This window comes from Streptomyces sp. NPDC002588, assembly GCF_040295925.1.
In the GTDB taxonomy this organism is placed as follows: Bacteria; Actinomycetota; Actinomycetes; order Streptomycetales; family Streptomycetaceae; genus Streptomyces.
On sequence record NZ_JBEOWF010000028.1, the window covers coordinates 1 to 56,274 of the forward strand.

General features: G+C 71.7%; 50 protein-coding genes (1 of these 50 only partly in view). 16 read left to right on the forward strand and 34 right to left on the reverse strand.

Annotated features, from left to right (window positions below):
- Window positions 1-103 precede the first annotated feature (103 nt).
- Both ABT057_RS28980 and ABT057_RS28985 read right to left on the reverse strand, forming a co-directional pair.
- Complete coding sequence (locus ABT057_RS28980; RefSeq protein ID WP_352346557.1) at window positions 104-1,777, reverse strand: hypothetical protein; 1,674 nt, start codon at window positions 1,775-1,777, stop codon at window positions 104-106.
- Window positions 1,778-1,978: 201 nt separating this feature from the next.
- Window positions 1,979-3,364 (reverse strand): NsdA family TPR-like regulatory protein, encoded by a 1,386-nt coding sequence (locus tag ABT057_RS28985; RefSeq protein WP_352346558.1) that lies wholly within the window; start codon window positions 3,362-3,364, stop codon window positions 1,979-1,981.
- A 298-nt stretch (window positions 3,365-3,662) separates the two neighbouring features.
- Between ABT057_RS28985 and ABT057_RS28990 the strand changes: the two genes are divergently transcribed.
- From ABT057_RS28990 to ABT057_RS29000, 3 genes are read left to right on the forward strand one after another with little or no spacing between them, the layout of a single operon-like run.
- A complete protein-coding gene (locus tag ABT057_RS28990) occupies window positions 3,663-4,325 on the forward strand; it encodes a bifunctional DNA primase/polymerase (RefSeq protein WP_352346675.1) in 663 nt (220 codons plus the stop codon).
- Between the two features lie 38 nt (window positions 4,326-4,363).
- Window positions 4,364-5,134, forward strand: a complete 771-nt coding sequence (locus ABT057_RS28995) for an ABC transporter ATP-binding protein (protein ID WP_352346559.1) — start codon at window positions 4,364-4,366, stop codon at window positions 5,132-5,134.
- The gene (locus tag ABT057_RS29000) at window positions 5,131-6,720 is read left to right on the forward strand and encodes a transporter (RefSeq protein WP_352346560.1); all 1,590 of its coding nucleotides are present in this window, start codon (window positions 5,131-5,133) and stop codon (window positions 6,718-6,720) included. The genes ABT057_RS28995 and ABT057_RS29000 overlap by 4 nt, the downstream gene beginning before the upstream one ends.
- 58 nt (window positions 6,721-6,778) lie before the next feature.
- Here the strand turns inward: ABT057_RS29000 and ABT057_RS29005 are convergent, their stop codons facing one another.
- Complete coding sequence (locus ABT057_RS29005) at window positions 6,779-7,696, reverse strand: alpha/beta fold hydrolase (protein ID WP_352346561.1); 918 nt, start codon at window positions 7,694-7,696, stop codon at window positions 6,779-6,781.
- A 596-nt stretch (window positions 7,697-8,292) separates the two neighbouring features.
- A complete protein-coding gene (locus tag ABT057_RS29010; RefSeq protein WP_352346562.1) occupies window positions 8,293-8,985 on the reverse strand; it encodes an iron-dependent transcriptional repressor DtxR in 693 nt (230 codons plus the stop codon).
- 271 nt (window positions 8,986-9,256) lie between these two features.
- Between ABT057_RS29010 and ABT057_RS29015 the strand changes: the two genes are divergently transcribed.
- Window positions 9,257-10,012: an SIS domain-containing protein gene (locus tag ABT057_RS29015; RefSeq protein ID WP_352346563.1), complete on the forward strand. Its 756-nt coding sequence runs from the start codon at window positions 9,257-9,259 to the stop codon at window positions 10,010-10,012.
- 26 nt (window positions 10,013-10,038) lie between these two features.
- Here ABT057_RS29015 and ABT057_RS29020 read toward each other — a convergent pair whose 3' ends face one another.
- The 3 genes from ABT057_RS29020 to ABT057_RS29030 form a co-directional block, all read right to left on the reverse strand.
- Entirely contained in the window at window positions 10,039-11,481 is a 1,443-nt protein-coding gene (locus ABT057_RS29020; RefSeq protein WP_502973981.1) for a PAS domain-containing protein, read from the reverse strand.
- Window positions 11,482-11,573: 92 nt separating this feature from the next.
- Window positions 11,574-12,023 (reverse strand): GNAT family N-acetyltransferase, encoded by a 450-nt coding sequence (locus ABT057_RS29025; protein WP_352346564.1) that lies wholly within the window; start codon window positions 12,021-12,023, stop codon window positions 11,574-11,576.
- A 392-nt stretch (window positions 12,024-12,415) separates the two neighbouring features.
- Window positions 12,416-13,516 (reverse strand): citrate synthase 2, encoded by a 1,101-nt coding sequence (locus ABT057_RS29030; RefSeq protein ID WP_352346565.1) that lies wholly within the window; start codon window positions 13,514-13,516, stop codon window positions 12,416-12,418.
- A 218-nt stretch (window positions 13,517-13,734) separates the two neighbouring features.
- On the opposite strand from ABT057_RS29030, the gene pdxH reads away from it, so the two are divergent.
- Complete coding sequence (gene pdxH / locus ABT057_RS29035) at window positions 13,735-14,433, forward strand: pyridoxamine 5'-phosphate oxidase (RefSeq protein WP_352346566.1); 699 nt, start codon at window positions 13,735-13,737, stop codon at window positions 14,431-14,433.
- Between the two features lie 12 nt (window positions 14,434-14,445).
- On the opposite strand, the gene ABT057_RS29040 is transcribed toward pdxH, so the two are convergent.
- The 10 genes from ABT057_RS29040 to ABT057_RS29085 form a co-directional block, all read right to left on the reverse strand.
- Window positions 14,446-14,988 carry a hypothetical protein gene (locus ABT057_RS29040; RefSeq protein ID WP_352346567.1) on the reverse strand — a complete coding sequence of 181 codons (543 nt, stop codon included), beginning with the start codon at window positions 14,986-14,988 and terminating at the stop codon, window positions 14,446-14,448.
- The gene (locus tag ABT057_RS29045) at window positions 14,988-15,638 is read right to left on the reverse strand and encodes a TetR/AcrR family transcriptional regulator (protein ID WP_352346568.1); all 651 of its coding nucleotides are present in this window, start codon (window positions 15,636-15,638) and stop codon (window positions 14,988-14,990) included. Before ABT057_RS29045 ends, ABT057_RS29040 begins: the two co-directional genes overlap by 1 nt.
- Window positions 15,626-16,363 (reverse strand): enoyl-CoA hydratase family protein, encoded by a 738-nt coding sequence (locus ABT057_RS29050; RefSeq protein WP_352346569.1) that lies wholly within the window; start codon window positions 16,361-16,363, stop codon window positions 15,626-15,628. The genes ABT057_RS29045 and ABT057_RS29050 overlap by 13 nt, the downstream gene beginning before the upstream one ends.
- Entirely contained in the window at window positions 16,360-17,928 is a 1,569-nt protein-coding gene (locus tag ABT057_RS29055; protein ID WP_352346570.1) for a 4-coumarate--CoA ligase family protein, read from the reverse strand. The genes ABT057_RS29050 and ABT057_RS29055 overlap by 4 nt, the downstream gene beginning before the upstream one ends.
- Window positions 17,929-17,948: 20 nt before the next feature.
- Window positions 17,949-19,073 (reverse strand): acyl-CoA dehydrogenase family protein, encoded by a 1,125-nt coding sequence (locus tag ABT057_RS29060; protein ID WP_352346571.1) that lies wholly within the window; start codon window positions 19,071-19,073, stop codon window positions 17,949-17,951.
- Between the two features lie 96 nt (window positions 19,074-19,169).
- Window positions 19,170-21,011: an ATP-binding protein gene (locus ABT057_RS29065; protein ID WP_352346572.1), complete on the reverse strand. Its 1,842-nt coding sequence runs from the start codon at window positions 21,009-21,011 to the stop codon at window positions 19,170-19,172.
- A 5-nt stretch (window positions 21,012-21,016) separates the two neighbouring features.
- Window positions 21,017-22,615 carry an acyl-CoA carboxylase subunit beta gene (locus tag ABT057_RS29070; protein WP_352346573.1) on the reverse strand — a complete coding sequence of 533 codons (1,599 nt, stop codon included), beginning with the start codon at window positions 22,613-22,615 and terminating at the stop codon, window positions 21,017-21,019.
- Window positions 22,612-24,288 carry an acyclic terpene utilization AtuA family protein gene (locus tag ABT057_RS29075; protein ID WP_352346574.1) on the reverse strand — a complete coding sequence of 559 codons (1,677 nt, stop codon included), beginning with the start codon at window positions 24,286-24,288 and terminating at the stop codon, window positions 22,612-22,614. Before ABT057_RS29075 ends, ABT057_RS29070 begins: the two co-directional genes overlap by 4 nt.
- Window positions 24,285-25,079, reverse strand: coding sequence for a TIGR03084 family metal-binding protein (locus tag ABT057_RS29080; protein WP_352346575.1), 795 nt, complete (start codon window positions 25,077-25,079; stop codon window positions 24,285-24,287). Before ABT057_RS29080 ends, ABT057_RS29075 begins: the two co-directional genes overlap by 4 nt.
- An 82-nt stretch (window positions 25,080-25,161) precedes the next feature.
- Window positions 25,162-25,605, reverse strand: a complete 444-nt coding sequence (locus tag ABT057_RS29085; RefSeq protein WP_352346576.1) for a hypothetical protein — start codon at window positions 25,603-25,605, stop codon at window positions 25,162-25,164.
- A gap of 115 nt (window positions 25,606-25,720) precedes the next feature.
- Here ABT057_RS29085 and ABT057_RS29090 point away from each other — a divergent pair, with 115 nt between their 5' ends.
- Window positions 25,721-26,428, forward strand: coding sequence for a PH domain-containing protein (locus ABT057_RS29090; protein ID WP_352346577.1), 708 nt, complete (start codon window positions 25,721-25,723; stop codon window positions 26,426-26,428).
- Window positions 26,429-26,434: 6 nt separating this feature from the next.
- On the opposite strand, the gene ABT057_RS29095 is transcribed toward ABT057_RS29090, so the two are convergent.
- From ABT057_RS29095 to ABT057_RS29110, 4 genes are all read right to left on the reverse strand, one after another.
- Entirely contained in the window at window positions 26,435-27,346 is a 912-nt protein-coding gene (locus ABT057_RS29095) for an EamA family transporter (protein WP_352346578.1), read from the reverse strand.
- A 109-nt stretch (window positions 27,347-27,455) separates the two neighbouring features.
- Entirely contained in the window at window positions 27,456-29,558 is a 2,103-nt protein-coding gene (locus tag ABT057_RS29100) for an ABC transporter ATP-binding protein (protein ID WP_352346579.1), read from the reverse strand.
- 99 nt (window positions 29,559-29,657) lie between these two features.
- The gene (locus tag ABT057_RS29105; RefSeq protein ID WP_352346580.1) at window positions 29,658-29,783 is read right to left on the reverse strand and encodes a hypothetical protein; all 126 of its coding nucleotides are present in this window, start codon (window positions 29,781-29,783) and stop codon (window positions 29,658-29,660) included.
- A 157-nt stretch (window positions 29,784-29,940) separates the two neighbouring features.
- Complete coding sequence (locus ABT057_RS29110; RefSeq protein WP_352346581.1) at window positions 29,941-32,808, reverse strand: FAD-binding and (Fe-S)-binding domain-containing protein; 2,868 nt, start codon at window positions 32,806-32,808, stop codon at window positions 29,941-29,943.
- Window positions 32,809-32,916: 108 nt separating this feature from the next.
- On the opposite strand from ABT057_RS29110, the gene serC reads away from it, so the two are divergent.
- Complete coding sequence (gene serC / locus ABT057_RS29115; protein ID WP_352346582.1) at window positions 32,917-34,035, forward strand: phosphoserine transaminase; 1,119 nt, start codon at window positions 32,917-32,919, stop codon at window positions 34,033-34,035.
- A 58-nt stretch (window positions 34,036-34,093) separates the two neighbouring features.
- Here the strand turns inward: serC and gcvH are convergent, their stop codons facing one another.
- Window positions 34,094-34,480: a glycine cleavage system protein GcvH gene (gene gcvH / locus ABT057_RS29120; RefSeq protein WP_352346583.1), complete on the reverse strand. Its 387-nt coding sequence runs from the start codon at window positions 34,478-34,480 to the stop codon at window positions 34,094-34,096.
- Window positions 34,481-34,705: 225 nt separating this feature from the next.
- Between gcvH and ABT057_RS29125 the strand changes: the two genes are divergently transcribed.
- On the forward strand, window positions 34,706-35,194 hold the full coding sequence (locus ABT057_RS29125; RefSeq protein ID WP_352346584.1) for a hypothetical protein: 489 nt from the start codon (window positions 34,706-34,708) through the stop codon (window positions 35,192-35,194).
- Window positions 35,195-35,274: 80 nt separating this feature from the next.
- Window positions 35,275-35,835: an isochorismatase family protein gene (locus ABT057_RS29130; protein ID WP_352346585.1), complete on the forward strand. Its 561-nt coding sequence runs from the start codon at window positions 35,275-35,277 to the stop codon at window positions 35,833-35,835.
- A gap of 35 nt (window positions 35,836-35,870) precedes the next feature.
- Here ABT057_RS29130 and ABT057_RS29135 read toward each other — a convergent pair whose 3' ends face one another.
- The 4 genes from ABT057_RS29135 to ABT057_RS29150 form a co-directional block, all read right to left on the reverse strand.
- Window positions 35,871-36,662, reverse strand: a complete 792-nt coding sequence (locus ABT057_RS29135) for a dienelactone hydrolase family protein (protein WP_352346586.1) — start codon at window positions 36,660-36,662, stop codon at window positions 35,871-35,873.
- Window positions 36,663-36,849: 187 nt separating this feature from the next.
- Window positions 36,850-38,355: a cellulase family glycosylhydrolase gene (locus ABT057_RS29140; protein ID WP_352346587.1), complete on the reverse strand. Its 1,506-nt coding sequence runs from the start codon at window positions 38,353-38,355 to the stop codon at window positions 36,850-36,852.
- A gap of 116 nt (window positions 38,356-38,471) precedes the next feature.
- A complete protein-coding gene (locus tag ABT057_RS29145; RefSeq protein WP_352346588.1) occupies window positions 38,472-39,020 on the reverse strand; it encodes a hypothetical protein in 549 nt (182 codons plus the stop codon).
- A 153-nt stretch (window positions 39,021-39,173) separates the two neighbouring features.
- The gene (locus ABT057_RS29150; protein ID WP_352346589.1) at window positions 39,174-40,175 is read right to left on the reverse strand and encodes a WD40 repeat domain-containing protein; all 1,002 of its coding nucleotides are present in this window, start codon (window positions 40,173-40,175) and stop codon (window positions 39,174-39,176) included.
- Window positions 40,176-40,275: 100 nt separating this feature from the next.
- Between ABT057_RS29150 and ABT057_RS29155 the strand changes: the two genes are divergently transcribed.
- The 3 genes from ABT057_RS29155 to ABT057_RS29165 all read left to right on the forward strand — a co-directional run bounded on the left by ABT057_RS29155 (window position 40,276) and on the right by ABT057_RS29165 (window position 42,702).
- Complete coding sequence (locus tag ABT057_RS29155; protein WP_352346590.1) at window positions 40,276-40,950, forward strand: GDSL-type esterase/lipase family protein; 675 nt, start codon at window positions 40,276-40,278, stop codon at window positions 40,948-40,950.
- Window positions 40,951-41,094: 144 nt separating this feature from the next.
- Window positions 41,095-41,655, forward strand: a complete 561-nt coding sequence (locus ABT057_RS29160; RefSeq protein ID WP_352346591.1) for a Uma2 family endonuclease — start codon at window positions 41,095-41,097, stop codon at window positions 41,653-41,655.
- 54 nt (window positions 41,656-41,709) lie between these two features.
- Window positions 41,710-42,702, forward strand: coding sequence for an aldo/keto reductase (locus ABT057_RS29165; protein WP_352346592.1), 993 nt, complete (start codon window positions 41,710-41,712; stop codon window positions 42,700-42,702).
- 156 nt (window positions 42,703-42,858) lie between these two features.
- On the opposite strand, the gene thpR is transcribed toward ABT057_RS29165, so the two are convergent.
- A complete protein-coding gene (gene thpR / locus ABT057_RS29170; protein WP_352346593.1) occupies window positions 42,859-43,431 on the reverse strand; it encodes an RNA 2',3'-cyclic phosphodiesterase in 573 nt (190 codons plus the stop codon).
- Between the two features lie 26 nt (window positions 43,432-43,457).
- Between thpR and ABT057_RS29175 the strand changes: the two genes are divergently transcribed.
- Window positions 43,458-43,976, forward strand: a complete 519-nt coding sequence (locus ABT057_RS29175; RefSeq protein WP_352346594.1) for a GNAT family N-acetyltransferase — start codon at window positions 43,458-43,460, stop codon at window positions 43,974-43,976.
- 17 nt (window positions 43,977-43,993) lie between these two features.
- On the opposite strand, the gene ABT057_RS29180 is transcribed toward ABT057_RS29175, so the two are convergent.
- Complete coding sequence (locus tag ABT057_RS29180; RefSeq protein ID WP_352346595.1) at window positions 43,994-45,352, reverse strand: MFS transporter; 1,359 nt, start codon at window positions 45,350-45,352, stop codon at window positions 43,994-43,996.
- Between the two features lie 27 nt (window positions 45,353-45,379).
- A complete protein-coding gene (locus ABT057_RS29185; RefSeq protein ID WP_189713383.1) occupies window positions 45,380-45,817 on the reverse strand; it encodes a MarR family winged helix-turn-helix transcriptional regulator in 438 nt (145 codons plus the stop codon).
- Window positions 45,818-45,983: 166 nt separating this feature from the next.
- Here ABT057_RS29185 and ABT057_RS29190 point away from each other — a divergent pair, with 166 nt between their 5' ends.
- Window positions 45,984-46,166: a ribbon-helix-helix protein, CopG family gene (locus tag ABT057_RS29190; protein WP_352346596.1), complete on the forward strand. Its 183-nt coding sequence runs from the start codon at window positions 45,984-45,986 to the stop codon at window positions 46,164-46,166.
- 23 nt (window positions 46,167-46,189) lie between these two features.
- Here ABT057_RS29190 and ABT057_RS29195 read toward each other — a convergent pair whose 3' ends face one another.
- Window positions 46,190-47,575, reverse strand: a complete 1,386-nt coding sequence (locus ABT057_RS29195) for an NCS2 family permease (RefSeq protein ID WP_352346597.1) — start codon at window positions 47,573-47,575, stop codon at window positions 46,190-46,192.
- Between the two features lie 113 nt (window positions 47,576-47,688).
- Between ABT057_RS29195 and ABT057_RS29200 the strand changes: the two genes are divergently transcribed.
- Entirely contained in the window at window positions 47,689-47,988 is a 300-nt protein-coding gene (locus ABT057_RS29200) for a DUF2530 domain-containing protein (protein WP_352346598.1), read from the forward strand.
- 95 nt (window positions 47,989-48,083) lie between these two features.
- The gene (locus ABT057_RS29205) at window positions 48,084-50,450 is read left to right on the forward strand and encodes an HAD-IC family P-type ATPase (protein ID WP_352346599.1); all 2,367 of its coding nucleotides are present in this window, start codon (window positions 48,084-48,086) and stop codon (window positions 50,448-50,450) included.
- Window positions 50,451-50,463: 13 nt separating this feature from the next.
- Here ABT057_RS29205 and ABT057_RS29210 read toward each other — a convergent pair whose 3' ends face one another.
- The 4 genes from ABT057_RS29210 to ABT057_RS29225 all read right to left on the reverse strand — a co-directional run.
- A complete protein-coding gene (locus tag ABT057_RS29210; RefSeq protein WP_352346600.1) occupies window positions 50,464-51,258 on the reverse strand; it encodes a hypothetical protein in 795 nt (264 codons plus the stop codon).
- Window positions 51,259-51,393: 135 nt separating this feature from the next.
- A complete protein-coding gene (locus ABT057_RS29215) occupies window positions 51,394-52,206 on the reverse strand; it encodes a hypothetical protein (protein ID WP_352346601.1) in 813 nt (270 codons plus the stop codon).
- Window positions 52,207-52,241: 35 nt separating this feature from the next.
- Window positions 52,242-53,177, reverse strand: a complete 936-nt coding sequence (locus tag ABT057_RS29220; protein ID WP_352346602.1) for a hypothetical protein — start codon at window positions 53,175-53,177, stop codon at window positions 52,242-52,244.
- Between the two features lie 195 nt (window positions 53,178-53,372).
- Window positions 53,373-56,274 carry the 3' portion of a sacsin N-terminal ATP-binding-like domain-containing protein gene (locus tag ABT057_RS29225; protein ID WP_352346603.1) on the reverse strand. The gene runs 236 nt beyond the window's last position, so only the last 2,902 of its 3,138 coding nucleotides appear in the window; its start codon lies beyond the right edge, outside the window; the stop codon is at window positions 53,373-53,375.

A 56,274-nucleotide genomic window follows, 5' to 3' on the forward strand; every position in this document is an offset into this window, starting at 1 on the left:
CCAGTGGCTGCACACCTACAATCACCACCGCGGACACACCGCGCTGCAAGGCCAACCACCCGCCAGCCGCGTCCCCAACCTCACAGGGCAATACAGCTAGGGCTCACAGCTGGGTGGGCTGGCGCTGGGTCAGGTCGTAGGTCTTGGCGATGGCGTTCCACAGGCGGGCCGCCTCGGCCTTCTGCCTGCTGGCCGTGGTGCTCTCGGCGTTGCCCTGCTGTGCCGAGGCCGTGACCCTGGCCGTGCCCTTCTTGCAGGCCTTCTTCCTGTTGCCGGCGACCTCGTCGGCCCAGGCCGCGTAGTGGTTGTCGGCGGCCGCGGAGGCCTGCCAGGCCTTGGTGAGGGCGGTGGTCAGCGCGGCGTGGTCGGGGAGCTTGTCCACGGAGAGCCCGGACAGCTCGCTGACCAGACCGGTGCGCTGGCCGGCCGCGTCGCGCAGATCGGCGGCCGCCTGGGAGAGGTTGTCGCAGGCCCGCACATTGCCCACCGCGGCGATCACACTGGCCCGGCTGCTGCCGCTGTCCGCGAGCAGCTTGTCCAGGGCGGCCGCCTGCTGCTCGGCGGCGTCGGACGACGCCGATCCCTCGCTCGTGGCGGGCGCGGACGCGGCGACGGTCTTGTTGTCGCCGCTCTTGTCGTCCCCGCCGCCCCCGAGCAGCGCGCCCGCGCCGACACCGACGACCGCGAGGGCCACCCCGATCGCCGCGAACAGCGGGACCCGCGAGCCGGTACGGCCGCCGCCGGCGTGGTCGTCGTCACGCGCGGGCGGCGCGTAGGAGGGCTGGGGAGCACGCGCGGCGGGCTGCGCGTCGTATCCCTGCGGGTAGCCCTGGGGGCCGCCGCCGTAGCCGGCGGCCCCGGCCTCGGAGTAGCGCGGGAGCTGCTGGGTGGCCCCGGCCGGACCGTCGCCGCCGCGGAACAGGTTCTCGAACTCGGCGGGCGGCTGCCGATCCCCGCCGGGCGCCGGGAACCCCTGCGCCGGCACGGGCGGGATGTACTGCGTGGCCTCGGCGTCGGGGTGCCCGGCACCCGGCATCGGCCCCGGGTTCTGCTGTCCGCCCGTGCCCAGGAAGTGCGTCGACTCGGCCGGCGCCTCGGGCGGCAGCGCGCCCGGCCCGACCGGCGGGATGTACTGCGTCGCGCCCTCGGCCGAGACCGCGGGCCCGGGGCCGGCGGCGGGCACGGGCGGCAGGTACTGGGTGCGGCCGTCGTCGACCGGGGCCGCCGGGACCGGCGGTATGTACTGGGTGGCGCCCTCGTCGACGGCCGGCGGCAACGGCATACCGGACGCGCCCCCGCCGTACGACGGCTGCGGCGCCGGCGTGGGGGTGCCCTGGCCGTACGGCTGCGCCTGGGCGTCCTCGGGCGGGAGCGGACCCGCGCCCCACGCGTCGGGCTGCGGGGTGCCCCACTGCTGCTGGGGCTGCTGGTCCGCGGGCAGGGGCCAGCCCTGGTCCGGCTGCCGGCCCTGCGGCTGCTGGTCGGGGCCCCACGGCTGACCCCAGGTCTGCCCGCCGGCCGGGGCCTGCTGCCCGTACGGCTGAGCCCCGTACGGACCGTGCTGCTGCTCGGGCTGGTGAGCGCCGTACGGAGGAGGCTGCTGCCCCGGCTGCGGGTCGGACTGCTGGGCGCCGTACTGGCCCGGCTGCGGCGGGCTCGGCCGGGGGCCGCTCGTCGTCATGCCCGGCAGCAGGGGCTCGCCACCGTCCGAGGGCAGCACGATGCCTTCGTGCGCGGGCCGCGCCGAGGGCTCCTCGCCCTGTCCACTCTGCGTCACCGGGACTCCTACGAATGGGGGACTTTCGGAATCGTCGGCTCACGCTACCGGGTCCCCGAAGCCGCGTGCCACGCAGCTCAGGACGTGACCTCCCTCCCAGTGACGTCGGTAACAGATCCGGAGCGCCGCGCGCTGGGTTCGCCGCCCACCGCGTGGGTACGGCCCGTTTCCCGCCCGTTCACGCGGCGGCGCCCCGTCCGTTCACGCCGCGGCCTGCAGCTCCAGCCGCGCCCCGAACTCCCTGACCACCGGCTCCTCCCGGTACGGCTCCAGGCGCTGCTGGAGGTCCTCCAGATACTCCGCGCCCCGGTTGGAACGCAGGGTCTCGAGCAGTTCGACCGCCTTCAGGCCGGTGTGGCAGGCCTGCTCGATCTCACGTTGCTGGGCCTGCGCGGTGGCGAGCAGGACGTAACCGATCGCCCTGCGCCGCGCCCTGCTCTCCGGGTGCCCGTCCAGCGACTGCTGCGCACACCGTGCCGCCGCCTCGGCCTGGCCCAGGTCACGGTGGCAGTGCGCCAACTCGTCGGCCAGATAGGCCTCGTCGAAGTGCGCGATCCACACCGGATCGTCACCGGCGGTCGGATCGGCCGCCTCCAGCGCGTTCACCGCCCGCCCGGACGCCAGTTGCGCCGCCCGCGCGTCGCCCATCAGCGCGTGGCCGCGTGCCTCCGCCGCGAGGAACATCGCCTCCGCGCGCGGTGTCACCCGCCCGCGGGTGCCTTCCTGCGCCGCGCGCGCCAGCTGGGCGATCTCGCGCGGGTTCCCGAGCTGGGCGGCCAGGTGACTCATGGACGCGGCGAGGACGTAACCGCCGTACCCTCGGTCGCCCGCCGCCTGCGCGAGCCGCAGGGCCTGGATGTAGTAGCGCTGGGCCAGGCCCGGTTGACCGGTGTCGACCGCCATGTACCCGGCTAGCTCCGTCAACCGCGCGACGGCGGCGAAGAGTTCGCGGCCCACCGCCTCCCGGTAGGAGCCGGCCAGCAGCCCCGAGACCACGCTGTTGAGGTAGTGCACGACGACCGGGCGGACGTGCCCGCTGCCGTACTGGTGGTCCAGGTCGACCAGCGCCTGGGTCATCGCCTTCACGGCCGCCACGTCGGACAGCCCCACCCGCGGCCCCGCCGACCGCGCCACCTGGGCGTCGGCCGACGAGATCAGCCAGTCGCGGCTGGGCTCGACCAGCGCGGAGGCGGCGACGGACGAACCGGAGAGGAAGTCGCGCCGGCCCACGTCGCTGCGCCACAGCTCGCAGACCTGCTCGATGGCGCCCAGTACCGTCGGCGAGAACTGGAGCCCCACGCCCGATGCGAGGTTCTTGCCGTTGGCCATACCGATCTCGTCGATCGTGACCGTCCGGCCGAGCTTGCGGCCCAGGGCCTCGGCGATGATCGCCGGGGCGCGTCCGCGCGGCTGCTGTCCACGCAGCCAACGGGCCACGGACGTCTTGTCGTAGCGCAGGTCGAGACCGTGCTCGGCGCCGCACATGTTGACGCGGCGGGCGAGCCCGGCGTTCGAGCACCCCGCCTCCTGGATGAGCGCCTGCAGCCGTTCGTTCGGCTGCCGCGCGACGAGAGGCCTTGCGGCCATTGGCACTACCCCCTGTGGCTGCGGTCCCTGCCCACACACCGAAGTTGTTCCGTACCGAACCGAAGAATTCCGGCCGAGAAGATCAATGCCCCACGCGCATACCGAAAATGCGAGGCATGTGAGGATTGCCGAGTATTTCCGGGTTACCGACGGAAGCCCGCCCCGTTCGTGACTACCCGCTCCCGCGCCCGTTCCTGCCACGCGCCCCCGCCCGTGCTCCCATGCGCCCCGAACGCCCGAACGATGCTCCTCCCCCGCGCACAGTGGGCATGCGTAACCCCTGGTGACCGCTAGAGTTGTGCTCACCGTGGAAGAGACCATCGTCGGTGCCGACGCCACCCAAATCCCGAAGCAGCGCGGGGAATCGCTGCTCGAGACCGCTGTCCGCTACGCCGAGGAACGTCATTGGGACGTCTTCCCCGGCACCTGGCTGGACTCCGTCGGCGGTGTGCAGCGCTGCTCGTGCGGCGACACAGCGTGTGCGGCGCCGGGAGCGCATCCCTCGCGGCCCGACTGGGCGACGCAGGCGACGGGCAGTGCGACCGTCGCGCGCCGGATGTGGCAGAAGCAGCCGACCGCCTCGATCCTGCTGCCCACCGGGCGGACCTTCGACGCGATCTCCGTCCCGGAGACGGCCGGGTTCCTCGCGCTGGCCCGGATGGAGCGCATGGAGCTGCCCCTCGGGCCGGTGACGCTCACGCCGGACCGGCGGATGCAGTTCTTCGTCCTGACCGGGGCGTCGGCGAAGGTGCCCGACCTGGTGACCAGGCTGGGGTGGTCGCCGACGGCCCTCGATCTCGTGACCTTGGGGGAGGGCGACTTCGTCGCCGCGCCGCCGACCCGGTTCGGGTCCCGGGGTGCCGTGCAGTGGGCTTGCCGGCCCACCGCGGCGAACCGGTGGCTGCCCGACGCGGAGGAGTTGATCTCACCGCTCGCCTACGCGTGCGGTCGGGACAGGTGAAACCCTGGGCGCCTGCCCTCGCGCCGTAGGGTTTCCGTATGACCTCTGTACGCGTGCGCAACCTCTGGAAGCGGTTCGGGCAGCAGGTGGCCGTCGCCGGGATCGATCTCGATCTGCCTTCGGGGAAGTTCATCGGGCTCGTGGGGCCGAACGGGGCCGGGAAGACCACGACGCTGTCCATGGTGACGGGGTTGCTGCGGCCCGATCAGGGGTCCGTCGAGGTCGTCGGGCACGACGTGTGGCGGGATCCGGTCGGGGTGAAGGCGCGGATCGGGGTGCTGCCGGAGGGGCTGCGGCTGTTCGAACGGCTGTCGGGGCGGGAACTGCTGGGCTACAGCGGGCGGTTGCGCGGACTGCCCGGCGCCGAGGTCGACAAGCGTGCCACCCAGCTGCTCGACGTGCTCGATCTCGCCGGGGCGCAGCACAAACTCGTCGTCGACTACTCGACCGGCATGCGGAAGAAGATCGGGCTCGCCACCGCGCTCCTCCACAATCCCGAAGTCCTCTTCCTCGACGAGCCGTTCGAGGGCGTCGACCCCGTCTCAGCGCAGACCATCCGCGGCGTACTGGAGCGCTACACCGCCTCCGGCGCCACGGTGGTCTTCTCCTCCCACGTCATGGAGCTCGTCGAGTCGCTGTGCGACTGGGTGGCCGTGATGGCGGCGGGACGGATCCGGGCCCAGGGGACACTGGCGGAGGTGCGCGGGTCCGCGCCCTCGCTCCAGCGGGCGTTCCTCGAACTCGTCGGCGCCGAGGGGCGGGGCACCGGGGCCGATCTCGACTGGCTGGGCGGCGGGGCCGCCAGGTGACCCCGCTGACCTCCACGGTGGTGCGGCTGAAGCTGTCGCTGCTGCGGGGCGGGCTCCGGCAGTCCGGCGGACGGCGGGCAGCGTACGTCGTCTCCGCCGTGTTCGCGCTGCTGTTCGCCGCGCTGCAGCTCCTCGGGCTGATCGCGCTGCGGGGGCATGCGCACGCCGACTCCCTCGTGGTGTTGCTGGCGATGGTGCTGGGGCTTGGCTGGGCGGTGATGCCGCTGTTCTTTCCCGGCGGGGACGAGACGCTCGATCCGACCCGTCTGGTGATGCTGCCGCTGCGGCCCCGGCCGCTGGTGTGGGCGCTGCTGGCGGCCTCGCTGGTGGGGATCGGGCCGTTGTTCACCACGCTGCTGCTGGTGGGATCGGTGATCGCGGTGGCGCACGGGGCGGTCGCCTGGGTCGTCGGAGTGCTCGCCGTCGTCCTGGGCCTGCTGGTGTGCGTGGCGCTCGCGCGGGCCGTCGCCGCCGCCAACGTACGGCTGCTGACCAGCCGTCGGGGGCGTGATCTGGCGGTGCTGAGCGGGCTGGTCGTCGCGGTGGGTGTGCAGGTCGTCAACTTCGGGGCGCAGCGGCTGGGGAGCAGCGGGCTCGGGCAGCTGACTCCGGTGGCGGACGTGGTGCGCTGGCTGCCGCCCGCCTCCGCGGTGGGCGCGGTGGACTCGGCGAGCGAGGGGTCGTACGGCCTCGCGGCGGCTCAGCTGGCGGTCGGCGCGGTGGGGCTGGCGTTGCTGGTGGCCGTGTGGTCGCGGAGTCTGACGCGGCTGATGACCTCGCCGGACGGTTCGACGCTGCGGTCCTTCGAGGGCGGGGCACGGGAGCGGCGGAGCGCGGCGGGACTCGCGCGGCTGCTGCCGGGCGGGCGGACCGGCACCGTGATGGACCGCAGCCTGCGCTATGTCTGGCGCGATCCGAAGACCAAGGCGGCCTGGGTGACATCGCTGGCGATCGGGCTGATCGTGCCGGTGTTCAACGCGGTGCAGGGCACCGGTTCGATCTACTTCGCGTGCTTCGCCGCCGGGATGCTCGGCATCCAGATGTACAACCAGTTCGGGCAGGACACCTCGGCGTTCTGGCTGGTCGCGATGACGATCTCGTCGACCCGGGACGCCTACGTCGAACTGCGCGCGCGGGCGTTCGCGCTGCTGGTGATCACCCTGCCGTACGCGACGCTGGTGACCGTGGTGACGACCGCGTTGCTCGGGGACTGGCCGAAGCTGCCCGAGGTGCTGGGGCTGTCGCTGGCGCTGCTCGGCGCGATGCTGACGACCGGCGCCTGGACGTCGGCCCGCTTCCCCTACTCGATCCCGCAGGAGGGCCACAAGAACGTCGTCCCCGGCCAGACCGGGCTGGCCTGGATCTCGATCTTCGGCGGGATGGTGTCGGCGGCCCTGCTGTGCGCGCCGGTCATCGCGGTGACGATCTGGCTGAACGTCAGCGCGGAGGGCGCTGCGTGGACCTGGGTGCTGCTGCCCCTGGGCGCGCTGTACGGGACGGCGATCACGGCGGCGGGGCTGCGGCTCGCGGCCCCGCGGGTGGCGGCCCGGCTGCCGGAGATCCTCACGGCGGTCAGCAGGGGGTGAGGGACCCTTGGCAAGGGGCGGTCCCCATGGAGGGGTGCCCCTTACGGGGTGACGTCGCTCAGGGGGTCGTCAGTACGCCGTCGAGGAAGGGCTCGATGGCCGTGCGCCACGCCTCCGGCTGGTCGTAGTGGACGAGGTGGCCGGCGTCGGCCACCTCCGCGTACTCGCCGCGGGGCAGGACCCGGACCATCTCCTGGGCCTCCGCCCGGCCCAGCTCGCCGTCGAGGCCGCGGACGACCAGGGCGGGGCACCGGACCTGGGTGAGCTCCTCCCAGTGGGCGTCGTACACCCACGTCTCGCGGGACTTCAGCATCTGCTCGGGCTCGAAGACGGGGCGCCAGCCGTCGGACGACTCCTGCATCACCTCGGCGTAGAACTCGCCGCGGGAGGGGTTCGGGCGCTCCACCCAGGGGTCGTCCTCGCCGAACCACTTGCGGACGTCGGCCAGGGTGGCGAACGGGACGGGCCAGGACTTGAACCAGTCGGCCCATTCGCGCTGCGAGGCCGAGCCGAGCGCGGAGGCCCGCATGTCGCAGACGATCAGTCCGTGCACCAGGTCGGGGCGCTTCGCGGCGAGCTGCCAGGCGGTGAGCGCCCCCATGGCGTGGCCGATGAGGACGGCGGGGGCGAGGCCCAGCTGTTCGAGAGCGGCCTCCGCGTCCTCGATGTACGCCTCGCGCGTGTAGGCGGCCTCCGGGGGCTTCTCGCTCTGGCCATGGCCCCGCTGGTCGAGGGCGACCGCGCGATGCCGCTCGGAGAGCCAGCGGGCGGTGGACGCCCAGTGCGAGGCGCGGCCCATCAGCCCGTGCAGTAACAGGACGCCGGGGGTCCGCTCGGACTCCGCTTCCCCGTGGGATCCCTCGATCCCGTCCCGCGCTCCCCTGGACTGTGCCGGGATCCCCTTCGGCGGGTCGCCGAACTCCCAGGCCGCCAGGCGTACGCCGCCCGCTCCTGTCACGTCGATGCGTCGCGCCATGGATCCTGGCACCCCCCTAGCCGTCGTACCGCTGTGCTGCCGATGCCTTCGTGCTGTCTTCGGATCAGCCTTGGATCACTCCTGGGCCTCACATGAGGCCTCAGATCTCTCGTAGACCTCAGATCACTCGCAGGCTATCGAATGCTCTTTCGACAAATGCACTCTCCGCAAGCAACAACCCTCGTTCGAGTGACATCGCTCGAGGAATGATCGCCACTGTCGAGGGGAGATCTTCAGCGGGAGGCGGACCGCTCGGGGAAAACGGTCCGAGGGGAACGACCCTGAGAGCTCGGGGCTCCGGGTCGAAACAGGGGAGGACAGGCCCCGGTGCCACCCGGCACCGGGGCCCTTCACTCGTCCGCGGCACGTCATCCCCGCCCCCTCAGGTCATATGCCTCACGCGACAGCGTGGCACGGGAACGGTCCGCGCGCTGCCGTTCGACACAGGGAATCTGCGATTCGACCCCACCTGCGTGCGGTCACAACTGCCCCATGAGTCACAGGAGTTGAACAATGCTCAGCGTTTCAACAAACGCTTTCGGCGAGCGCTTCACAGGCTGCCGGGCGGGCCTCCCGGCAGCCTGTCGGGCGGGCACTCAGCGCTTGGCGACGAACACGTGGGACGCGATGTCCGACTCCAGCTCGGCCGCCTCGCCGCCGCTGCCGACCAGCACACCCCCCGCCGACTCCGTCACGCTCACCACCGAACCGGGCTGCACACCCGCCCGGCGCAGCGTGTACATCAACTGCGCGTCCGTCTGGATCGGCTCGCCGATACGGCGCACGACGACCGTCTTGCCCTCCAGACCCGGGTCGAGCTCGGCCAGCGAGACCATGCCCTCGTCCAGGAACGGGTCGGCGCCGTCCTTCTCGCCGAGCTCCTCCAGACCGGGGATCGGATTGCCGTACGGCGACTCGGTGGGGTGCCGCAGCAGCTCGAGAACACGGCGCTCGACCGCCTCGCTCATCACATGCTCCCAGCGGCACGCCTCCGCGTGGACCTGCTCCCACTCCAGGCCGATCACGTCGACGAGAAGACACTCGGCGAGCCGGTGCTTGCGCATCACGCGCGTCGCCAGCCGACGGCCCTCGTCCGTCAGCTCCAGATGCCGGTCGCTGGCCACGGAGACCAGGCCGTCGCGCTCCATGCGCGCCACCGTCTGGCTGACCGTCGGCCCGCTCTGGTCGAGCCGCTCGGCGATCCGGGCGCGCATGGGGACCACACCTTCCTCCTCCAGCTCGAGGATGGTGCGGAGATACATCTCCGTGGTGTCGATCAGTCCGGACATTCGTGCCCCTCGATGAGATCTGCCGAAGGCTCGACGGCTCTCCGGCTCGTGCGCTGGCCCTGACCCCAATTCTGCCGGATACCACTGACAAGCGTGCCGCGCCGTTGAAACGAGACGGTTACTTCCGGGAACGGCGGACTCCCGGGCACCCCCGCACGACCGGGCCCCGCGAGCCCGCAGGCCGTATTGACAGCGCACTGGTCCAGACCGCACCGTGATCCGCGACATGAACGCCCACACCGCGAACCGACATGGCAAAGGGGCCCCTCGGATGAGCGACCGCAAGCTCGCCGCCCAGTTCTTCGACGCCGCCATCGACCTCCTGCGACGGGTCCGCGACGAGGAGACCGAGGCCGTGGAGGCCGCCGGAACACTCCTCGCCGACACCGTGGCCGCCGGCGGACGCCTCTTCGCGTTCGGCGCCGGGCACTCCTCGCTCCCCGCCCAGGACGTCGTCTACCGCGCAGGCGGCCTCGCCCTGATGAACCTCCTGGCGGTACCCGGCGTCGTCGGCGTCGACGTCGTACCCGCCACCCTGGGCTCCGCCCTGGAGCGCGTGGACGGCCTCGCGGGCGCCGTCCTGGACACCTCACCCGCCCGCGCGGGCGACGCCCTCGTGATCATCTCGCTGTCCGGGCGCAACGCGCTGCCCGTCGAAATGGCCCTGGGCGCCCGCGCCCTCGGCCTCAAGGTCATCGGCGTGACCTCGGTCGCCTACGCCACCGGGACGAAGTCCCGGCACACCTCGGGGACCTTCCTGAAGGACCACTGCGACGTCGTCCTGGACTCGAAGATCGCCGTCGGCGACGCCGAACTCACCCTCGACACCGTCCCTGCGCCCTTCGCGCCCGCCTCCACGGTCGTCACCTCCGCCCTCCTCCAGGCCGTCATGGCGACCGCCGCCGGCTCCCTCGCCGACCGCGGCATCGAGCCCCCGCTCCTGCGCTCCGGCAACGTCGACGGCGGCCACGACTGGAACGAACGCGTGATGGACGAGTACGGCGACCGGATCTTCTACCGGCACTGAGCGCCCCGCCGGGGCCACGACGCGCCTCAGGAATCGTGATCGTGGCCCCGCGCCGCCAGGTCCGCCAGATCCAGCGCCGCCGCTATGCGGGCCGAGACGTCCTCGGCGTAGGTCGCGTCGGAACGCTCGAAAGCGGTACGGCCCGCGCCGCGCAGGAACGTCACGACGCCCAGCGTCCGGCCGCGGCTGCGCAGTACCGCGCACAGGGCGTGCACGGTGTCCTCCGGCCACTGACGCGCCCGCGCCCACTCCCGCGCCTCCTCGGCCGCCATGGTCCCCGCCCCGGCCCGCACCGAACCGGCCCGGGCCACGCACTGCAGCGCCGGATGTCCCTCGCCGTACCGCACAGGAAGCCCGGCGTGACCGGTGAGCTCGCTGGGGCCCGGCCCGCCGGACGGCGTGGCCGCCACCCGCACCAGCCGAGGCGGCCCGGCCGCCGGCTCCCCGTCACCCGGGACACCGCCCGCCACCCGGTCGATCACGGCGTGGTCGGCGAACCCCGCGAGCGCGAAGTCCAGATGGACGGTGGCCGCCTCCGCCGGGTCCTCGCACTCGGCGGCCGCACGCGCCGCCCGATGCAACTGGTTGCTGCGGAACCGCAGCAGCGACGCCTCCTGCTCGCCCTGCTTGGCCTCGGTGACGTCCTGGAACAGCCAGCCGACACCCAACGGCACCGGCTCCTCCGCGAGCGGCGACGCCAGCCGCAGGAAGCCACTGCGCCAGCAGCGCCGCTTCTCGCCCTCCGGGGTACGCACCCCGACCCACAGCTCGGCGGGCGCGGGCGGGGCGCCCTCCGCCAGCACGTGCGTCAACACGTTCTCCAGCTCCTCCGCGCCCCGGGTGAGCAGCTCGCCCAGCGGACGGCCCAGGACCGCCGTACGGCCCGCTCCGAGCGCCCGCGCGGCGTGCGCGTTGACCACCGCCGGGCGCAGATCCGCGTCGACGAGGACGACACCCCAGGAGGCGTCGTCGAAAAGCGCCTCGCTGAGCGCGATGGACCGCTCGAGATCGATCTGCGCGTGCACCTCGCTGAACGCGCAGTACAGCCCCGCGGGCTTGCCGTCGGGCCCGCGCACCGCGGCGGACTGCGTCCGCACCAGCACCCGGCCGCCGTCCTTCGTCAGCAGCGCGAACTCGTGGACCTGACGGCCCGAGGCGTGCATCGCCGACATCAGCCGGCTCTCCACCTCCTCGGCATCGGCCTCGCGCACCGCCCATCCGGCGAAACCCTGCCGTCCCACCGCCTCGGCCGCACTCCAGCCGAGGATGCGCTCGGCCTCGCGGTTCCAGTGGGTGACGACACCGTCGCCGTCGAAGGCGCACAGCGCCGCGTCCATGCCGTCGAGCAGCGCGGCAAGCAGATCCGCGCCGTCGGGGCCGCCGGGACCGTCCGGCTGCTCGGGCTCGTCCGGCCCCAGCTCGTCGGTGGTCCCACTACGCCGGGAAGCACTCACCTGGACCCCCTGCAGGTTCACTCACTGCCCTCATTCAACTCGAACGTGACGCAGCCCACATATGATTCCCGCAAGATTGCAGAGGAATCGTTGTGGGCCCGCGTCCGTCACGGAACCGGCATCAGCCGCAGGTCGACCCATTCCGCCGTCTCACCGTCGAGGACATACCGGTCGACCTCGACGAACCCCCGCGCCTGTGCGAACCGCAGCCCGTCCCCGTTCTCGGCCAGCACGCACGTCTCGACCGCCCGGGCACCGAGCACACGCGCGTGCTCGAGCGCATGCTCGTAGACCGCACCGCCGTACCCACGCCCCCGGTGCTCGGGCAGCACGCGCGCGATGACGGTGGCCGCCCCGTCCTCCCCCCGCGGCGGCCGCACGGTGGAACACCCCACCAGCACCTCACCGACGTAGGCGTTCTCCAGCAGATAACGCCCCGCGCGCTCCCGCACCTGGCCGAGAGACAGGGCGGCCGGCGGCACGATCACGTTGTGCACATGCCGCCACTGCTCCAGCGCGGCATCGCCCACGGCCCGCTCGACACGAAGATCACTCATAGCCCCACCGAACCGTGTCCCCCACACGCGCGTCAACGCGCCGGCCCAGTTCTCCCCGGATCCGGACGGACACGGCCACAGCCCGCGGCCCGAGGCGCCGTCCTCGGCATCTCGAAAAAACAGTTGATTGGCGCCGGAACGGTTCTTAGGGTGCTCAGTACACGTTGAAGGGAGGTGATCCGGTAAATGTATGAAACCCGGACTCGTGAGGTGGCTGCGGGCTAGCGGCCCGCCACCACACCCAGTGCGGTGCCGGACCAGCGTGCGCGAGACGCATGCAGCCGGCCAGTACAACGCAGTCACCCGACCCGCGAGTCGCCGGTAAGTCCGGCCGGCTCCTCCCCTGTGGAGGACCAGACTCGCGGGTCGCCTGCGTTTTCGTGCGGGCGTGCTCAGTGGGCGATGTCCTCGTAGCCCTCGATCTCCTGGGGGCCGCGGGTGCCGGGGCCGGTGTAGCGGGCCGAGGGACGGACCAGCCGGCCGGTGCGCTTCTGTTCCAGGATGTGGGCCGACCAGCCGGCGGTGCGGGCGCAGGTGAACATCGAGGTGAACATGTGCGCGGGGACCTCGGCGAAGTCGAGGACGATGGCCGCCCAGAACTCGACGTTCGTGGCGAGGACGCGGTCGGGGCGGCGGGCGTGCAGTTCGGCGAGGGCGGCCTTCTCGAGGGCCTCGGCGACCTCGAAGCGCGGAGCGCCCAGTTCCCGGGCGGTGCGGCGCAGGACGCGGGCGCGGGGATCCTCGGCGCGGTAGACGCGGTGGCCGAAGCCCATGAGGCGCTCGCCCCTGTCGAGGGCCTGCTTGACGTAGGCCTCGGCGTCGCCCGTGCGTTCGATCTCCTCGATCATGCCGAGGACGCGGGAGGGGGCGCCACCGTGCAGGGGGCCGGACATGGCGCCCACGGCGCCGGACAGCGCTGCCGCGACGTCGGCGCCCGTGGAGGCGATGACGCGGGCGGTGAAGGTGGAGGCGTTCATGCCGTGCTCGGCGGCGGACGTCCAGTAGGCGTCGACGGCCGCGACGTGCTTGGGGTCGGGTTCGCCGCGCCAGCGGATCATGAAGCGTTCGACGACGGACTGGGCCTTGTCGATCTCGCTCTGGGGGACCATGGGCCGGCCCTGGCCGCGCGCGGACTGGGCGACGTAGGAGAGGGCCATGACGGCGGCGCGGGCGAGGTCCTCTCGGGCCTGTTCGGCATCGATGTCGAGGAGGGGTTCGAGGCCCCAGACGGGGGCGAGCATGGCGAGCGCGGACTGTACGTCGACGCGGATGTCGCCGGAGTGGACGGGGATGGGGAAGGGCTCGGCGGGCGGCAGGCCGGGGTTGAAGGCGCCGTCGACGAGCAGGCCCCAGACGTTGCCGAACGACACGTGACCGACCAGGTCCTCGATGTCGACGCCCCGGTAGCGCAGGGCGCCGCCCTCCTTGTCCGGTTCGGCGATCTCCGTCTCGAACGCGACGACTCCTTCGAGCCCGGGTACGAAGTCGGACATCAGGCGGCTCCTCGTGATGTGTGCGACAGGACGGTACGGCGGACGGCGCCGGCGGATCCGCGGTCCTCGGAGAACTCGCGGTCGTGGGCGGTCACCCCGGTGATGCCCTGTGCGGTCGGCGGTCACCCAACCGGGATGGCATCTGCACCATATCCCCGAGTGCCACCTTTGGGGAGTGGTGCGGCACTCAGTGCCATCCTGGCTCGTCGAGGTGCTCCATGCGGCAGGATGACCCCGTGAACGAAGCAGACGCCGTCTACTCCGGTCCCGTCCCCGATCCCGCCGCCATGCGCAAGCAGTACCGGGCGGAGGGGCTCGCCGAGGCCGGTCTTGCCGCCACGCCCGTGGAACAGTTCGCGCGCTGGTTCAAGGAGGCGGCCATCGAGGCCCGTCTGTTCGAGCCGAACGCGATGATCGTCTCCACCGCGGACACGGAGGGCCGGCCCAGCTCGCGGACGGTGCTGCTGAAGCACTTCGACGAGCACGGCTTCGTGTTCTACACCAACTACGAGTCCCGCAAGGCGCGTGAGCTCGCCGGGAATCCGTATGTGTCGCTGCTCTTTCCGTGGCATCCGATGGCCCGGCAGGTCATCGTGCGGGGTGTGGCCCGGCGGACCGGGCGGGACGAGACCGCCGCGTACTTCCGGACCCGGCCGCACGGGTCGCAGCTCGGGGCGTGGGCCAGCGGGCAGTCGTCGGTGATCTCCGGCCGGGCCGATCTCGACGCCTCGTACGCCGAGCTCGCGGCGCGCTATCCGGAGGGCGAGCAGGTGCCGGTGCCGCCGCACTGGGGTGGTTTCCGGGTGGCGCCGGAGGCGGTGGAGTTCTGGCAGGGCCGGGAGAACCGGCTGCACGACCGGTTGCGGTACGTGGCGCGGGCGGACGGGAGCTGGCGGGTGGAACGGCTCAGCCCCTGAGTGGCCGCACGGTCAGAGTTTGCCCCAGAGGTACGCCGTTCGGTGGCCGTCGAGGAGGCCGGTCAGATGGGCCTTGAACTCCTCGGTGAGGTCGGGCCAGTTCCAGAACTTCAGGCCGAGGTGGCCGAAGGTGAAGGGCGCGTCGTCCCAGGTCCAGTCGGGCAGGGGGGTCGCGGCGGCGCAGGTGGGGCAGGAGAGCTCGGCCGTGCCGGTCTCGCTCCAGGCGGCGATGGCGGTGCTGACGCGTGCCCAGCCCTCGGTGTCCAGCGGGGTGCGGGTGGCGCAGCGTGGGCATGTGGCGTGTTCGGGGGCGCCCGCGCCGCTGGGGAAGACCCCGCGTCCGGTGAGCACGGCGAGTCCGTCGGTGGGCTTCAGGTCGTCGGCCGTGGCGTGGTGCCAGTTCGGGCCGGGCGGGTGGGCGCCCAGTAAGAAATCGGTGCGCTCGGCGAGGACGACGCCCTCGGCCACGAGCCCGTCGACGACCCGCTGTGCGAGCCGGGGTGCCTCGGCCTCGTTCACATCGAGGTCGACGATGACCTGGTAGCTGTCCCCCATCAGTGCCGCCTCTCTTCCGGTTCCGGTTTCCCGCCGAGACTTGCGTCGAGCAGCCCCGCCCATTGGGCCACCACCCGTTCGCGTCGCCCCGCATCGTCGGTGAGGAGGTTGGCGAGGCCGAGGCCACGGGCCATGTCTAGCATGCCCTGGACGGTTTCGCGGACGCCCTGGACGGATTCGTCGGCGCCGAGGAGTTCGACGGCTATGCGGTGGGTCTCGCGGCCGACGCGGGCTTCCAGTTCGGTGACGCGCGGGCGCAGTTGCTCCTCGTTGGAGGCGGCGACCCAGAGGTGGAGGGCGGCGCGGAAGAGGGGGCCGGTGTAGAGGTCGACGAGGGCGGCGACGATGGCCTGGCGCTCGGCGGCTCCTTCGGGGAACAGGGTGCGCAGTGCGGTGGAGCGTTCCTCGGCGACGTATTCGACGGCGGCGGTGAACAGGTCCTCGCGGGTGGGGAAGTGGTGTTGGGCGGCGCCGCGGGAGACGCCCGCGTGTTCCGCGACGACGGAGACGGTGGAGCCCGCCCAGCCGCGGTCGGCGAGGCAGGCCACCGCGGATTCGAGGAGGCGCTGCCGGGTGGCCCTGCTGCGGTCCTGTTTGGGAACGCGTTCGACGCGGTCGTCGCGGTCGTCGACCGTGGTCACACCACCCATGGGGGATCCCGTCGTTCGAGGAAGGCCGTCATGCCCTCGCGGGCCTGTGCGGAGGAGAACAGCCGGGCCGAGAGCGCGGTGAGGTCGGCCGCGTCCCGGTCGAATGTCTCCAGCACCCTAGCTGTGAGCAGCCGTTTCGTCTCTGCCAGGCCGTGTGGGGCGCTTTTGCGCAGTCCGTCGAGGACGGGTGCGAGGACGGCGTCCACGTCGTCGCCGGCCGCGGTCAGCAGGCCGGTCCGGACGGCTTCGGGGGCGTCGAAGCGCTCGCCGGTGAGGTAGTAGCGGGAGAGGGCGCGGGGGTCGGCGCGCGGGAGCAGAGGGAGGGAGATGACCGCGGGGGCCACGCCGATGCGGACCTCTGTGAAGGCGAAGGTGGAGGTGGTGGAGGCGGCGGCGATGTCGCAGGCGGCGAGCAGGCCGAGGCCGCCGGCGCGGACGTGTCCGGTGACGCGGGCGACGACGGGTTTGGGGAGTTCCACGAGTTGCCGGAGGAGGCCGACGAAGGCGTCGGGGGCGGGTGGGTCGCGCAGGTCGGCGCCCGCGCAGAAGGTGCCTCCGGTGTGGGTGAGGACGACTGCGCGGACGTCCGGGTCCTTGGCGCAGTCGGTGAGTGCGCCGGCGAGGGCGGCGACGAGCGCCGAGGAGAGGGCGTTGCGGGTGTCGGTGGAATCGAGGCTCAGGGTCTCGATGCCTCGGGTGCGGGTGCGGCCTACGGGTGCCGTCACGGTGTCTCCCTGAGTTGCCGGCGGAGGATCTTCCCGGAGGCCGCTCGCGGTACGGCGTCGATGAAGGTGACACGGCGGACGCGTTTGTAGGGTGCGACGCGTTCGGCGACGTACATCGCGACCTCGCCCTCGGCGAGGTCGGGGGCGGTGGGCCGGCGGACGACGAAGGCGTGCGGTACTTCGTTGCCCTCGTCGTTGAGGGCGCCGATGACGGCGGCGTCCGCGATGCCGGGGTGGGTGAGCAGGAGTGCCTCGAGTTCGGCGGGGGCGACCTGGAAGCCCTTGTATTTGATGAGTTCCTTGACGCGGTCGACGACGAACAGCCAGCCCTCCTCGTCGACGCGTCCGATGTCGCCGGTGTGCAGCCAGCCTTCGGTGTCGATCAGGGCGGCGGTGGCGTCGGGGCGGCCCAGGTAGCCCTTCATGATCTGGGGGCCGCGGATGAGGATCTCGCCTTCGTGTCCGGGCCCGAGGTCCTTGCCGGGGTCGTCGAGGGAGACGATCCGCATCTCGGTGCCGGCGATGAGCCTGCCGACGGTCCCGGCGGGGGCGTCGCGCATGGCGGCGAGGGGGACGACGTGGGTGCCCGGGGAGAGTTCCGTCATGCCGTAGGCCTGGCCGAGGGGCGGGAGGCCGAGACGGTCGGCGCAGGCCGCGGCGAGGTCGGCGTCCAGGGGTGCGGCGGCGCTGATGACGTACTCGAGGCTCGACAGGTCGTACTGGACGACGGCGGGGTGCTTGGCGAGGGCGAGGACGATCGGCGGGGCGACGTACAGGGCGGTGATGCGGTGGGTCTGGATGGCCGCGAGGAACGTCTCCAGGTCGAAGCGGGGCAGGACGACGACGGTGGCGCCCTGGCGCAGGGGCGCGTTCATCAGGGCGGTGAGGCCGTAGATGTGGAAGAAGGGCAGGACGGCGAGGATGCGGTCGCCGGGGGCGGAGGAGATCGCGGGGGCGAGCTGGGCGAGGTTGGTGGCGATCTGCCGGTGGGTGAGCATGACGCCCTTGGGGGTGCCTGTGGTGCCGGAGGAGTACGGCAGTGCGGCGACGTCCTCGGTGGGGTCGATGTGCACCCGGGGCTCGGGGGCGGCCGAGGCGAGCATGTCGATCAGTGAACGGTGGCCGGGCGCGCTGTCGCAGACGAAGATCTCCTCGACGCCGCCGACGAGTTCGGCGGCCCGGCGGGCGGTCTGCAGAAAGGGTGAGACGGTGACGATCCAGCGGGCCTTCGCGTCGCCGAGCTGCTTGGCGAACTCCTCGGCGGTGGCGAGCGGGTGCACGGTGGTGACGGAGGCGCCCGCGCGGGTGGCCGCGTAGAAGGCGATCGGGAAGGCGACGGTGTTGGGGCTGTGCAGGGCCAGCACGTCACCCTTGCGAACGCCGGCCTCGGCGAGGGCGGCGGCGACCCGCCGGTGGAAACGGTCGAGCTGTTCGTAGGTGAGGGTCGTGCCGTCCGTGCCGTCGATCAGTGCGGGGGTGTCGCCGTATTCGGCGGCCCGGCCCAGCACCGCGTCGTGGATGGGGAGTTCTACCGGCGGGACGTCTGCGTACTCGCTGCGGAACATGGTTCCTCCAAGGCGGCGGCCTAGTACGACTTGGGCAGGCCCAGGGTCTGGTGGGAGACGTAGTTGAGAATCATCTCCCGGCTCACCGGGGCGATACGAGCCACACGGGACGCCGTTATCAGCCGGGCGAGGCCGAACTCGCGCGTGAGGCCGTTGCCGCCGAGGGTGTGCACGGCCTGGTCGACGGCCTTCACACAGGCCTCCCCCGCCGCGTACTTCGCCATGTTGGCGGCCTCGCCCGCGCCGGTGTCGTCCCCCGCGTCGTACAGGTGGGCCGCCTTCTGCATCATCAGGCGGGCCAGTTCGAGGTCGATGTGCGCCTGGGCGAGGGGGTGTGCGATGGCCTGGTGGGCGCCGATCGGGGTGTTCCAGACGGTGCGGTCGCGGGCGTACTCGACGGCCCGGGACAGGGCGTGACGCCCCATTCCGATCGCGAACGCGGCGGTCATGATGCGCTCGGGGTTCAGACCGGCGAACAGTTGCAGCAGGCCCGCGTCCTCCTCGCCGACGAGGGCTTCGGCCGGCAGCCGCACGTCGTCCAGGAACAGTTCGAACTGCTTCTCCGCGCCGTGCAGTTCCATGTCGATGCGGCGGCGGGAGAAGCCGGGGGCGTCGCGCGGGACGATGAACAGGCAGGGTTTGAGACGGCCGGTCCGGGAGTCCTCGGTGCGCCCGACGACGAGGGTCGCGTCGGCCATGTCGACGCCCGAGATGAAGACCTTGCGGCCGGTGAGCAGCCAGTCCGTGCCGTCTTTCCGTGCTGTCGTCGTGATGCGGTGGCTGTTGGAGCCGGCGTCGGGTTCGGTGATGCCGAAGGCCATGAGGCGGGTGCCGTCGGCCAGGGCGGGGAGCCACTCCTGTTTCTGGGCGTCCGTGCCGAAGCGGGCGATCACCGTGCCGCAGATGGCCGGGGAGACGATCATCATGAGGAGGGGGTTGCCCGCGGCGCCGAGTTCCTCGAGGACGAGGGAGAGTTCGGTGATGCCGCCGCCGCCTCCGCCGTACGCCTCCGGCAGGTTGACGCCGATGTAGCCGAGCTTGGCCGCGGCCTGCCAGAGGCCTTCGGCGTGCGGGTGGCTTCGAGCGAAGGATGAGACCGCCTTGCGGAGTGCCTTGTGCTCGTCGGATTCGATGAGGGTCGTCACTGTGGCTCCTTTGGCTTCGGGTTGTATGTGGCTGGTCGAGCTCAGGTGGCGGAGCCGCACATCGATGCGGCCCCGTGCCCCTGGGGCCCAAGGGCCCTAGGACTCCTGCACTACCGCCAGCAGAGTGCCGACCTGCACCTGCCGGCCCGTCGTCACCTGCAATGCCGTCACCGTCCCCGTCACCGGAGCCGAAATGACGTGTTGCATCTTCATCGCTTCGAGCCACATCAGCGGTTCTCCCGCCTGGACACTCGATCCGGTGATGAGACCGTCCGCGAGCTTGACGACCGTTCCCGGCATGGGGGCCAGCAGGGAGCCGGCGGCGTGCCGGGTCTCGGGGGCCGGGAAGCGGGGCAGGGCGGTGAGGGTGGTGGTGCCGACGTGGACGCGGTCGCCGTAGCGGGCGATCTCGAAGCGGCGCCGTACGCCGTCGATCTCCAGGACGACCAGGGCGGGGTCGGCGTGGACGACCTGGACGCCGTCGGCCGTGAGGCCCTCGCGTCCGTGCCGGTAGCCGACCTCGATCTCCTCGCCTCCCATGGCGTACCGCTTCGTCTGCGGCTGGGACGGCAGGTTGCGCCAGCCGCCGAAGCGGGAGCCGGTGCGCGCTTCGGCGAGTGCGGCGGCCAGGGGGGCGTGCGGGTCGTGCGCCGGGGTGGTCAGCTCCCCGAGGTTCCTGTCGTAGAAGCCGGTGTCCATGCGGGCGGCGGTGAACTCCTCGTGCCGCAGCGAGCGGACCAGGAGGTCGCGGTTGGTGACCGGGCCGTGCAGGACGGTGCGTTCGAGGGCGCCGGCGAGCTTGCGGACGGCCTCCGCGCGCGTGGGGGCGTGCGCGACGACCTTGGCGAGCATGGGGTCGTAGTGGACGCCGATGCCGTCGCCGTCGCCGTAGCCCGTGTCCAGGCGGACGCCTGCGGGGGTGGACAGGCGGTGCAGGGTGCCGGTCTGCGGGGTCCAGCCGGTCGCCGGGTCCTCGGCGTAGAGGCGGGCCTCGATCGCGTGGCCGCGCGCGGGTGGCGGCTCGGGGGCCAGGGCGGCGCCCTCGGCGACGCGGATCTGTTCGGCCACCAGGTCGAGGCCGAAGACGGCCTCCGTGACGGGGTGTTCGACCTGGAGGCGGGTGTTCATCTCCAGGAAGTGCGCGCGGCCGTCGGCGACCAGGAACTCGACGGTGCCCGCGCCGGCGTAGGAGACGGCGCGCGCGGCGCGTACGGCCAGCCGCCGCAGTTGCTCCTCCAGTGGCGCGGACAGACCGGGCGCCGGGGCCTCCTCGATGACCTTCTGGTGGCGGCGCTGGAGGGAGCAGTCGCGGGTGCCCAGCGTCCATACCGTGCCGTGGGTGTCGGCGAGGATCTGGACCTCGACGTGGCGGCCGTTCTCCAGGTAGGGCTCGACGAAGACCTCGCCGTCGCCGAAGGCGCTCGCGGCCTCGGCGCGGGCGCCCTCCAGGGCGGCGTCCAGGTCCGTCAGGCGGCGTACGACGCGCATGCCCCGCCCGCCGCCGCCCGCCGCCGCCTTCACCAGCACCGGGAGGTCCGACTCGCCGACCTCTCCCATCGGCACCAGCCCCATCAGCGTCTTCGCGCGGGTCTTGGACGCCATGGCCTCGATCGCCTCGGGCGGCGGCCCGATCCAGACGAGCCCGGCGTCGAGGACGGCCCGCGCGAAGTCGGCGTTCTCGGAGAGGAAGCCGTAGCCGGGGTGCACGGCGTCCGCGCCCGCGTCGACGGCGGCCTTCACCACCAGGTCGCCGCGGAGATAGGTGTCCGCGGGGGTCGCGCCCGGGAGCCGTACGGCGGTGTCGGCCACGCGCGTGTGGAGGGCGTTCTCGTCGGCGTCCGAGTGCACGGCGACCGTCCGGATGCCCAACTCACCGCAGGTGCGGAAGATACGGCAGGCGATCTCGCCGCGGTTCGCCACCAGAATCGAATTGATCATGACCCTCACATCCGGAAGACGCCGAAGCCACCGCGCGCGCCCTCGTACGGCGCCGTGTGGATGGCGGACAGGCACAGGCCGAGGACGGTGCGGGTGTCGCGCGGGTCGATGACGCCGTCGTCGTACAGCCGCCCGGACAGGAACATCGGCAGGGACTCGGACTCGATCTGCGCCTCGACCATGGCCCGCAGGCCGGCGTCCGCTTCCTCGTCGTAGGGCTGCCCCTTGGCGAGGGCGGACTGCCGGGCGACGATCGACAGGACGCCGGCGAGCTGCTGGGGGCCCATCACGGCCGACTTGGCGCTGGGCCAGGCGAACAGGAAGCGGGGGTCGTAGGCGCGCCCGCACATGCCGTAGTGGCCGGCGCCGTAGGAGGCGCCCATCAGGACGGACAGGTGCGGCACGCGGCTGTTGCTCACCGCGTTGATCATCATCGCGCCGTGTTTGATGATGCCGCCCTGCTCGTACTCCTTGCCGACCATGTACCCGGTGGTGTTGTGCAGGAAGAGCAGCGGGATGTCGCGCTGGTTGGCGAGCTGGATGAACTGGGCGGCCTTCTGGGACTCCGCGCTGAAGAGCACTCCTTGGGCGTTGGCCAGGATGCCGACGGGATAGCCGTGCAGGGACGCCCAGCCGGTGGCCAGGCTGCTGCCGTAGAGGGGCTTGAACTCGTCGAAGTCGGAGCCGTCGACGATCCGGGCGATCACCTCGCGCGGGTCGAAGGGGATCTTGAGGTCGCCCGGGACGATGCCGAGCAGTTCGTCGGGGTCGTACTTGGGCGGCTCGGCCGGGCCCGGGTCGTCGTACGCCTTGCGGTGGTTGAGCCGGGCCACCACCCGCCGGGCCTGGCGCAGGGCGTCGCGCTCGTCGACGGCGAAGTGGTCGGCGAGCCCCGACACGCGCGCGTGCATCTCGGCGCCGCCGAGCGACTCGTCGTCGCTCTCCTCCCCGGTGGCCATCTTGACCAGGGGCGGCCCGCCGAGGAACACCTTGGCCCGCTCCTTGACCATGATCACGTGGTCGGACATGCCGGGGATGTAGGCGCCGCCGGCCGTCGAGTTGCCGAAGACCACGGCGACGGTCGGGATGCCGGCGGCGGACAGCCGGGTCAGGTCGCGGAAGACGGCCCCGCCCGGGATGAAGATCTCCTTCTGGGACGGCAGGTCGGCGCCGCCCGACTCGACGAGGCTGATCAGGGGCAGCCGGTTGGCGAGGGCGATGTCGTTCGCCCGCAGGGCCTTCTTCAGGGACCACGGGTTGCTGGCGCCGCCGCGCACGGTCGGGTCGTTGGCCGTGATCAGGCACTCGACGCCTTCGACGACCCCGATACCGGTGACCAGCGACGCGCCGACCGTGTACTCGCTGCCCCAGGCGGCCAGCGGCGACAGTTCCAGGAAGGGCGTGTCCGGGTCGAGGAGGAGTTCGATGCGCTCGCGGGCGAGGAGCTTGCCGCGCGCGCGGTGCCGGGCGACGTACTTCTCGCCGCCCCCGGCGAGTGCCTTGGCGTGTTCGGCGGTCAGCTCGTCCAGTTTGGCGAGCATGGCCTCGCGGTGCGCGCGGTGGTCGGTGCCGTGGGGGTCGAGCGCCGACGACAGGACGGTCACAGCAGTGCCTCCGGGATGTCCAGGTGACGGGAGCGCAGCCATTCGCCGAGGGCCTTGGCCTGCGGGTCGAAGCGGGCCTGCGAGGCGACGCCGGCGCCGAGGACGCCCTCGACGACGAAGTTCAGGGCGCGCAGGCCGGGCAGCACGTGCCGGGTGACGGGCAGCTCGCGGCTCTCCGGGAGCAGTTCGCGGAAGCGGTCGACGGTCAGCGTGTGGGCGAGCCACCGCCAAGCCTCCGGGGTCCGCACCCACACCCCGACGTTGGCGTCCCCGCCCTTGTCCCCGCTTCGGGCGCCGGCCACGAGCCCCAGCGGCGCCCGCCGTGCGGGGCCGTCCGGCAGCGGCTCGGGGAGCGCGGGCGGCGGCACGTCGTCGAGTGCGAGGGTGTCGGCGGCCGGGGGGACGGGGATCCGGCGGCCGTCGTCGAGGACGGCCGCGTGCCCGACCTCGTCCTGTGGGACGTACGCGGCTTCGAAGACGCCGTACGGGGAGCCCTTGCCGGGTGGGGCGAGGACATGGAAGCCGGGGTAGCTGGCCAGCGCCAGTTCCACCGCGGCGCCGCTCAACGCCCGCCCGACGACGGCCTGTTCGGGGTCGCGGACGACGAGCCGGAGCAGTGCGCTCGCGGTCTCCTCGGTGTCGGCGTCGGGTCGGTCGGTCCGCACCAGCTCCCAACGCGCCTCTCGTGGGGGTGACTTGGCGAGGGCGTCGGCCATCTGCTCGCGCACGAGTGCCGCTTTGGCCTCGATGTCGAGCCCGGTGAGGACGAACACGACTTCGTTGCGATGGCCGCCGAGGCGGCTGCGGCCGACCTTGAGGGTGGGCGGCGGGGCCTCCCCCCGGACCCCGGTGATCCGCACCCGGTCGGGACCGTCCTGGGCGAGGCGGACGGTGTCCAGCCGGGCGGTGACGTCGGGGCCGGCGTACCGGGCGCCTCCCGTCTCGTACAGCAGCTGCGCGGTGACCGTGCCGACGTCGACGAAGCCGCCGGTGCCGGGGTGTTTGGTGATCACACTGCTGCCGTCCTCGTGGAGTTCGGCGAGCGGGAAGCCGGGGCGGCGCACGTCCCCCGCCCGGAAGAAGGCGTAGTTGCCGCCGGTGGCCTGCGCGCCGCACTCCAGGACGTGTCCGGCGACGACGGCCCCCGCGAGCCGGTCGTGGTCCGTCGGCGCCCAGCCGAAGTGGGCGGCGGCGGGGCCGGTGACCAGTGCCGCGTCGGTCACCCGGCCGGTGACGACGACGTCGGCGCCCTCCCGCAGACAGGCGGCGATCCCGAACCCGCCGAGGTAGGCGTGCGCGGTGAGGCTGCCGGGGAAGCGCGCGGTGAGGTCGTCGCCCTCGACGTGCGCGACGCGCACCGGGATGCCGAGCCGGTCCGCCGCCCTCCGTACGGCGTCGGCGAGTCCGGCCGGATTCAGGCCGCCGGCGTTGGTGACGATCCGGACGCCCCGGTCGTGGGCGAGTCCGAGACACTCCTCCAGCTGCCCGAGGAAGGTGCGGGCGTATCCGGCGGACGGGTCCTTCAGCCGGTCCCGGCCGAGGATCAGCATGGTGAGTTCGGCAAGGTAGTCGCCGGTGAGGACGTCGAGTTCGCCGCCGGTGAGCATCTCGCGCATCGCGTCGGAGCGGTCGCCGTAGAAGCCGGAGGCGTTGCCTATCCGCAGGGCGGTCACGGGCCGTCCCCCTTCGGCGGGCGTCCCGCTCCGGGCGGCCCGGCGAAGGCCTGCGCGAGGTCGAGCCAGCGGTCGGCGTCCGCTCCCACGGCGTCCAGGGCGAGGTCGGCGCGATGGGCGCGCCGGGTGACGAGGCGGCAGAAGTCGAGGGCGGGGCCGGTGACCCGGTCGTCGGCGTCCTCGGGGCCGTACGTCCACAGCTCGCCGGAGGGGCTGGTGAGTTCCACGCGGAACTCCTCGAACGGCGGGGGCTGTCCGTTCAGGCCGAAGGCGTAGTCGCGGGTGCGGACGCCGAGGCGGACGATGTGCCGCAGCCGGTCGGTGGGGGCCGGGGTGACGCCGAGGGCCTCGGCCACGTCCAGTCCGTGGGCCCAGGTCTCCATGAGGCGGGCGGTGGCCATGGACGCGGTCGACATGGGCGGGCCGTACCAGGGGAAACGCGCTCCGGCGGGCGCCGCGCGCAGCGCCTCCTCCAGGGCCTCGCGCCCGGCCCGCCAGTCCGCGAGCAGTTCCGCGGGCGGCTTCCCGGCGCCTTCCTCCGCGCCGTTGTCCACGTAGTCCCCGGGCTCGGCCAGCGCCTCTTCCAGTTGGCGGGCGAACGCGGCCTGGTCGGTCACGGCCAGCAGGGAGGAGTGGTCGGTCCAGGCGAGGTGCGCGATCTGGTGGGCGAGGGTCCAGCCGGGCGCGGGAGTCGGGAGCGTCCACTGCTCCCTGCTCAACTCCGCTACGAGCAGGTCCAGTTCTTCGCTCTCGGCGTGCAGGTCGTCGAGCACGGGGGTCGGGTCGGCCATGGGGTGGAGCATGGCAGGGGGAGCAGGAAACAAGCAAGCATGCTTGCATTAATCTGCGGGACTCCCCTTCCGGAGCCGTCCGTCACAGGGAGATGGTGCAGTACAGGCGATGCCCCTCGGCCCGGGCCGGACCGGCCAGTGCGGCAAGGCCGGTGAGGAAGCCGGCCAGGTGCTCCGGGTCCGCGCCGGTCCCGAACTCCTCGATGCGGGACCAGGGCTCCGCAGTCGCCCGCAGCCGCTCCGGCGTCGCCGCCGCGAGGGCGTCGCGCAGTTCGTCGGCCAGGGTCACCAGCCACCTGGTCTCCCCGTCCGGATCGCCGAGGAGGGTGCCGAACCGGGGAAGTTTCACCACGTCGTCGTACGGCAGGCCCGTGAGCAGGCTCTGAGCCCGGCCCAGCTCGGCACAGGGGTCGATGCCCTTGACGAAGAGGGTCGGCAGACCGGCTTCCTCCGGGCCGCCCCGCAGATGGGCGGCGAGCGCCGTGGCGTCGTCGGGAGCGCCGAAGTAGTCGTAGAGGTTTCCCATGCGCCCATGCTGCCTTCACCCACTGACAATGGCCGCGCACAAGTGCCGGGAGTACCATCCATCAGCCCTCACGGCCAGTAAGGCCATGGCGAGGGCATCGGGAAACGGGGGTCCGATGAACCGCGGAATCGAGCGGGAGTACCGCAGACGGCGGGCTGTACCGGCGACGTATGTCACCCTGGCGGCCGCGGTGGTGGTGGCCGCCCTCAAGGTGCTGGACTCCGTGAAGTTGGGGCCGATGAGGTGGGACGCGCTGGTCCTGGTGGCCTGGCTGGGCCTCGCCGCCCGGGTGGCGCTGGAGCAGTGGCGCGCGCGTACGACCGTCACCGCCGCCGGGATCACCGTGCGGGGGCCGCTGCGCACCCGCACCTGGGCCTGGGCCGACATCTACGGCATCCGGGTCGAGAACAGCAGACGGGGCAGCCCCCACTGGCCCGCGTATCTCTACGCCACCGACGGACGCCGGGTCCGCCTGCACCACTTCGACGAGCTCCAGCTGGACGACCCGGTGGCCGAGCTCGCCGACCTGTGCGACACCGCCCTGGAACTCGGGCTGACGTCCCTGCGGACGCGGCCCGAGGTGGAGGAGCGGATCCAGCGCGGCACACGCCGGCGCACCGCGGGCCGGCGGGCCGGTCTCGCCGCCCTGGTCGTCCTGGTGGCCATGTTCACCCTCGACGGCTGGCTGTTCTTCACCGACCGGCCCGAGAACCCGTTCCTGCTGATCGCGTGCGTCCCGCTGCTCTGCCTGGCCGTCTTCTTCCTCGTCCTGGACCGCGTCGGCGAGGCCCTCGCAGCCCGGCGTGCCCCGGATCCCGCCTGATTCCCTTCACGCCTCCGGTACGGGTGCCCTGCTCTGCCGCACCTGGGTCCGCACCGCGCCCATGCTCGCGCCGATGACCAGGGCGATCGCCGCCGCCTCCACCAGGGACAGGGTCTGGCCCAGGAGCAGGAAGCCCGCCGCCGAGGCGATCGCCGGCTCCAGGCTCATCAGGATGGCGAAGGTGGGGGCGGGCAGGCGGCGCAGCGCGAGGAGTTCGAGGGTGTAGGGCAGGACGGAGGAGAGGAGGGCGACCGAGGCGCCGAGGCCCAGCGTCACCGGGTCGAGGAGCTTCGTGCCCGACTCGGCGAGGCCCAGCGGGAGGAAGAGCAGGGCGCCCACCGCCATCGCCAGGGCGAGCCCGTCGGCCTGGGGGAAACGGCGGCCCGTGCGGGCGCTGAACACGATGTACGCCGCCCACATCGCCCCCGCGCCCAGCGCGAAGGCGACGCCCACCGGGTCCAGGTCGCCGAAACCCCCGCCGCCGAGCAGGAAGACTCCGGCGAGGGCGAGCCCGGCCCAGAGCAGGTTGACCGCCCGACGGGAGGCCGCCACCGACAGCGCGAGGGGGCCGAGGACTTCGAGGGTGACCGCCGGGCCGAGGGGGATGCGGTCGACGGACTGGTAGAAGAGGCCGTTCATCGAGGCCAGGACGGCGCCGAAGACGATCACCGTGACCCAGTCGGTACGGGAGTGGCCGCGCAGCCGGGGGCGGCAGACGGCCAGTAGCACCAGAGCCGCCACGGCGAGCCGCAGCGCCACGACGCCCAGCGCGCCCGCCCTGGGCATCAGGGTCACCGCGAGCGCGCCGCCGAACTGGACGGAGACGCCACCCGCGAGCACCAGCCCGACGGGGCCGAGGGAGCCCCGGCGGTGTGGGGTGCCGACAGGGGTGACGGAGACGGCTGAGGTGGCGGTCACGGGCGGTCCAGGGGCTCATGTGTTCATCGCGGTGCACTGTCGAGTCCACGGTAGTGGACTACGTCAGGTGCGTAAACCGTTTATGCCGCTGTCTCGCGCCGTGAGACGTTCAGATGCCGGGCCAGGGCTCCTCTTCGCGGAACAGGGGGCGGCCGTCGGGCAGCTCGGTGAGGAGCGGGGCGGCGGCGTAGGGGTCGTACGGGTCGAACACCGGCTGGGGCCAGTGAGCCTGCCCCTGGTCGTAGGCGTGCCCCTGGTCGTAGGCGTGGCCCTGGTCGTAGGCGTGGCCGTAGGTGTGGCTGTACGCGTACGCGTGGTCGCACGCATGGTCGTACCCGTACGCATGGCTGTACGCGGGATCGGGTGCGACGGCGGCCGCTACCGGCTGCTGCGCGAACAGCGGCAGACGCAGTTCGCCCGTGTCCATCACCGCGTTGTTCTGCGAGCGGTGCAGCCGCGCGTACGCCCCGCCGCGCGCGAGCAGCTCCTCGTGGCGTCCCGTCTCCACGATCCGGCCGCCGTCCACCACCAGGATGCGGTCGGCGTCGGGGGCGAGGTTGAGGTCATGGGTGATCATGATGGTGGTGCGGCCGGCCATCAGCCGGCGCAGCGGCTTGACCACCCGGCGGGCGGCCAACGCGTCCAGGCCGGTCGTCGGCTCGTCCAGCACCAGGACGGGAGCGTCGCGCAGGATCGCGCGGGCGATCGCGAGCCGCTGGAGCTGACCGCCGGACAACCGGGCCGAGCCGGGGTCGATCTTCGTGTCGTACCCCTCGGGCAGCCGCGTGACGAACTCGTGCGCGTCGGCCGCCCGCGCCGCCTCCTCGATCGCCTGGTCACTGGCTCCGGGCCGCCCGCAGGCGATGTTGGCGCGGACGCTGTCGTGCAGGACGAGGGTCTCCTGCGGAAGCAGCGTCACGTACTCCCGCAGCCGGGCCAGCGGGAAGTCGCGCACCGGGGTGCCGTCCAGGAGGACGTCGCCGGTGTCGGGGTCGTAGAAGCGGAGCAGGAGCTTGGAGACGGTGGACTTGCCCGCGCCGCTCGGCCCGGTGATGATCACCAGCTCGCCGGGGTGCACGGCGAAGCTCAGCCCGTCCAGGGCCGTGCGGTCCGCGCCGGGGTAGCGGAAGGAGACGTCCCTGACCTCGATCGTGCCGTCCGGGCGGCCCGCTTCGGCGCCGCGCCTCGGATCGCTGACCGACGGCCGTACGTCGAGGATCTCGATGAGCCGTTCGGCACCCGCCGTGGCCGCGGTGACGGTGAGACCGAGCTGCGCGAGGCCACGGACGGGCGGGTAGAGGTAGCCGAGGAAGGCGGCGAACGCGAGCAACTGGCCCAGGGTCATCCGGCCGGTGGAGATCTCCCAGGCGCCGATGCCGATCACCGCGAGCACGCACACGGTCTCGATGACCTGCACGAGCTGCTCGTAGGCCTCGTTCAGCCGGGTGGAACGCACGGACGCGCGGAACCAGGCGTTCGCCTCCTCGCCGAGCCGCCGGCGCTCGGCGTCCCGCCGGTCGTAGGCCTGGGTGAGGACGATGTTGCCGAGCGACTCCTCGACGACCGAGGTGATCGCACCGTCGGCGACCCGGCCCTCGCGCGAGACGTCCTTGATGGAGCCGGAGAAACGGCGGGCCGCCAGCCAGAAGAGGGGGGCGAGGACGAAGGTGGCGGCGGCCAGGTCCCAGCGCAGCCAGAAGGCGGCGGCCGCGTAGAAGAGCGCGGAGAAGGCGGCGGAGGCCGCGCCGACCAGGCCCGACACCACCAGCGTCTCGATCGCCTCGACGTCACTCGTCAGCCGGGACAACAGATCGCCCTGGCGGTGGCGTTGGAAGAAGTGCGGCGGCAACTGCTGGACGTGGTCGAAGACATGCTCGCGCAGCCGCATCACGAAGCGTTCGGTGGCCCAGGCGGCCAGGGAGTTGCCTGCGTAGGCCACGGCCGCGCCGACGACGGCGACGGCCAGCCACTTCGCGGCGGGCGCCCAGAACGCGCCGAGCGACCCCTCGCTGAGGGCGTTGTCGGTGAGGTCGCCGAACAGCAGGATCGCCTCGGTCTCGGCGAGCGCGGCGAGGATCGTGCACACCCACACGATCAGCAGCCACTTTCTGAGGCCCTTGGTCAGCGGCCAGAAACGGCGGAACGCGGTACGGGCGGGAATGGTGGGCGTTTCGGGGGTTTCGTATTCGAGATCCTCATCTTCCGCATCCATTCAACAGCTCACCTTTCACCTTCCCGCCGAATTGCCTCTTTTCAATGGCGAAGGGGCCGACGGTGCACCATCGACCCCTTTTCAGTTCTTCTGACGGACTCAGGCGTCCCTGCCGGGCAGCGGCGGCTGCGGCTTGTGCTTCTTCTTCGGCTTCGGCTGCGGCGGCGGCGGGAGCTGCTTGTTCTTGGACTTGGAGGGCAGCGGGGCCAGCTTCTTGAAGCTCATTCCGACTCCTTGGGGGGGTGCGCTGTACCTTCGGTAATTCCATGGTTTCGGGCTTCCGCGTCCGGCTCCCGACATCGAGAAACTTACACGCCTCTCATCTCCGCGAACGGCAAAATGAGCAAAGGAGCGCTGTGAATACCTTTGGAAAAGCTGGCAGTTACTTGAGGAACCGGTCGGCCAGTACCTCCGCGAGATGACGGCCCCGCACGCCGGCCAACTGCTCCAGCTGGGTCCGACAGGAGAAGCCGTCCGCGAGGACGACCGCGTGCGCGGGCGCGTCGCGTACGGCGGGCAGGAGCTGTTCCTCCGCACAGGCCTCCGACACCTCGAAGTGGCCCTTCCCGAAGCCGAAGTCGCCCGCCAGTCCGCAGCAGCCACCGCTCAGTTCGCCGGTGAGCCCGGCCGCCTCGCGCAGCCGGCGGTCGGCCGTGTCCCCCAGGACCGCGTGCTGGTGACAGTGGGTCTGGCCGACGGCCGGACGGTCCACGCGGGGCGGCGTCCAGTCGGGGGCGTGGCGCTGAAGCACCTCCGCGAACGTGAGCACCCGGGCGGCGAGACGGGCGGCGCGCGGGTCGTCGGGCAGCAGTTCCGGGAGGTCCGTCCGCAGGGCGGCGGCACAGCTGGGCTCCAGCACGACCACGGGTGCCGTCGTCCCGAGCACCGGCTCCATCAGGTCGAGGGTCCGCCGCAGCACCACGCGCGCGTGGTCCAACTGGCCGGTGGAGACGTACGTCAGACCGCAGCAGACCCGGTCGCGGCGGGCGGCCGTCAGCAGCGCGGCCGCGAACCGTGTACGGCCGTCGCCGACCGGGCGTCCGCGCATCCGCAGGGTCGGCGGCAGCGCCACCCGCAGCCCGGCCGCCTCCAGGACCCGGACGGCCGCCCGGCCGACGGAGGGCGACAGATGCTCGGTGAACGTGTCGGGCCACAGCACGACGAGGTCGCCGGCCGCCGCGTCCGCGGGACCCCGCCTCCTCCACCACCTGCTGAACGTCTCCCCCGCCAGCACGGGGATCCGTCGCCGCGGATCGATCCCGGCCGCCCGTTTCGCCACCCGGGCCAAGGGGCCCACCCGGGCGAGGGCGTTGAGGAGTGCCGTCGCGCGCGTGCGGGAAGCCCAGCGCAGCCACCGCGGCAGCCGGCCCATCGCGTAGTGGGCGGCGGGGCGGCGGCGGCCCGCGTAGTGGTGGTGCAGGAACTCCGCCTTGTACGTGGCCATGTCGACGCCGACCGGGCAGTCGGAGCGGCAGCCCTTGCAGGACAGACACAGGTCCAGCGCCTCCCGCACCTCCTGCGACCGCCAGCCGTCGGTCACCACCTCGCCCGCGAGCATCTCGTGCAGCAGCCGGGCACGCCCGCGCGTGGAGTGCCGTTCGTCGCCCGTCGCACGGAACGAGGGGCACATCACGGCGGACCCGGATGCCTGCGCCGTTGTCGTACGGCACTTCGCGACGCCCACGCAGCGGCGGACGGCCGCGGAGAAGTCACCGCCGTCGGACGGGTAGCCGAAGGCCACCGGGACGGGTTCGCGGGGCAGGACGGAGAAGCGGAGGTTCGCGTCCAGCGGGGCGGGGCGGACCAGCATGCCGGGGTTGAGGAGGTCGTCGGGGTCCCACAGCGCCTTCGCCCGCTCGAAGAGCGCGACCGTCTCCGTGCCGTACATCTTCGGCAGCAGCTCGGCCCGGGCCTGCCCGTCGCCGTGCTCCCCGGACAGGGAGCCGCCGTGGGCGACGACCAGTCCGGCCAGGTCCTCCGAGAAACGGCGGAAGCGGGCGACGCCCGGCGCGGTCAGCAGGTCGAAGTCGATACGGACGTGGATGCAGCCGTCGCCGAAGTGGCCGTAAGGGGTGCCGCGCAGCGCGTGGGAGGCGAGCAGGGCACGGAAGTCGCGCAGGTAGGCCCCGAGGCGGGCCGGGGGCACCGCGCAGTCCTCCCAGCCGGGCCAGGCCTCGCTGCCGTCGGGCATCCGGGTCGCCGTACCGCTGGCGTCCTCGCGGACGCGCCACAGCGCGCGCTGCGCGCCCTCCTCCGTGACCACGGCCGCGTCCACGGCGTCCGCCGCCCGCACGATCGCCTCCGCACGCGCGCGTGCCTCGCCCTCCGTGTCACCGCCCGTCTCCACGAACAGCCAGGCCCCGCCCCTGGGCAGCGCGGCCGGCGACGGCACCAGGTCGGCCGCCATGCCCTCGACCGTCAGCGGCCGGTGCGGCAGCAGCCCGGCGGCCGCCTCCGCCGCGGCCGGCTCGTCGGCGTATCCGAGCACGGCGAGCGCACGCGCGCGTGGGGACTCGACCAGCCGGACGACCGCCTCCGTCAGCACCGCGAGCGTGCCCTCGGAGCCGCAGAGGGAACGGGCGACGTCGACGCCCTTCTCCGGCAGCAGCGCGTCCAGGGCGTAGCCCGAGATACGGCGGGGCAGCTCGGGGAAGCCGGTCCGCAGCCGCGCGAGGTTCCCCTCCACCAGGTCCCGCAGCCCGTCCGGGGCCCCGGTCCAGCCCTGTGCGAGCCGCGTCCGCCGACCCCGCGCGGTGAGGACCTCGACCTCGCGCACACTGTCCGCGGTCGTGCCCCAGGCCACCGAGTGCGAGCCGCAGGAGTTGTTGCCGATCATCCCGCCGAGCGTGCAGCGGCTGTGCGTGGACGGGTCGGGGCCGAAGCGCAGACCGTGCGGCGCGGCGGCCTCCTGGAGCCGGTCGAGGACGAGCCCCGGCTGCACGACGGCCGTCCGTGCCTCCGGGTCCAGGGCCAGCACCCGGTTCATGTGCCGGGTGAAGTCCAGTACCACGCCGACGCCCGTCGCCTGCCCGGCGATCGACGTGCCCCCGCCGCGGGCGACGACCGGCACACCGTGCGACCGGCACACCTCCAGCACGGCCGCCACGTCGTCGGCGTCCCGCGGGGCGACGACGCCCAGGGGGACGCGGCGGTAGTTGGAGGCGTCCATGGTCATCAGCGCGCGGGAGGTGACGTCGAAGCCGACATCGCCCCGGACGGCCTTGCGCAGCTCACCTTCGAGATCCGGCATACCTCCAGCAAATCAGCCCGCGCGGAACCAGCCCACCCACCGAAAACGCCGTCTCACCCGACGGACGAGGTTTCGCCGAGGTTTCCTCCACCGGCTACCCTCCCTGTCGTGGCTGAGATCCGGATTCCCGCTGACATCAAGCCCGCCGACGGTCGATTCGGCGCGGGCCCCTCCAAGGTGCGGACGGAAGCGCTGGACGCGCTGGCCGCGACCGGTGCCTCCTTGCTGGGCACCTCCCACCGCCAGGCCCCGGTCAAGAACCTGGTCGGCCAGGTGCGCGAGGGCATCTCCGAGCTGTTCTCCCTCCCCGAGGGCTACGAGGTGATCCTCGGCAACGGCGGCTCCACCGCCTTCTGGGACATCGCGACCCACGGCCTGATCGAGAGCAGGTCGCAGCACCTCACGTTCGGCGAGTTCTCGTCGAAGTTCGCCAAGGCCGCGAAGCTCGCGCCCTGGCTCGCCGAGCCCACCGTGATCTCCTCCGAGCCGGGCACGCACCCCGAGCCGCAGGCCGAGGCAGGCGTCGACGTGTACGCCTTCACGCACAACGAGACGTCGACGGGCGTCGCGGCTCCGCTGAAGCGCGTGGCGGGCGCGGACTCCGGGTCCCTGGTCCTGGTGGACGCCACGTCCGGCGCCGGCGGCCTCCCGGTCGACATCGCCGAGACGGACGTCTACTACTTCGCCCCGCAGAAGTCCTTCGCCTCCGACGGCGGCCTGTGGATCGGCGTCTTCTCGCCGGCCGCGATCGAGCGCGCGGAGCGCGTCCACGCGTCCGGCCGCCACATCCCGGAGTTCTTCTCGCTCCCCACGGCGATCGACAACTCGCGCAAGAACCAGACGTACAACACCCCGGCGCTGGCCACGCTCTTCCTGCTCGACCAGCAGCTGAAGTGGATCAACGGCCAGGGCGGTCTCGCCTGGTCCACGGCCCGCACGAAGGACTCCTCGACCCGCCTCTACACCTGGGCGGAGGAGTCGAAGCACGCCACCCCGTTCGTCACCGACCCGGCCAGGCGTTCCCAGGTCATCGGCACGATCGACTTCTCGGACGAGATCGACGCCGCCGCCGTCGCCAAGGTGCTGCGCGCGAACGGTGTCGTCGACACCGAGCCCTACCGCAAGCTCGGCCGCAACCAGCTGCGCGTCGCGATGTTCCCGGCGATCGACCCGGCGGACGTCGAGGCGCTGACCCAGTGCATCGACTATGTGATCGAGAAGCTGTAGCGGTTCTTCGTACGACGCCGAGGGGCGCCCGGTGGGTCACCGGGCGCCCCTCGGGGTCTCACTCTCCGCCGATGAGGTTCTCGTAGGCCCTGGCGTCGAGCAGCCCGTTGGACGACGCCCCGGAACTGGGCTTGATCTTGAAGAGCCAGGCGTCGTAGGGCTCGGAGTTGACCCCCTCCGGGTCCTCGACGACGTCCTGGTTGACCTCGACGATCTCACCGTCGAGGGGGCTGAAGATCTCGGACACCGCCTTGACCGACTCCACGGTCCCGACGCCGTCGCCCGCCTCGACCTTCCTGCCGACCTCCGGCAGTTCGAAGAAGACGATGTCGCCCAGCGACTTCTGGGCGTGGTGGGTGATGCCGACGGCCGCGACACCGCCGGACTCGGTGCGGATCCATTCGTGTTCGTCGGTGTACTTGAGATCAGCGGGCACGTGGGACATGTCAGCTCCAGGGGCCGTCGGAATGCACGGGTTGCGATGCAGGGACAGCCTGCTGGCTGTGACACCCGGAGCCGTGTATTTCGGGCATGCCGGTCAACCATGTGAGTGACACTCGGCCGGATGGCCGGAAAGCATGCTCAAGGCAAAGGTTTCTGCGGCCAGTTGAGCCCCGCCGCGTCCCCCGCCCACACTGTGGTCAATCGGCTCACGAGGGGACGGCGGGGCATGAACAGACCGATACCCGGCACGGTTCAGGTGGCGGTGCGGCACATCCTCAGCGACAAGGTCACCGGCGGCCTCGTCCAGCCGAGGACCCGCACGATCACCTTCCGCGACAGCCTGTACCGGGTGCGCCGCCCGAAGTCGGGCCGGCACACCGTGGAGCTGACCTGCCCGGTCTGCGGCACCTCCCTGCGGGCCGAAGTCCGCGACGAGGCCCGCACGCGCCAGGTCATGACCGTGCTCCTCGTCCTCGCGGCGGTGTGCACGGTGCTCTTCCTCGCCGCCTTCGGCTACGCGGTCCACGAGGGCGGGCAGACCCTGCCCGAGGGCGAGTCGCTCCCGGTCCTCTTCCCCGTCAGCGTCATCACGATCGCCGTCGCCCTCGTGGCCGTCCCCGTCCTCTACGTCGTCGGCCGCAACCACAACGGCGTCAGCATGCTCACCGCCGGCGAACGCCGCACCCACCAGATCAAGCCGGTACGGGGAGGCTGACCCGTGCGCGGGGGCGGCCCGTTGTCAGTGGCCGGGCCTACGTTGGCGGGGACGGAATCCGACAGCGAGAGGACGAAACCGTGACCACACTCGAGAACCGCCCGCACACCGCACTGCTGGTCGTCGACGTGCAGAACGGCGTCGTGGACGGCGCCCACGCCCGCGACGCGGTCGTGGGCAACGTGGCCACCCTGGTCGAGCGAGCCCGACGGGAGGGAGCACCCGTCATCTGGGTCCAGCACGCCGACGAGGGGCTCCCGACGGGCAGCGACGCCTGGCAGCTCGTCCCCGAGCTGAAGCCGGACGCCGCCGAACCACTCGTCCACAAGAACCACGGCGACTCCTTCGAGGACACCGTCCTGGCGGCCGTCCTGTCGGACCTCGGCGTCGGACGGCTCTTCGTCGTCGGCGCGTCCACCGACATGTGCATCCGCTCGACCCTGCACGGCGCGCTGGTCAGGGGCTACGACACGATGCTGGTCGCCGACGCCCACACCACCGAGGACACCACGTCCTGGGGAGCGCCCCCGCCGGACCAGGTCATCGCCCACACCAACCTGTACTGGTCGTGGCAGACGGCACCGGGGAGAACGGCGGGGACGGTCACCACGCGGGACGCCGACTTCAGCGGCACGAACTGAAGCCGGCGCCCGCCCACCCGCCAGGTCGGGCCGGATCAGGCCGAAGCCGTGACCGCCCGGCCGAGATGCCGGGCGAAGAACCGGACCGCGCCGTCGGCCTCGAAGCGGGGCAGTTCCTTGTGCCTGCCCGTGTTCGCGTGCAGTGTCTTCTCCTTCGAGGCGAAGGCGTCGAACAACGCCAGGCCGGACGCCCGCGGGATGTGCTCGTCGTCCCACTGGAGCATGAACTCGACGGGGACGGTGATCCGCTTCGCCGTCTCCGCCAGGGCGTCGGGCCAGTGGAGACCGAAGACCGCGGCGGTGATCCGGGGTTCGACCGCCGTCAACGGCACCCCGATCGCGGTGGCCATGTTCAGACCGAAGTAGCCGACCGGCCCTCCGGCGCCGATCTCCGGCAATTCCTGGAGAGCGTCCAGGGTCGCCTGCCACTCCGGTACGGCGCGCTCCGCGAGGTGGGCGTTGTACCGGACGACGATCGGGCCTTCCGGCTCGCCCGCCTCCCTCGCCCGGTACAGCGCGGCGATCTCCTGCTCGTCGTGCGCCGTACGCGGCCGGTCGCCGTGGCCGGGCGCGTCGATGCAGGCGACGTGGAACCCGCAGCCGGTCACGAGGAGGCGCGCACGCCCCGTCATGGCCGGCCACTTCTTGTGCGTGCCGCCACCGTGACCCATCAGCACCAGGGGTGCGCGATCGAAGCGGGAGCCGGATGAACCGGTTGCGTTTGCGGTTGCGGGCGACCAGAGCGTGCCGGGGATCTCGCCGACCGTGAAGTCGCGTTCGACGACGCCGTTCGAAGACGTCTCCGCGGTGAAATGCACAGATTGCATGGGGTGTTGCCTTTCGGAAGGGCCTTGTTGTCGAGGCGCTCCCGGCGACGCGTACGTCAGTCGCCCGACCGTGAAGAGGCGGGGAGCACCCATGTGGATCCAGCGGTCACGGGTCTCACCTCCTCGCACGTCGTCACGATCCCCCGCAAGCTAACAGCCCGGGCGTCACCCCACCCAACCCTTTTCGTCACGCCGCCGTACAGCTCACATTCGGCACGCCCGCACCGCCCGGCGCCGCACCGAAGCCGAAGCTCGCCGAACCGCCCGCCGCCACCGCTCCGTTGTGCGCGGCGTTCACGGCCGTCACACTCGCCCCGCTCTGGGTGTACGACGCGTTCCACATACTCGTCACCTGCTGGGCGCCGGTCCAGGTCCACGTCACCTTCCAGGAAGTGACCGGGGTCGTCCCGGTGTTGGTCACCTTCACATCGGCGTTGAAGCCGCTGCCCCAGTCGCTGGTGGTCGTGTAGGCGGCGGAGCAGGAGGCCGTGGTCCCGCCGCCTCCGCCGCCTCCGCCGCCACTGCCCGTGCCGGGAAAGCCCGGCGCCTTGACGCTCGCCAGGTACCCGTCCTTCACGGTGTCCACGGTCACCCAGTCGTCCTTCAGGATCCCGCCGGTGTCACCGGAGTTGGGGTTCCAGGACCAGAAGGTCCAGTGGAAGGAGTCGGCGCCGTAGGCGGAGGTCGGGCGGAGGTAGGTCACCAGGGCGGCCAGCCACTTCTGGTCCACCGTCGAGGCGAGCGTCGTACCGAACTCGCCCACCCACACCGGTGCGAGGTTCTGCTTGAAGATGTAGCCCCAGTACTTGTCCCAGATCCCCGGCATGTTGGCGGGGAACGTCGGATCGCTGAACCAGCTCTGCTGGGCGACGCTGGTGGCGTAGTCGTGGGCGGAGTACACGACCCGGTTCGCCACGTTCAGCTGGACCGGGTACTGGGCCACGCCCATCAGGTTGCCGCCCCACCAGCCGGAGACGCCGTTGAAGGTCTGCACGCCCTCGACGAAGATCAGCAGGTCCGGGTTGACGGACAGCACCGCGTTGCCGGCCCGCTGGGCGGCCAGCCGCCAGTCCGTCGCGGTGTCCCCGCAGCCCCAGCAGGCGGGGTCGTGCGGCTCGTTGTGCAGATCGATGCCGACGACGGTGTCCTGGCCGAGGTAACGGGCGGCCAGGGACCTGAGGTTGGCGATCCAGGTCGACTCGGGGACGGCCGAGGTGTACCAGAGCGCGGACTGACCGCCGGCGTCCGGGCGGTGCCGGTCGAGAATGACCTTGAGGCCGTCCTGACCGGCGTACGAGACGATCTTGTCCAGCACACCCAGTGAGCCGAGGCCTTGCAGGTCGGCGTTCTTGCCGCCGCTGAAGTCGATGCTGTTGGGGACGGTCGCGCTCTTGAAGATGTCGTCGCTGTACGGGATGCGGATCGTGTTGTAGCCCAGCGACTTCATCTGGTCGATCATGCTCTTGTAGTCGCGGGACCAGAGGCCGTGGACGACGTAGTTGCCGGTCTCGAAGCCGAACCAGTTGACACCGGCGATCCGGACCGGCTGCCCGGCGGCGTCGAGGATCTGGCGGCCGCTGGTGTGCCAGTAGCCGCCACCGGCCTCCGCCGCGTCGGCGGTCCGGGCGCCGGCCAGCGGCAGCAGGAGTGCGACGGTCAGGGCACACAGCGTTCTGCGCAGGCTGCGGAACATCTCGTTGCTTCCTCTCGGGGGCGCGGGGCCGGAACAGATGGGAGCGCTCCCATACACCACACCCCCAGAGAAGCGACACTGCATGACCGCGTCAAGACATACGGCAGACGAACGGGTCAGGGGTTGTCGATTCCCCCGAGGTCGGACACCGTGGCGCTGATGTCGCCGATCCCCCCGGCTCCCGTGACACTCACGCTCACCCGCACGGGCCGGATCGGGTTCGGCGGGACGATCGGGTTCGGCGGGACGATCGGGCCGGGCGGGAAGAACGGGCTGATCTGGAGAAACGTCGGGAACACGGTCAGCGGCGCGACCGGGTCCGGCGGATAGGAGACCGCGTCGTGGCCGGCACCGACGAAGCGGTAGGTGCCGCCGCTCGTCCGGCCCACTCCGGTGGTGTCGTGCAGCCGGCTGATGATGTGGGCCGTGCCGCCACCGCTCGGATCCGTCCAGGTGAAGACGGTGAGGCCGATGTGGCCGGTGAGATGGATCTGCTCCGTGGCACCGGTGAGGTCACCGCTCAGCGGCAGGTCGACGGTGCGGTACTGCAGGATCGGGGCCGCCTGGGCCGGCTGGGCGGTCGCGAGAGCCAGAGGGGCGGTCAGCCCCAGGGCGGCGACGAACAGGCAGAGCTTCCTTGCGGCGCGTATGGCATGACCGCGCATCGGGTCTCCCATCGGTGAGAGCGGGACCACGGGTCCGAGTCCGCCCCCGTCCCGCGAGACACCGACAGCCTGCCGGGTGGCAGGACCGACCGCGCGCGGGACGGGGCGGACGGGTGACACGCCCTCACCGCACGGCCCGTCACCGGGCGGAGCTCAGCCGCGGCGCAGCAGCCGTCGGAAGCCGAAGACGGCGGCGGCGAGGGCGGCGACCACGAGCGCGCCGAGCTTGACGCCACTGGTGGCCGCCGAGGTCCCGGAGGCGTCGGAACCCGAGCCCCCCGAACCGCCCTCCGACGAGGGCGACTTGGCGGACCCGCCGTCGGGGGCGTCCTCCGCCACCACCGAACTCGACGAGCCCTCACTGCCGTACATCAGCTTGCTGCCGTCGGCGGAGTAGCTGAGGGACTCCCCCTGCCGTTGCAGGGGCACGTCGAGGCGCCCCTTGCGCTTGATGGCACCGTCGTTCCAGTCGTAGGAGAGGCCGCCGAAGTAGCCGCGGACGGCGAGCTGGGTGCCGTCCGGGGAGAAGGCGGCGTCGGTGGCCCACAGGTCGACGGGCGCGACCGGCTTGAAGACGTTCTTGCCCTTGGTGGACAGGGTCGCCGGGCCTTCGTAGAGATGGCCCCCGTCCTCGTTCTTGTCGATGATGTAGACACGGCCGGTCTTCGGGTGCACCACGAGCGACTCGGCGTCGCGGGCACCGTCCGAGTACGTCACGACGTACTGCGTGGCCCGGACGGTCGCGTCGACGAGCTTCTTCGGCTCGGGCAGCTTGTAGATCCAGACGTACGCCCAGGTGCCGCCGAGGTTGTCGCCGATGTCGCCGACGTAGATCTGGTTGTCGGGCCCGATCGAGACGGCCTCGACGTCGCGCGGGGAGCCGATGCCGGTGAGGGTGAGCCGGGCGACCGTCTTCCCGGTGGCGCTGTCGACCGCGTAGAGGTAGGGGCCGTCGTCGCTGTCGTTGTGGGTCCAGTAGACACCGGGGTGCTGGCGGGAGGCGGCGAGCCCGCTCGACTCGGTGATGCGCGGATCCTCGATGGTGAACCCCTGGTCGCCCTTGCCGTCGGCGGCGGAGGCGGGCACGGCGAAGGCGCCCGCGAGGAGGGTCGCGGCGAGGAGGGCTCCGGCTCGGGTGGCGAAGGGTCGGCGCATGTCCCCAAGCCTGCCATCCCGCTCAGCCGTTCGGCGGCCGTGGCCCGTCTCACACGCCCCCGGGACCTGTGATCCACTCCGGATCCCGCATCATGAGCGGATGCTCAGGTTCATGCCCGTAGGCGACTCGATGACGATCGGCAGCTCGGGCGAACACACTTGGCGGTACCGCATGTGGCGCCATCTGTGCGAGACGTACAGCGGCCCCTTCACCCTGGTCGGCCCGCGCGAGACGCTCTACGACAAGGCCGCGGACGCCCCCACGTCGTACGCGTACGCCGAACCCGGCTTCCCCCGCGCCCATCTGGCCGGCTGGGGCGAGGGCTGGCAGCACATGGTCCCGCTGATCGGCGAGGCGGTGCGCCGGTCCCGGGCGGACGTGCTGCTCGTCTCCCTCGGCCTGATCGACCTGGGCTTCTACACGAACGCCGAGCAGACGGCGGACAACACCCGCGCCTTCGTCGCCGAGGCCCGCGCGGCCGCCCCCCGGATCCACCTCGTCCTCCTCCCGGTGATCCCCAACATCCGTGCCGCGAACGACGAGCCGTTCGCCGCCCAGGTCACCGCCTTCAACGAACTCCTCGCGAAGACGGCGGCCGACCTGGACGACAGCGCCTCCCCGATCCTCATGGCCTCGGTCCCGGACACCTGGGACATCCACACCGACACCTACGACGGCACCCACCCGAACGAGACCGGCGAACACAAACTGGCGGGGGCCTTCGCGGGGGCGATGCACCAGGCGTGGGGGCTGGGCGGGGAGTACGCCGGCTGATCGGGGCCGGGGCCGGCCCTGCCGGCATATGCGCGCCGCCACGTGTCCTGGTGACCGTGCCTATCGTTGTACTGCGCGGCGGCACTGGTCCATGAGGCCGCCGGGGAGGAACGCCACGATGACCTCCTTGAAGACAGGATCGCGATGGCCGAGAGCGACAACACGCGCCAACTCGACGAGATGTTCGAGCGGCTCGAGAAGATGCCCGTCCCCGAGGGATACAAGGCCGAGATCGTCGGGGGGGCCATCCACCTGTCGCCGCAGCGGGACACGCACTGGGAGATCATCGCCGACGTCTACGAGCAACTGCGCACCAAGTATCCGCGCAAGCGCCTGAAGTCGGACGTCCGCGTCGACTATCCGGGGCACCTCAACGGCTTCGCCTCCGATGTGACGCTCATGGCCGAGGGGGCCGAGAAGAACAACGAGGGCCGGTGGCGCCACAAAGATGTCGCGTTCGTGGCCGAGGTCATCTCCAAGGACACCGCCAAGAACGACTACGGCCCCAAGAAGACCGCCTACGCCACCGCCGGGGTCCCCGTCCTCCTGATCGCCGACCCCTACCAGGGCAAGTGCCACCTGTACACCCAGCCCAAGGACGGCGAGTACGTGAGCGAACTGTCCGTCGCCTTCGGCGCGGAGATCGACCTGACCGCCACCCCCCTCGATCTCACCCTCAGGACCGACGACTTCGCCCGCGACTGACCGTCTCCTGCCCCCCTTGCGTAGAGCGCACTCCAAGTCGTTGGCTTGTACCTCATGAAGTACACGCAGCTCGGACGTACCGGACTCAAGGTCAGCCGCCTCGTCCTCGGCACCATGAACTTCGGCCCGCAGACCGACGAAGCCGACTCCCACGCGATCATGGACGCGGCGCTGGACGCGGGCATCAACTTCGTCGACACCGCCAACGTGTACGGCTGGGGTGAGAACAAGGGCCGTACCGAGGAGATCATCGGGAACTGGTTCGCCAAGGGCGGCGACCGGCGCGACAAGGTCGTCCTCGCCACCAAGGTGTACGGCAACATGGCCGCCGACGGCGACGCCTGGCCGAACCACGACAAGCTCTCCGCGCTCAACATCCGGCGGGCGGTGGACGCCAGCCTGAAGCGTCTGCAGACCGACCACATCGACCTGTACCAGTTCCACCACGTCGACCGCCGCACTCCCTTCGAGGAGATCTGGCAGGCCATCGACGTGCTGGTGCAGCAGGGGAAGATCCTCTACGCCGGGTCGTCCAACTTCCCCGGATACAAGATCGCCCAGGCCAACGAGATCGCCGACCGCCGCGGCGGCACGATCGGCCTGGTCAGCGAGCAGTGCCTCTACAACCTCGCCGAGCGCCGCGCCGAGATGGAGGTCATCCCGGCCGCGCAGGAGTACGGCCTCGGGGTCATCCCCTGGTCGCCGCTGCACGGCGGTCTGCTGGGCGGGGTCATCAAGAAGGAGGCCGAGGGCGGCCGCCGGGCGAGCGGACGGGCGGCCGACTCGCTCGCCAACACCGGCATCCGCGCCCAGATCCAGTCCTACGAGGATCTCCTCGAGAAGCACGGGGTGGAGCCCGGCGAGGCCGCGCTGGCCTGGCTGCTCACCCGCCCCGGGGTGACCGGCCCGATCGTCGGCCCGCGCACCGCCGAGCAGCTCGACTCCGCGATCCGCGCGGTCGGGCTGGAGCTGAGCGAGGACCTGCTGACCGGCCTGGACGAGATCTTCCCCGGACCGGGCCCCTCCCCGGAGGCCTTCGCCTGGTAGTTCCCCTCGAGCACGGCGTGGCGGCGGCCGTCGGCCGCCACTCACCGACCGCCGCCGCTACTTGCCGAGCGCCGCAGCCAGGGCAACCACGACGAACATCAGCACAAGCGCACCGGCCATGATCCGGTTCCGGGTCTTCGGGTCCACGCCCCGAGCCTAACCGGCCCCGCCGAGCCGCCAGCGCCCGACCGGCTCGTAGCGGGGCTGCTCCCCCGGGACCCCGGACGTCGGCAGGTTGCTGCGCATGAGCACCAGCTCCTCCACGGTCCAGGTACGCCCGGCGAAACCGTGCAGTGCCTCGACGTACGGCCCCGCGTCCACCGCGTCCCGGCTGCGGGCCAGGGTCAGGTGGGCCTTGTAGCGGCGGTGTTCCCCCATGTCGATTCCCGCCTTGCGTGCCGCCGCCTCCGCCCGGCCTGCCAGGAGGCGCAGGGCGGGCACATCCCCGGCGGCCCCGGCCCACAGCGCCCGCCCGTGCCCGAATTGTCCGCCGCTCCGCACGGCCAGCTCGAAGGGGGCGCTCCGGTGCGCGGCCCGCTCCAGCCGCCCCGACAGTTCCGGGACGACGTCGTCGTCGACCTCGCCGTAGAACGCGAGGGTGTAGTGCCAGCCGGGGCGGCCGGTCCAGCGCAGTCCGTCCGCGCCGGGCAGCTTGCGCAACTCGGCGACCTCGGCGGCGAGTTCACGGGCGACGTCGTCCGGCGGCAGCACGGCGGCGAAGAGTCTCATGCGCACCAGCCTGCCACCATGGGGGCATGGAGATCACCATCCGGGACGGCGGGCCCGACGACGTCCCCGCGATACTCGGCATGCTCGACAGCTGTGTGGAGTGGCTGGTCGCGCAGGGCCGCACCGGGCAGTGGGGGACGGAGCCGCTGTCCCGGAGCCCGAGGACGGTGGAGTCCGTCGTCCGGTACGCGCGGGAGGGCACGGTCTACATCGCCGAGATCGGCGGCGCTCCGGCCGCCACCCTCACCCTCACCGACGCGCCCGGCCCCTATCTCTCCCACCTGCCGCCGCCCGGCGAGCCCGAGCGGTACATCCACTGGCTCGCCTCCGACCGCCGTTTCAAGGGGTCCGGCGCGGGCGCCGCGCTGCTCGAGCACGCCGCCGAGGAGACCCGGCGGGTGGGCGTCGGTCTGCTGCGGGTCGACTGCTACGCCGGGGACGACCGCAGGCTCGTCGCCTTCTACGAGGCCAACGGGTTCGCGCCGACGGAGGCGTACACGGGGACGGGCGACTGGCCGGGGCAGGTGCTGGCCCGGCGGGTGTGATCACCTTCCGGGCCGGGTCAGGCCACGGTCGCCAGTTCCTCCTGCCGCTCCCGCGGTACGAACCGCACCTGCGGATGCCCCCGGTGCCAGCCGACGGACAGCCGCAGGCCGCCGACGCGGGCCAGGACCAGGGCGATCGTCGCGGCCGCGACGGCGGTGATCGCGCCGCCGGCCGCCAGGCCGGCCCGGACGCCGTACGCGTCGGTGATCCAGCCGGCGATCGGTGCGCCCAGGGGCGCGCCGCCCATGAACACCATCATGTACAGGGCCATCACCCGGCCCCGCATGGCCGGGTCGGTGCTCATCTGGATGCTGCTGTTGGCGGTGACGTTGACCGTCATGCCGAACATCCCGACCGGGACCATGAGCAGGGCGAACAGCCAGAGGGAGGGGGCGATCGCGGCCACGATCTCCAGGGCGCCGAAGGCCACCGCGCCGGCGAGGAGGACCCGCATCCGGGCGGTGCCGCGTCGGGCGGCGAGCAGGGCGCCGGCCAGTGAGCCGACCGCCATCAGCGTGTTGAAGAGGCTGTAGGAGCCCGCGCCCGCGTGGAAGACGTCGTCGGCGAACGCGGAGAGGAAGACGGGGAAGTTGAAGCCGAAGGTGCTGACGAACCCGGCCAGCACGATGGTCCAGATCAGCTCGGGCCGCCCGGCCACGTACTGCAGGCCTTCCCGCAGCTGGCCCTTGCCGCGCGGGGCGCGCTCCACGACGTGCAGCTCACGCGCCCGCATCAGCAGCAGGCCCGCGATGGGCGCGACGAAGGACAGGCCGTTGAAGAGGAACGCCCAGCCGGTGCCGACGCCGGTGATCATCACGCCCGCGACGGCGGGGCCGACCAGGCGGGCCGACTGGAAGTTCGCGGAGTTCAGGCTGACCGCGTTCTGCAGCTGGTCCGGGCCGACCATCTCGGAGACGAAGGACTGGCGGGCCGGGTTGTCGACGACGGTGGCGAGGCCGGCGGCGAAGGCGGCGAGGTAGACGTGCCAGACCTGGACGTGGCCGGAGAGGGTGAGGAAGGCGAGCGCGATACCGGTGACGGCCATCGCGGACTGGGTGAACAGCAGCGTGCGGCGCTTGGGCAGGCGGTCGACGAGGACGCCGCCGTAGAGGCCGAAGAGGAGCATCGGCAGGAACTGCAGGGCCGTCGTGACGCCGACGGCCGTGGAGGAGCCGGTGAGGCTGAGGACCAGCCAGTCCTGGGCGATGCGCTGCATCCAGGTGCCGGTGTTGGAGACGACCTGGCCGATGAAGAACAGGCGGTAGTTGCGGACCTTCAGCGAGCTGAACATCGAGGACTTGCGGGTTCTGGGAGTGGACGGGGTGTCGTGGGTGGCCGGTGCGGGTGCGGAGTCTGCTCCGGGTCCCGTACTCAAAAAGGTTCGCCTCCTCGGTACTGCTGCCTACAGGTGTGCGAGTTTCTCCAGCACGGGGGCGGCGGCGCGCAGTTTCGCCCACTCGTCCTCGTCGAGGCCGTCCACCAGGGTGGCCAGGAAGGCGTTCCGCTTGCGGCGGCTCTCCTCGAGCATGGCCTCGGCCTGCTCGGTCTTGGTGACGACCTTCTGGCGCCGGTCCTCGGGGTGCGGCTCCAGCCGGACCAGTCCCTTGGCCTCCAGCAGCGCCACGATGCGGGTCATCGAGGGCGGCTGGACGTGCTCCTTGCGGGCGAGTTCGCCCGGGGTGGCACTGCCGCAGAGGGAGAGGGTGCCGAGCACCGACATCTCGGTGGGGCTCAGCGACTCGTCGACCCGCTGGTGCTTGAGCCGGCGGGACAGCCGCATCACGGCCGATCGAAGCGAGTTCACGGCGGCAACGTCGTCGCCATGGGTCAGGTCAGGCATGTTCTTTAACATAACTCATTACCCTCCCTAAATACCACCCGGGAGCGCCACAGGTGCCCGTGAACCCCGCCACTGCACCGCTTCGAAGCCGCGGTATCACTCGTCCGGGTGACACGACCGCGGAACGCCACCCGCCACCCCGAACCGTGCAGCGACCCTCGTACTCATGGGGACCAGTGTGTTCAGCCTGCGGATAGACGGGGAGCTGCTCGAACGGCTCCGGCAGCATGCGGCGAAAAGGGGGATGAGCGTCCAGGACTATGTCGTCCAGACGCTCATCCGGGATGACTTCGACGAGCGGTTCAAGACCGCCGTGGACGAGACGGAGAAGTTCTACGGGCTCGCGTGAGCCCCCTGTGCCGAGCTCCCGCCTCAGGTCAGGCCGAGAGCCGGCATCAGGTAGTAGAAGACGAAGACGCCCGAGACCACGTACATCGGGACCGGGACCTCCCGGGCCCGGCCGGCCACCAGGCGCAGCAGGACGAAGGCGATGAAGCCCATGCCGATGCCGTTGGTGATCGAGTAGGTGAACGGCATCATCACCATCGTGATGAAGGCGGGCATGGCGATCGTGTAGTCGGTCCAGTCGATCTCCTTGACCGAGTTCGCCAGGATCAGGAAGCCCACCGCGAGCAGCGCGGGGGTGGCGGCCTGGGACGGGACCATCGTGGCGACCGGCGTGAGGAACAGCGCGACGGCGAAGAGGCCGCCCGTGACGAGGTTCGCGACACCGGTGCGGGCGCCTTCGCCGACCCCGGCCGTGGACTCCACGAACGCGGTGGTGGCGGAAGAGGAGCTGGCGCCGCCCGCGGCCACGGCGAGACCGTCGACGAAGAGGACCTTGTTGATGCCGGGCATCTCACCCTTGGCGTCGGTCAGCCTGGCCTCGTCGGAGACGCCCATGATCGTGCCCATCGCGTCGAAGAAGCAGGACAGCAGGACCGTGAAGACGAAGAGGATCCCGGTCAGCATGCCGACCTTGCCGAAGCCGCCGAAGAGGCTGACCTCGCCGATCAGCCCGAAGTCGGGGGTGGCGACCGGGTTGCCTGGCCACTTGGGCGCGGTCAGACCCCAGGAGGGGATCGTCGCGACGGCGTCGAGGACCAGCGCGAGGACGGTCATCGCGACGATCGAGATCAGGATCGCGCCCGGCACCTTGCGGACGATCAGGGCGAGGGTGAGCAGCGCGCCGAGGATGAAGACCAGGACGGGCCAGCCGTTCAGGTGACCGTCGGCGCCCAGCTGGAGCGGGACGGTGGTCCGGGCGGCGTCCGGGATCCGGCTGACGAATCCGGAGTCCACCAGACCGATCAGCATGATGAACAGGCCGATACCGATCGAGATCGCCTTGCGCAGCCCGAAGGGGACCGCGTTCATGACGCGCTCGCGCAGACCGGTGGCCACCAGGAGCATGACGACGAATCCGGCCAGCACGACCATGCCCATGGCGTCCGGCCAGGACATCCGCGGGGCGAGCTGCAGGGCGACGACGGAGTTCACGCCGAGGCCGGCCGCCAGCGCGATCGGCACGTTGCCGATGACGCCCATGAGGAGCGTGGTGAAGGCCGCGGTGACACAGGTGGCGGTGACCAGCTGGCCGTGGTCGAGCTGGTGCCCGTACATGTCCTTCGCGCTGCCGAGGATGATCGGGTTGAGCACGATGATGTACGCCATCGCGAAGAAGGTGGCGAAACCGCCACGGATCTCCCTCGGCAGCGTGCTGCCCCGCTCGGAGATCTTGAAGTAGCGGTCTAGCATCAGAGGTTCCTACGATCAGAAGTAGTCAGAGACAAACCGTTTCAGTATGAACGTATGACGTCCAGAACAACTATCTTCGCGCGTAGATGTGATCGCCTCGTAAGCTGTGCCGCATGGCCGGCTTTTTCTCGGGACCCTTGAAGCACGAGGCACCGGAGCCCCTCGAGGGCCCCGTGGTCGCCACCATCACCGGTGGCACGATCCTCTGGTTCGCCCTCTTCCTCGTCCAGCTGCCGTTCTACGGCTGGTTCGACGACCACGGCCATCTGTGGTGGCTGTGGACCTGCCTGGCCGGCGGCGCGCTCGGACTGCTCGGCATCCGGATCGTGCGCAGCCGGGACGCGGCGATCAAGAGGGCGGCGGCCGCAGCGGAGACGGCGGAGCCGACAGCCGGGCCGGCAACCGAGGAGTAGCCGCTACAACCACGGCACTAGACGGCTCCTCCCGTGGTCGGATCTTCGGCGTTCTCGGGGGGTGAACCCCCAAATCCGCACGTACCGTCGAATCCATGACCCATATCGACGCGCCGGCCACCCTTCCCGCGGCGACCGGTCTCACCACTGCCGAGGTCGCGCGGCGCGTCGCGCGCGGGCAGGTGAACGACGTACCCGTGCGCAGCAGCCGGTCCCTGGGCGAGATCGTCCGGGCGAACGTGTTCACCCGGTTCAACGCGATCATCGGCGTGCTGTGGCTGGTCATGCTGGCCGTCGCCCCCATTCAGGACGGCCTCTTCGGGTTCGTGATCCTCGCCAACACCGGGATCGGCATCATCCAGGAGTGGCGGGCGAAGAAGACCCTGGACTCCCTCGCCGTCATCGGGGAGGCCCGGCCGACCGTGCGGCGCGACGGCGAGACGGTCGCGGTGGCCACCTCCGGCCTCGTCCTCGACGACCTGGTGGAGATCGGCCCCGGGGACAAGGCCGTCGTCGACGGGGTGTGCGTGGAGGCGGACGGACTGGAGATCGACGAGTCGCTGCTGACCGGCGAGGCCGACCCGGTGGTGAAGCACCCCGGGGACCAGGTCATGTCCGGCAGCTTCGTGGTGGCCGGAAGCGGCGCCTTCCGGGCGACCAGGGTGGGCCGCGAGGCCTACGCCGCCCAGCTCGCCGAGGAGGCCTCCCGGTTCACCCTGGTCCACTCCGAGCTTCGCTCCGGCATCTCCACGATCCTCAAGTACGTGACGTGGATGCTGGTCCCGGCCGCGATCGGCCTGGTCGTCACACAGCTGTTCGTGAAGAACAACAACCTCAAGGACTCGATCGCGCGGGCCGTCGGCGGGATCGTCCCGATGGTCCCGGAGGGGCTGGTCCTGCTCACCTCCGTCGCCTTCGCCATCGGCGTGATCCGGCTCGGCCGGCAGCAGTGCCTGGTGCAGGAGCTGCCCGCCATCGAGGGTCTCGCCCGTGTCGACACCGTCTGCCTGGACAAGACCGGCACCCTCACCGAGGGCGGCATGGACGTCACCGAACTGCGCACGCTGGACGGCGCCGACGAGACGTACGTACGGCAGGTCCTCGGGGCGCTCGGAGAGTCCGACCCCCGGCCGAACGCCTCCCTCCGGGCGATCATCGACGCCTACCCGGACGCCGTGGAGTGGCGCTGCACCGAGTCCCTCCCCTTTTCCTCCGCCCGCAAGTACAGCGGCGCCAGCTTCAGCGAGGGCAACGGGGAGAGCAGCACATGGCTGCTGGGGGCGCCGGACGTCCTCCTGGAGGACGGCGACCCCGCCCTCCCCGAGACCGAGCGGCTCAACGAGCGGGGACTGCGGGTGCTGCTGCTGGCCCGGGCCGCCCGCGACCTGGACGCCGCCGACGTGGCCAAGGGGGCGCGGCCGGCCGCCCTGGTCGTACTGGAACAGCGGCTGCGGCCCGACGCGGCCGACACCCTGCGCTACTTCGCCGAGCAGGACGTCCACGCCAAGGTCATCTCAGGGGACAACGCGGTGTCGGTGGGCGCGGTGGCGGCCAAGCTGGGACTCAGCGGCGCCGCGGTCGACGCCCGGCGGCTTCCTCAGGACCGGGAGGCGATGGGCGCGGCCCTGGACGAGGGCACGGTCTTCGGGCGGGTCACCCCGCAGCAGAAGCGGGACCTGGTCGGGGCGCTGCAGTCCCGTGGGCACACGGTCGCGATGACCGGCGACGGTGTCAACGACGTGCTCGCGCTGAAGGACGCGGACATCGGGGTCGCGATGGGGGCGGGGTCGGAGGCGACCCGGGCCGTCGCGCAGATCGTCCTGCTGAACAACAGCTTCGCCACCCTGCCGTCGGTGGTGGCGGAGGGGCGGCGGGTCATCGGCAACATCACCCGGGTGGCGACCCTCTTCCTCGTGAAGACGGTCTACTCGGTGCTGCTTGCGGTGCTGGTGGTGGGCTGGCGGGTCGAATACCCCTTCCTGCCGCGGCACGTGACCCTGCTGTCCACCCTCACCATCGGTGTCCCGGCCTTCTTCCTCGCCCTCGCGCCCAACAAGGAGCGCGCCCGGCCGCACTTCGTCCGGCGGGTGATGCGGTATGCGATGCCGGGCGGGCTGCTGGCCGGGGTGGCCACCTTCGTGACCTACCTGATCGCCCGTCATCACTACGTCGGCGAGGGGGCGTTGGACGCCGAGACCAGCGCCGCGACGCTCACCCTGTTCCTGATCTCGATGTGGGTGCTGGCGATCGTCGCGCGCCCCTACACCTGGTGGCGGGTGCTGCTGGTGGCGTCGATGGGCGCGGGGTTCCTGCTGGTCCTCGCGGTGCCGTCGCTGCAGGAGTTCTTCGCGCTGAAGCTCGTGGGGATGACGATGCCGTGGATCGCGGTCGGTGTCGCGGTGGTGGCGGCGGCCGCCCTGGAAGTGCTGTGGAAGTGGGTCGACCGCCGCTTTCCCGCCTGAGAAGGCGTACCGCTTACTGCACGTCGACGAAGTCGCCCGCCGCGTTGACCGGGGAGGTCGTCGTGGTGCCGGCGAAGCTGTAGCGGAAGTAGCCGTCCGCCGACGCCGTGACCGTGGTCTTCAGGGTGCCGGTGGAGCTGGTCTTGATGGTCTTCAGGGTGGTGTAGGTGGTGCTGCCCTTCTTGCGGAACTGCAGCTTCACCGACTGGCTCGCGTAGCCCGCGTTCTTGTTGGTGTCCCAGTTCGCGCGGGCCAGCTTGCCCGTGACCGTGATGGTCTTGCCCTTCTTCACCGGCTCCGGGGTGGCGTCGGTGGTGAGGGTGGCCTTGCGCTGGATGTGGGTGGAGCCGAAGCCGGCCTGCCAGGTGAGCCCGCCGTCGTCGCCGGCGGCGAGGGCACCGATCTTCCAGGTGCCCGCCACGCTGTTGGTCAGGTCGTCGTCCGCGGAGGTCGCCGGACGCAGTTCGATCTTGGCGGTGCACTTCAGGACCGTCGAGGAGGCGGCCGTGCAGGTGCCGGGGTCGTCACCGAGGATGATCTCGGCGTTCTCGTCGAGCGTCGTGCCGCGGTAGAGGACCGGGCCGCTTTCGAAGGAGCTCGCGCTGAGGTCGGCGGGCTTGGTGACGGTGTAGGTCGCGGAGACCGTGACGGTCGTGGTGGGGCCGACCACGATGTTCTTACCGCTGTTGACCTTCACGCTCGAGAAGGTGACGGCGGGCCCCGCGGGAGCGGCCTGCGCGGCCGGCACGGCGAGGGCGGAGAGGGCGACCGCGCCGGAGGCGGCGAGGACGAGGGCGCGTATGCGCATGTGCGATCCCCATGAGGAGAGAAGTGATCTCGGAGTCTGTTGACTCACTGAGTAGATCCGTGACTCCTGGGGCGGGTTGTGCGGGAGAAGGTAAAGAGAGGGGAAGAGATCTCCCCCTCTCTTCTTTGCTTCTGCTTACTTGACGTCGACGAAGTCGCCGGCGGAGGTGACCGGGGAGGTCGTGGTGGTGCCGGCGAAGACGTAACGGAAGTAGCCGTCGGCGGACGCCTTGACCGTGGTCTTCAGGGTGCCGGTGGAGCTGGACTTGATGGTCTTCACCGTGGTGTAGGTGGAGCTGCCCTTCTTGCGGAACTGCAGCTTCACCGACTGGCTCGCGTAGCCCGCGTTCTTGTTGGTGTCCCAGTTCGCGCGGGCCAGCTTGCCCGTGACCGTGATGGTCTTGCCCTTCTTCACCGGCTCCGGGGCGGCGTTAGCGGTGAGGGTGGCCTTGCGCTGGACCTTGGCGGTGCCGAGGTTGCTCTTGATGACCGGGTCCTCGTCGCCGACCGAGAAGACGGCGGCGCCGATCTTCCAGTTGCCCGCCTGGGCGTTCGTCAGGTCGGCGAACTCCTCGTCGGTGGACTTCGGGCGGAGCTGGATCTTCGCCGTGCACTTGAGGACCGTGGCGGACGCCGCCGTGCAGGTGCTGGGCTCGTCGCCGGCCAGGACGTCCTTGTCCGGGGTGTTCTCGCTGAGCGTGGTGCCGCGGTAGAGGACCGGGATGCTGATGGTGGTGTCCGGGTCCAGGGTGGCCGAGCCGGTGACGGTGTACGAGGCGCTGACCGTGACCTTGGCCGTGGGGCCGACCACGATGGGCTTGCCGCTGTTGACCTTCACGCTGGAGAAGGTGTACGTCGTCGCGGCGGGAGCGGCCTGCGCGGCCGGCACGGCGAGGGCGGAGAGGGCGACCGCGCTGGAGGCGGCGAGGACGAGGGCGCGTATGCGCATGTGCATTCCTCAGATAGGTACGGGTGCTGGGTGGCTTACTTGACGTCGACGTAGTCGCCCGCGGCGTTGACCGCCGGGGTCGTCGAGGTGCCCGCGAAGCCGTAGCGGAAGTAGCCGTCGACGGACGCCTTGACCGTGGTCTTCAGGTTCCCGGTCGAGTTCGTCCGGACGGTCTTGACCGTGGTGTAGGTGGAGCTGCCCTTCTTGCGGAACTGCAGCTTCACCGGCTGGTTCGTGTAGCCGTGGTACTTGCCGTCGTCCCAGTTGGCGCGGGAGAGCTTGCCGGTGACGGTGATGGTCCTGCCCTTCTTCACCGGCTCCGGGGCGGCGTTGACCGTGAGCTTGGAGTAGCGCTGGAGCCTGGTGCCGGCGAGGCCGTCCTGCTCGGCGTAGCCGACCTTGGACCAGTCGACGTCGTCGGACAGCAGGTCCTGGCCGTTGTCGTCGATGACGTAGCCGCCCGCCTTCCAGGTGGTGGCGTCGACGTTCTCCAGTTCCTCGCCCGGGTAGACGTCGATGGTTCCCTTGCAGGTGGCGACGGTGGCCGAGGCCGCCGTGCAGGTGGGCCAGTCGTCGCCCCAGAGGAGGTTGTCGACCTTGCTGTAGGAGCTGCCGCGGTAGATCTCCACGTCCACGAGGACGTCGTCGGCGTTGATGTCGAGGTCCGCGGTGTGCGTGATCGTGTACGTCACCGGCACGGTCACCTGGTTGGTGGTGCCCACGACGATCGGCTTGCCGTTGTTGATCTTCACGGCGGAGAACTTCACGTCCAGCGCGTAGGGCGTGCCGGTGTCGGCGGCGGTCGAGCCGGTGAAGGCGGCCTTGCCGGAGGCGCCCAGCGCGGCCTGCACGGCGGCATGGACGCCGGCCGGGCCGGCCGGGCCGTCATCTGCGGCCTGAGCGGCAGGCACGGCGAGGGCGGAGAGGCCGAGGACGCCGCTGACGGCGACAGCGGCGGCGCGGATACGCATACGTTCCCCCGTGAAGCAGTGGTGGAGCCCGTTGGCTCCTCCGACTCGTCCCAGAAGATTCACGGGGGATGTGAATGGTTGCGCGAAGTGGTGAAGATTTTCCGAGCGGTCGCCTTCCGTTCGGACGACCCGTCACATCGACCTGCGGGAACGGCCGTCCGGGACCGACGGCCGTTCCGGCTGGGAACGCGCGGCTCAGTCGAACCAGCGGTCCCGGGCCAGTTCGCTCGTGCGGGACGGGTCCTCCAGGAGAGCCGCCACCTCGAAGCGGCGGGGCCACTGGCTCGCCGCCCACGCGAGACCGGCCGCGACGCCCTCCAGGGTCGCGGCGTGCAGGGTGCCGTCGTGTGTGAGGCGCCAGTCGATCTCCACGCCGTCGACGACGAGTTCCTCGTGCTCGACGTAGGTGTCCGGGGTCCGGGGGCCGAGAAGGACACGGACGGAGTCGGGCACCTCGTGTTCCGTGCCCTCCGAGTCGACCTCGCCCGTGACGGACTCGCTGAGGCGTCGCACCTGGAAGAGTTCGGCCAACCCGGCGGCCCGCGAGGGACGTACCGGGAGCAGCGGGACGCCCTCCGTGAAGGGGAGGAGGTCCGGGGAGTCGACGACCACCGCGTCGGCCGCGTCCACGACCTCCACCCGGCCGTCGACGACCGCGCGCAACTCGTCCGGCAGGGTCACCTGTTCGGGGTCGAGTTCCGCCAACGCGCTGTAGAGACCGTGGAGTTGCGCCGCGGTGACCGGGCGGTCCGGGTCCGCGAGGCGGTCCAGAAGTTCGGCCGCGCCGCCCGGCTCGTCGAGGAGGGCCGCCAGCGACGTCCGTACGCCCAGGGCCCGCAGGACCTGCTCGTCGTCGAAGCCGGTCGCGTCCGCCTGCTCGTAGAGGCCGTGGAGGAGGGGGTCACCGCCCGCGGCGAGCAGACCCGCGGGGCGGCGGCCGTCGAGGACCGGGTGACCGCGCAGCCACCAGGCCGTGTAGGGCCGTACGACCTCGTGGGTGCCGTCGGGCAGGAGGATGCGGACCGGCTGGACCAGGGCGTCGCGCAGGGGCGGCTGGGCCAGCAGGGCGAGCGCCTGCGGCCAGCGGTCGTCGTCGACGAGGTCGAGGTCGCGGACGGCGACGAGTTCGGTGGCGACGGGGGGTACGGGCGAGTCGGGGAAGCGGTCGAGGATGTCCTCGGACCAGACGTCCACCGCGTCCAGCAGACCGGCGTCGTCCGGCTCGGCGAAGTCGCCCTCGCGCGGCTCCAGTTCGTCCGGGTCGAGGACGACGTCCGTGGCGCGGACGAGCGCGAAGTCGGCCAGGACACCGACGGCGGCGAGCGGCTGTTCGCCCCACCGGTCCGCCAGGTCGGCGTCCACCGAGGCCAGTTCGTCCTGGCGGATGACGGACGCGAACGGACTCCCGGGCAGGACGAGTTCACCGGCCGGGACGAGTTCGCCGTCCTCGTCGGGGAGGGCGAGGGCACCCAGCCAGGGTTCGTCGCCCGGCTCGAGGCCCGCGTCACGGACGAGCGTGAGGACGGTGTCGGCGAGTTCCTCGGCGTCCGGGGTGTCCTGGTCGTCCCAGGCGCCGCCGTCGTCGTCCAGGGACGCGGCGACCGCGGCCCGCACCTGCGGGGTGGTCAGCACCGCGCGGGGCGTGGCGGGCAGCGCGCCGAGCTTCTCCAGGAGGGGGTGCGCGGCGTCCGGATGGGCGACCTTGAGGCCGAGACGGGCGAGGACGTCCGGGTCGGCGCTCGCCGCGTCCGCGGTGGGCAGGAGGATCTGGCGGGGGCCGATGGTCGTACGGCCGTCGGCCAGGGGCACGGGCAGGCCCGACAGCCGGTCCGGGTCGACGCCGGCGAGGCTGTCGTAGAGCCGGTACCACCAGTCCGGGTCCTTCTCCAGGCCGGCCAGACGGTCGACGGCGTCGGCGAGGGGGATGCGGGCCACCCCCAGGGTGCGCAGTTCGACACGGCGTTCGAGCCCGGCGGGCAGGAGGGTCGGCAGGACCTCCGCCAGGACCCGTACGGTGTCGGCGCCCGCACCCTCGACGATCTCGGCGTCCCGGGGGCGGAGCGCCTCCGGAAGCCGGTCCTCCGCGTCCTCCTCGTCCTTGGCGGGCTCGACGGCGGGCGGGAGGAAGGCGGTGCGCGGAAGGCGGTCGAGGACGGCCCGGCGCAGCGCCCCGTCCAGTTCGCCCTTGCCCAGCGGGCCGGGCACGAGGTCGATGAGGCCGGGACCCACCGGGCGCCACTCGGCGAGGAGTTCCGCGTACGCGTCCGCCGCGCACTGCACGAGGTGGTCGGTGAGCGGGCCCGGTGCGGCGTGCCGGCGGGTGGTGTCCAGCGGGAACGACGCGATCAGCAGCGCGGGCACGCCGAGGGGCTCGTCGCTGGGGGTGGGGGCGTGCACGACGGGCTGGGTGCGGGGGCGGACGGGAGCGCCCTGCCCGTCCACCGGCACGGCCCAGGTCACCGACCAGTGCGGCCGCAGCCGCTCCTCGACCGGACGGTCGGCGAGGAGGCCCGGCGCCAGCGGGCCGTGCGCGACGGCCGTACGCCAGCGGGTGGTGCCGCGCTCCGTGTCCGCCACGACGGTCAGAACGCCGTCGGTGGTGCGGCTCAGGGTGCGGGGAGCGCCGCCGTCGATCTCGATCACGACCTCCTGCAGACCCGGGAGGGCGAGGAGGAGGGCGTCGTCGACGGCCATGAGGAGCCGCTCGGCGAGGTCGGCCGCCGCCGTGTCCCGCAGCGGAAGGATGACGGCCGTGTCGTACGGGTCCGGGGCGGTGCCCTGGGCGGCGAACGGAAGTCGCAGCAGCGGTACGTGCCCGTCGCGGCGGCGGATCTCGTCGCCGAGACCGGGGCTGTGGCGGGCGGTGTCCCGGGCCAGTTCACGGGCCTCGGGAAGGGACCAGCGGACGCCGCCGTGCCGGCCGACGACGGCGGGCTCGTCGGTGACGGCGAGGACGGCGGCGAAACCGACCCCGAAGCGGCCCACGGCCGAGTCGTGCGTGTCGCGCTTGGCGGAGGCGCGCAAGGTGGCGAGCGACTCGACGCCGGCGGCGTCCAGCGGGGCGCCGGTGTTGGCGGCGACGAGGACGCCGCCCTGG

Bases quoted from the DNA above. Each gene is read 5' to 3' on its own strand.
- ABT057_RS29210 (WP_352346600.1), bottom strand. From the start codon at position 51,258: ATGCGCATACGCGCCCTCGTCCTCGCCGCCTCCGGCGCGGTCGCCCTC.
- ABT057_RS29110 (WP_352346581.1), bottom strand. From the start codon at position 32,808: ATGCCGGATCTCGAAGGTGAGCTGCGCAAGGCCGTCCGGGGCGATGTC.
- thpR (WP_352346593.1), bottom strand. From the start codon at position 43,431: ATGAGACTCTTCGCCGCCGTGCTGCCGCCGGACGACGTCGCCCGTGAA.
- ABT057_RS29135 (WP_352346586.1), bottom strand. From the start codon at position 36,662: ATGCAATCTGTGCATTTCACCGCGGAGACGTCTTCGAACGGCGTCGTC.
- ABT057_RS29145 (WP_352346588.1), bottom strand. From the start codon at position 39,020: ATGCGCGGTCATGCCATACGCGCCGCAAGGAAGCTCTGCCTGTTCGTC.
- ABT057_RS29055 (WP_352346570.1), bottom strand. From the start codon at position 17,928: ATGTTCCGCAGCGAGTACGCAGACGTCCCGCCGGTAGAACTCCCCATC.
- ABT057_RS29085 (WP_352346576.1), bottom strand. From the start codon at position 25,605: ATGGGAAACCTCTACGACTACTTCGGCGCTCCCGACGACGCCACGGCG.
- ABT057_RS29220 (WP_352346602.1), bottom strand. From the start codon at position 53,177: ATGCGTATCCGCGCCGCCGCTGTCGCCGTCAGCGGCGTCCTCGGCCTC.
- ABT057_RS29175 (WP_352346594.1), top strand. From the start codon at position 43,458: ATGGAGATCACCATCCGGGACGGCGGGCCCGACGACGTCCCCGCGATA.
- ABT057_RS29150 (WP_352346589.1), bottom strand. From the start codon at position 40,175: ATGCGCCGACCCTTCGCCACCCGAGCCGGAGCCCTCCTCGCCGCGACC.
- ABT057_RS29010 (WP_352346562.1), bottom strand. From the start codon at position 8,985: ATGTCCGGACTGATCGACACCACGGAGATGTATCTCCGCACCATCCTC.
- ABT057_RS29040 (WP_352346567.1), bottom strand. From the start codon at position 14,988: ATGGGGGACAGCTACCAGGTCATCGTCGACCTCGATGTGAACGAGGCC.
- ABT057_RS29100 (WP_352346579.1), bottom strand. From the start codon at position 29,558: ATGGATGCGGAAGATGAGGATCTCGAATACGAAACCCCCGAAACGCCC.
- ABT057_RS29090 (WP_352346577.1), top strand. From the start codon at position 25,721: ATGAACCGCGGAATCGAGCGGGAGTACCGCAGACGGCGGGCTGTACCG.
- ABT057_RS29025 (WP_352346564.1), bottom strand. From the start codon at position 12,023: ATGAGTGATCTTCGTGTCGAGCGGGCCGTGGGCGATGCCGCGCTGGAG.
- ABT057_RS29165 (WP_352346592.1), top strand. From the start codon at position 41,710: ATGAAGTACACGCAGCTCGGACGTACCGGACTCAAGGTCAGCCGCCTC.
- ABT057_RS29125 (WP_352346584.1), top strand. From the start codon at position 34,706: ATGAACAGACCGATACCCGGCACGGTTCAGGTGGCGGTGCGGCACATC.
- ABT057_RS29160 (WP_352346591.1), top strand. From the start codon at position 41,095: ATGGCCGAGAGCGACAACACGCGCCAACTCGACGAGATGTTCGAGCGG.
- ABT057_RS29190 (WP_352346596.1), top strand. From the start codon at position 45,984: ATGGGGACCAGTGTGTTCAGCCTGCGGATAGACGGGGAGCTGCTCGAA.
- ABT057_RS29140 (WP_352346587.1), bottom strand. From the start codon at position 38,355: ATGTTCCGCAGCCTGCGCAGAACGCTGTGTGCCCTGACCGTCGCACTC.
- ABT057_RS29065 (WP_352346572.1), bottom strand. From the start codon at position 21,011: ATGATCAATTCGATTCTGGTGGCGAACCGCGGCGAGATCGCCTGCCGT.
- ABT057_RS29080 (WP_352346575.1), bottom strand. From the start codon at position 25,079: ATGGCCGACCCGACCCCCGTGCTCGACGACCTGCACGCCGAGAGCGAA.
- ABT057_RS29185 (WP_189713383.1), bottom strand. From the start codon at position 45,817: ATGCCTGACCTGACCCATGGCGACGACGTTGCCGCCGTGAACTCGCTT.
- ABT057_RS29195 (WP_352346597.1), bottom strand. From the start codon at position 47,575: ATGCTAGACCGCTACTTCAAGATCTCCGAGCGGGGCAGCACGCTGCCG.
- ABT057_RS28995 (WP_352346559.1), top strand. From the start codon at position 4,364: ATGACCTCTGTACGCGTGCGCAACCTCTGGAAGCGGTTCGGGCAGCAG.
- ABT057_RS29015 (WP_352346563.1), top strand. From the start codon at position 9,257: ATGAGCGACCGCAAGCTCGCCGCCCAGTTCTTCGACGCCGCCATCGAC.
- ABT057_RS29030 (WP_352346565.1), bottom strand. From the start codon at position 13,516: ATGTCCGACTTCGTACCCGGGCTCGAAGGAGTCGTCGCGTTCGAGACG.
- ABT057_RS29105 (WP_352346580.1), bottom strand. From the start codon at position 29,783: ATGAGCTTCAAGAAGCTGGCCCCGCTGCCCTCCAAGTCCAAGAACAAG.
- ABT057_RS29045 (WP_352346568.1), bottom strand. From the start codon at position 15,638: ATGGGTGGTGTGACCACGGTCGACGACCGCGACGACCGCGTCGAACGC.
- ABT057_RS29200 (WP_352346598.1), top strand. From the start codon at position 47,689: ATGGCCGGCTTTTTCTCGGGACCCTTGAAGCACGAGGCACCGGAGCCC.
- ABT057_RS28985 (WP_352346558.1), bottom strand. From the start codon at position 3,364: ATGGCCGCAAGGCCTCTCGTCGCGCGGCAGCCGAACGAACGGCTGCAG.
- ABT057_RS29005 (WP_352346561.1), bottom strand. From the start codon at position 7,696: ATGGCGCGACGCATCGACGTGACAGGAGCGGGCGGCGTACGCCTGGCG.
- ABT057_RS29205 (WP_352346599.1), top strand. From the start codon at position 48,084: ATGACCCATATCGACGCGCCGGCCACCCTTCCCGCGGCGACCGGTCTC.
- pdxH (WP_352346566.1), top strand. From the start codon at position 13,735: ATGCGGCAGGATGACCCCGTGAACGAAGCAGACGCCGTCTACTCCGGT.
- ABT057_RS29155 (WP_352346590.1), top strand. From the start codon at position 40,276: ATGCTCAGGTTCATGCCCGTAGGCGACTCGATGACGATCGGCAGCTCG.
- gcvH (WP_352346583.1), bottom strand. From the start codon at position 34,480: ATGTCCCACGTGCCCGCTGATCTCAAGTACACCGACGAACACGAATGG.
- ABT057_RS29215 (WP_352346601.1), bottom strand. From the start codon at position 52,206: ATGCGCATACGCGCCCTCGTCCTCGCCGCCTCCAGCGCGGTCGCCCTC.